Source organism: Cryobacterium sp. Hh7 (genome assembly GCF_004403155.1).
In the GTDB taxonomy this organism is placed as follows: domain Bacteria; phylum Actinomycetota; class Actinomycetes; order Actinomycetales; family Microbacteriaceae; genus Cryobacterium; species Cryobacterium levicorallinum.
The window spans coordinates 1-51670 of the sequence record NZ_SOHG01000052.1 but is presented as its reverse complement, the minus strand read 5'-3'; the positions used below and the strand labels follow the sequence as shown (position 1 = coordinate 51670).

The window sequence follows — 51670 nt, the reverse complement described above, 5'->3', positions numbered from 1 at the left end:
CGTCGGCTTCGACGACATGAGCGAGGCCCGCTATTTTCAACCTGGCCTCACGACCGTTCGGCTCGACTTCAACGAGGTCGGCCGGCTGGCGGTGGAGCGGGTGCTGCGGCTGATGGGCGGCGAGCCCGCGGAGCTGATCCCGGTCATCCAGCCGGACCTGGTGGTGCGCGACAGCACCGCGGCGCCGGGTCAGCGCCGCGCTCGTTCCTCTAGTTGAGCGGACTGCCGTCGCGGGCGGCTCCATCGGCGGCGTGCACCACGAACAGGTCCGGCGTTGCAAAGCCGTGTGCGGCGAACGCGGCCAGCACCGCGGCCTGAACGGCGGGCACGAATTCGGTCGGAGTCAGGGCGATGGCCGCGCCGCCGAAACCGCCACCGGTCATGCGCGCACCGATCGCGCCGGCCGCCCGTGCGGTGACCACGGCGAGGTCGAGCTCCGGCGCTGAAATCTCGAAGTCGTCCCGCATCGACCGGTGCGAGGCATCGAGCAGGTCGCCGATCGCGGCGCATCCGCTCACTCGCAGGGTCTGCACGGTGTCGAGCACGCGCTGATTCTCGGTGACGATGTGGCGCACCCGGCGAAAGGTTTCGTCGTCGAGCAGCGCCTGCGCTCGGGGGAGATCGTCGACGCTGAGGTCACGCAGGGCTGGCACCCCCATGATGCGGGCGCCGGCCTCGCAGGATGCGCGGCGCGCGGCGTAACCGCCCGTTGCGTGCGAGTGGCTGACCCGGGTGTCGATGATCAGCAGTTCCAGGCCGGCCGGGTTGAGTCCGAGCGGGATCACCTCGGACGCGAGGCTCCGGCAGTCCAGAAAAACGGCCGCGTCGACCTGGCCGAGCAGTGACGCCGACTGGTCCATGATGCCGGTCGGGGCGCCCACAACGCGGTTCTCGGCGAGCTGGCCGACCCGGGCCAGGGTCGGCCGATCGAGGTTCAGGCCCCAGACCTCGTTGAGGGCGACCGCGACGGCGCATTCGAGCGCGGCCGATGAGGACAGTCCGGCCCCGACCGGCACATCGGAGTCGACGTAGATGTCGAACCCCGGCAGGACAGCGAGGTCTGCTCCGAACTGTCCCAGCGCCCAGGCTACGCCGAGCGGGTAGGCCGACCAGCCGTTCAGGTTCTCGGGAACCAGTTCGTCGAGCGACACCGCGACGGTCTCGGCGGCGAAAGAACTGGCCACGCGAATAACCCGGTCGGTCCTCGTCGCCAGCGCAACGACGGTGCGCCGGTCGATGGCGAGCGGCAGTACGAATCCGTCGTTGTAATCGGTGTGCTCACCGATCAGATTCACTCGACCGGGCGCCGACCACAGTCCGGTCGCGGTGCGATCGAAGCGGTTCGCGAAGTCGGCCTGGGCGGCGCGATCCAGATCATTCACGAGGGTGTTCCGTCAGTTTCGTTGGCAGGGTCCGCCTCGGCGGCTCGCGCGACGGCTGCGCGAATCGTGGCCGCGGCATCATCTGGAGTGACATCGCCGATCCAGGCGCCCATCGCTGCCTCCGAGCCAGCGAGGAACTTGAGCTTGTCCTCGGCACGCCTCGGGCTGGTCAGCTGAAGCATTAGACGGATGTCCGTGCGATGCACCCGAACCGGTGCTTGATGCCAGGCGGCGATATAGGGAGTCGGGGTTGAGTAGATCGCATCGATGCCGCGCAGCAGTCGACGGTACAACACGGCCAGCTCGTCGCGTTCGGCGAGGGTGGTCTCGGCAAAGTCGGGTACCTGGCGGTGCGGAAGCATGTGCACTTCGATGGGCCAGCGCGCGGCGAACGGCACGAACGCGGTCCAGTGTTCGCCGCGGAGAATCACCCGGTCGCTGGCCTGTTCGCTGGCCAGAATATCGGCGAACAGGGTGGGCCCATAGCTCTCGAGCGAGTCGGCCAGGCGCTGCGTTCGGGGGGTGACATAGGGGTAGGAGTAGATCTGGCCGTGCGGATGCCGCAGGGTCACCCCGATCTGCTCGCCTCTATTCTCAAACGGGAATACTTGTTCAATACCCGGCAGCTGCGACAGTACGTGGGTGCGTTCGGCCCAGGCTTCGATCACGGTTCGAGCTCTGGTTACCGACAGGCTCGCAAAGGATCCCTCGTTTTCGGGGCTGAAGCAGACCACTTCGCAGCGGCCGACGGACCGGCGGGTGCGACCGATGCCGATGCGGTCGAGATCGGCCAGATCCGTGGGAGCATCCGCTACCAGTGGACCAAACGACGGGGACTTGTTCTCAAACACGGCTACGTCGTAATTGCTCGGGATCTCCGACGCATTACCTGGCGACTGCGGTGCGAGCGGGTCTTGCGTGGCCGGCGGCAAAAAAACCCGGTTTTGGCGGTTGGCGGCGATCGAGACCCATTCCCCGGTAAGGGGGTCCTGACGCATAGTCGCGGTGGTCGCGCGTTCGCTGGGCTCCCGCAGATCGGGGGCGCGATCGGGCGACAAGGTGGTGTCGGGGTCGTCGAAATAGATAAGGTCGCGACCGTCGGCCAGGGTGCTGGATTGCCGGACAATGGTCTCGTCGGCGACAAAGTGGGGGAGGCGGGGCTTTGAGTTCGTCATGGCACTGCCACAATATCAAATTTGCGCAAGCGAAACCATAATATTTCGCATTGAAAAGTAAAAGTAAGTAAGTGATACTGGGGGAATGATCGAGAACGACGAGACGCGCAGCCGGCTACCCGATCCACTTCCCGCACACGTTCGTCGGGAGCAAGCACAGCAACTCGTTGACGAACGCGGGTTTGTGCGGGTGAGCGAGCTGCGCAGCGCCTTTGGGATTTCCGGTGTGACCGCCAGGGCCGACCTCGATGCCCTCGAGCTTCAGGGCGGCGTGCGGCGCGTACACGGCGGAGCGGTGCCGGCCCAGTCCCCGGGTGCGGGTCAACGGGCCGAACGTGAGCCCTCGTTCGAGGAGGCGCTCGGAGCATCCGTTGTTCCCAAACAGCAGATTGCCCAGATCGCGGCTGCCCTCGTGCAGAGCGGGCAGAGCGTGATTCTTGACGTCGGCACGACAACCCACGCCATCGCCCGCGCCCTGGTTGCGCGGGAAGACCTGCACGACGTGGTCATCATCACCAATGGGCTCAGCATCGCCCTCGAACTGGAAAATGCCATCCCCCGATTTACCGTGATCGTCACCGGCGGGTCGCTGCGGCCGCTGCAGCACTCCCTGGTCGATCCGCTCGCCGGCCTGGTGCTGAGCCAGATTCACGCGGACCTGGCCTTTATCGGTTGCAACGGCGTCGATCTGGACGGCGGCGTGACCAACATCAACCTTCCAGAGGCGGGGGTCAAGGCGCTCATGCTCGCCGCGGCGGAGCGGGTGATCGTCGTGGCTGATCGTTCCAAGCTCGGCCAGGTGCACCTCGGTCGGGTCGGCCCGCTGAGCGCCTTCCACACCCTGATCACCGATGCCGCTGCCGACGCTGGAGCACTGAAAGCGCTGCGCGAGGGCGGGCTCAGCGTTTTGCTCGCCCAAGCGGCGCAGCCGCGGCCATAGGCTGGTCGGATGCGCGCACCCACCGGAATCCAATATGACCTGACCCTGCAGACACCGAGCGGAACGGCCCGAGCGGTCGTGACGGAGGTGGCGGCCGGTCTGCGGTCATATTCCGTGAATGGCATAGACCTGGTCGAGACCTTCGACGAGTTCGTGCAGCCACCGATGGCAGCCGGAATCGTCCTCGTGCCCTGGCCCAACCGCATTCGTGACGGTCAGTGGACTCAGAACGGCATCAAACGTCAACTGGCGCTCACCGAGCCGACCCGGCAGAACGCCATCCACGGGCTGCTGCGTTTTGCCGCCTATTGTGAGCTGTCCCGGCAGAGCGACTCTGTGACGCTCGGCGCCACCGTCTTCCCCCAGTCCGGCTATCCGTTCCACCTCGAGACCGAGGTGACCTACGCCCTCACCGCCGACGGCCTGAACGTGACGCACCGGGTGACCAACGTTGGCGCCGAGGCCGCGCCGGTGGCCGTGGGGGCGCATCCGTATCTGAAAATTGGCGACGTACCGACCGGCGACCTCGTCGTGAGAGTGGATGCCGCGACCCACCTCGACGTGGACGACCGCCTCAACCCGACCGGCGAGACCCCGGTCGACGACACCCGGTTTGACCTTCGCGCGGGCATCGCGGTCGGCGACCTCGATCTTGACGACGGGTTTGGCGGGGTTGGAAGTGCTGGCGAACACACCCTCACCGCATCGGATGGCCGCCGGGTCACCCTCTGGGGCGACGAGAACATGCGCTACGTGCAGGTGTTCACACCGCGCATCTTTCCGGTGAGCACCGCCGGCGCCGAGCCGATTCGCGGCCAGGCGATCGCCATCGAACCCATGACGGCACCCGCCGATGCCTTCAATTCCGGTGCGGGCCTGCTCTGGCTGGAGCCGGGGGAGCAGTGGGTCGTGCGCTGGGGCATCCGTCCTACCGGGTTTGACCTGTCGGCCTAACGCCGCTCAGCCACGACAACCAACTCGGCGAGCACTTGACGCACGGAGGCGCGGGCGAGTGCCTCCGGGCGGCTCAGGACATCGATCTGCCGGCCTACGCGCAGATCGCGAAACGGCACCAGCACCACACCGTCACCCTCGCGGGGCGCCATCGTGTACCGCGGCAGCAGCGCAATCGCCGCTCCGGTCGCCACGACCGAGGTCGCCACGAAGAACTCGTTGATGCGGTGCAGGATGCGCAGCGGCTGTCCGGCCGCGGCGGCGACCACGTTCACCGCCTCGGCGAGCGGGAACCCGACGTGCCCGGTGATCCAGGGTTCCTGGCGAATATCGTCGACCGTCACGGACGCCCTATCGGCGAGCGGATGCCCGACCGGCACGGCGACATCCAGCGGCTCGAACAGCAGCGGCGTGACCGCGACCGTGTTCGGCCAGTGCGGATCGTGCGGAACCCGGTGCGCAATGACCATGTCGTAGTCGGCGACCAGGCCGGCAAAGCGTTCGCGCGGCACATCCTCGTCGCCGCAGACGACGGTCGGACCGCCCCGTTCCTGCAGGCGATTGAGCAGCGGGGCGAACCAGGCGAGGCCGGCACTGTGGAAGGCGCTCACGGTCACGGGCAGGCCGGCGTCGTTCTGAAACCGCGCGACGGCCTCATCGGCCCGGGCCATGGCCGTCGATACCTCGGCGGCCGCGCCCGCCAAAGCCACCCCGGCCGGGGTCAACCCGAGTACCCGACCGCGCTTTTCGGTGAGTGGAACGCCGGCTCGCCGCTGCAGTGCGGTGAGTTGCTGAGACACCGCCGACGACGAGACATGCAGCGCCCGGGCCACCGCGGCGACACTTCCCCGCTCGCCGAGCTCCCGCAATACGGCCAGCTGACGCAATTCCATAAGATCAGGCTAAAGCATCCGTTCAAAAATTGGCACCTAGACTTAACGGATGCCTGCCAGCAGCATTGCCATATGACCACGACGCTGACCTACAGCACAGACTCGGCGAGCTCTATCGTGCGTGCGGCTGCTGACCCGTTCCGCTGCTCGCCACCAGCGTGCACCGGATGACTGGCACGCAGCTCCGGGGCAGACCGGCCCGCGGCACGCGGCTGCCGCACGCTCTCGGGCGGTACCGCGTCGACCTCGTGCTGCTGCTCGTGGCCGTGGTCTGGGGTGGCAGCTATCTGAGCGCGAAGGTGCTCACCGAGCAGGCGAGCGTGTCGGCCGTGCTCGCCCTGCGGTTTCTGGTGGCGGCCCTGGCCCTGCTGATCGTCTGGGTCGTGCGGCGCGAACGGCTTCCAACGCGGCGAGCGCTCGGGCTCGGGCTGCTTCTCGGGGTGACGCAGGCGAGCATCCTGTGGCTGGAAACCCAGGGAGTCGCGTTCACCTCCGCCACGAATGCCGGGCTCATCATCAGCCTCACCATCATCGTCACACCGGTGCTGGAGTCGGTCGCGGCCCGGCGCTGGCTGCCGCGCCCGTTCTTTGTGGCCGCGGTGCTCGCGGTCGTCGGCGTCGCCCTGCTGGTCTCGGGCAACGGATTCGCCGAGCCGAATGTGGGCGACTTGCTCATTCTGGCGGCGGCACTCGTGCGATCCCTGCACGTGACCATGATGGGCCACCTCACTCGCGGCCGGAGCGACAGCACCATCACGCTCACCCTGCTGCAGGCGCTCGTCGGCGCAGTCGTGTTCACGGCATTCGACGTTGCCGGACTGGTCGCGGCGATTTCGACCTTTGATGTAGCCGCCTGGATCGGCGTGCTCTACCTGGGCCTGGCCTGCAGCGTGTTCGCGTTTCTGGCCCAGATGTGGGCGATTCGCCGCACCTCGGCGGCCAGGGCCAGCCTGCTCATGGGCACCGAACCGATCTGGGCGGTGCTCGTGGGAGTGTCGCTCGGCAGCGAAACACTCGGCCTGGTAGGCGCTATCGGGGCGATCCTTATCATTGCCGGAACCTTCTGGGGCCAGCGCATCGAGGCCGGTCACCGGATGAGTCTGGGCCGCCTGGGATAGCCGCGCTCGCCGACCCGTGAGTTTCGGCCCGACGAGCTCGCCGAGCCGTGAGTTTCGGCCCGATTCTGGCTCAAATCTGCCTGAAACTCACGGCTCGATGACTGAAACTCACGGCTCGGTGAGTGGATGCGCGGGCATCCACTGGTCGAGACCGCTAGCCGACCGATCCGGCCGGCTAGCGCTCGCGTACGCTCGACTCCGGCCGTAGGTCGAGGCGACGCAGCAGCTGCGCGTTGAGCGCGACGACCACGGTGGACACCGACATGAGCAGCGCGCCGATCTCCATCGGCAGCACGAACCCGATCGGCGCGAGCACTCCGGCGGCGAGCGGAACCGAGAGCAGGTTGTAGCCCGCCGCCCACCACAGGTTCTGCTTCATCTTGCGGTAGCTCGCCCGCGACAGCTCGATCACCGAGAGCACCGAGCGCGGGTCATCGCTCGCCAGAATGACGCCGGCCGACGCGATCGCCACGTCGGTGCCGGCGCCGATCGCGATACCGACATCGGCTTGGGCGAGCGCTGGAGCGTCGTTAACGCCGTCGCCGACCATCGCCACGCGGCGGCCCTCGTGCTGCAACTCGGCGACCTTGCGCGCCTTGTCCTCCGGGTGCACGCCCGCGAACACCCGGTCGATTCCGAGCTCAGCGGCCACCGACCGGGCCACCGCCTCGGCATCGCCCGTGATCATGACGACCTCGATGCCCTGCCGGTGCAGGGCGTCAACGGCTTGCCGTGATTCCTCGCGAATCTCGTCGGCGAGGCCGATCGCACCGACGACTTCACCGTCCCGCAGCACGTGCAGAATGATCGCACCCTGACTCTGCCACGCCTCGGTCTCGGCCAGCGGCGCCGCCCCGTGCTCATCGAGCATATTCGGCCCGCCGACACCGATCCGACGCCCGTCGACCAGGCCGGTCACGCCGACCGCCGCGGCAGTCTGAAACTCGCTCGCACGCGGCACGGTCAGCCCGCGGGTGCGCGCAGCCGAGACAATGGCGCGGGCAAGCGGATGCTCACTGTCACCCTCAACCGCGGCCGCCCAGGCGAGCACCTCGTCCGCGGTGATCGGAACCGAAGCCGCGGCATCCGTTTGAATGACGGCGAGGTGGCTGACCGTGGGCTCGCCCTTGGTGAGCGTGCCGGTTTTGTCGAACAGCACCGAAGTGACCTGGCGCATGCTCTCGAGGGCGAGGCGGTCCTTGATCAGCACGCCGCCCTTCGCGGCGCGTTCGGTGGCGATCGACACCACGAGCGGAATCGCCAGCCCGAGGGCGTGCGGGCAGGCGATCACGAGCACGGTGATGGTGCGCACCACGGCATCCTGCGGCTGGCCGAGCGCGGTCCACACGATCGCGGTGATCACTCCGGCGCCGAGCGCGAACCAGAACAGCCAGCCGGCTGCCCGATCGGCGATGCGCTGCGCCCGCGACGACGAGCCCTGCGCTTCGGTGACGAGTCGCTGGATTCCGGCCAGCGCGGTGTCATCGCCGACCGCGGTCACGCGCACCCGCAGGGCGGAATCGGTCGCGACCGTGCCCGCCACGACCTGGTCGCCGACAGTGCGCTGCACCGGGCGTGATTCGCCGGTGATCATGGACTCGTCGACGTCGGCCGTGCCCTCGGTGATCTCTCCGTCGGCGGGCACGCGCCCGCCGGGCCGCACCACGACGAGGTCGCCGAGCACCAGATCGCTCGGCGAGACCACCACAATGGCGTCGCCCTCAACTCGCTCTGCCTCATCCGGCAGCAGCGCGGCGAGCGATTCCAGGGCAGTGGTTGTCTGCGCGAGCGACCGCATCTCGATCCAGTGGCCGAGCAGCATAATCACGATCAGCAGGGCGAGTTCCCACCAAAAATCGAGCTCGGAATCGATGAGGCCGAGACTCGCGCCCCAGGAGGCGAGGAACGCGACCGTGATCGCGAGCGCGATCAGCAGCATCATGCCGGGCTTGCGAGTTTTCAGCTCGGATACCGCCCCGGTGAGAAATGGGCGGCCGCCCCAGACGTACATGACGGTGCCGAGTACGGGGGAGATCCAGCTGATGCCCACCACGTTCGGCAACGCGTAGCCGACGAACATCGAAAACATGTGGCTGAATCCGACCACGGGCACAGCGAACACGAGCATGGTCCAGAACAGGCGCCGAAACTGCCCGACGTGGTCGCCGTGCCCGGCGTGGTTCATGGCGCCGTGGTCCATGGCGGAATGGTCCATCGCAGAGTGCTCGGGACTTGTGATTGTGCCGTGGTGCTCGTTGGGGTTCGTCATAGTTTCCTCGGTACTGAATCGATCGATACCCCCTTAGGGTATCCCTAAAGTTGCGCTCACGCATCCGCTGTGCGCCGCCTCACCGAGCCGTAAGTTTCGAGTCCCTGGATTGGTCAAATCGGGTCACGACTCACGGTTCGCTGCACGAAACTCACGCTTCGGCGAGCGGATGCCGCGGCCAACCACGCCAGAACCCACGACCCGGGTTCGCCCCGAAGATTCCGTGGCACGCCGCATCCAAATGTGCGCACACCGCACCACACAATCCGGCAGGCTTGACCCATGGCCCAGATCGAAACGGCACCACCCGTTGAATCCCCGCAGGACACCGCCCGCCGCACCGCGCTCACCAGCATGAAGCGGCTCGCCGGCGGGCTGCTCGTGCTCATGGCGCTCATTTTCACGGTCTCGTTCGCCCTGCAGGAACGCTACCCCTGGCTCGAATACGTGCGCGCCGCGGCCGAGGGCGGCATGGTCGGCGCCATCGCCGACTGGTTCGCCGTCACCGCCCTGTTTCGCTACCCGCTCGGCCTACGCATTCCGCACACCAACATCATCGCCAACCGCAAGGACGAGATCGGCGCGAGCCTCGGCGAGTTCGTCGAGACCAACTTTCTCTCCGAGGCGGTTATCCGCGGCAAGCTCGAATCCGTGCACCCTTCCCGCCGCCTCGGCGCGTGGCTCAGTGACGAGAAAAACGCCGAAAAGCTCACCGACGAACTCGCCGTGGCCGGCCAGGGGCTGCTCAACCTGCTCGGCGACGACGCCATCAAGAACCTCATCGAGTCCGTCGCCCGCGAACATCTGGTCAAGCCCGAGTGGGGCCCGAGTCTCGGACGGGTGGGTGAGCGCCTCGTGACCAGTGGGCAGCAGCACGCGGCCGTCGACCTGCTCCTCGACCGCGCTGACGGCTGGCTGCGCGCCCACCCCGAAGCATTCGGCCGCGTGGTGTCGCAGCGGCTGCCCACCTGGCTGCCCGGATTCGTCGACAAACTCGTTGACGACAAGGCCTACCGCGAGGTGCTCGCCTTCGTCGCGTCCGCCCGACAGGACCGGCAGCATCCGGTGCGACAAGCCCTCGACGACTACCTCAGCGAGGTCATGCACGACCTGCAGTACGAGCCGACCATGATCAACCGGGTCGAAACCCTCAAGGCCGAGGTGCTCGACAACGCCAAACTGCGCGAGTTCGCCGGCGACACCTGGGCGGCGGTCAAGGCCTCACTCACCGAGGCACTCCAGGACCCGGCCAGCGCGCTGCGGGTCGGCATCCGTTCGACGCTCGAAGACGTCGGCCGACGACTGACAACGGATGCCGCGCTCGGCTCCCGCATCGACCGCTGGCTCGCCGACACGGCCAGCTATGTCGTGGCCAACTATCGCCATGAGATCGCCGGGGTGATCACCGAAACCGTGGAGCGCTGGCCCGCCGCCGAGACCGCCGCGAAGATCGAATTGCAGGTCGGCCGTGACCTGCAGTTCATTCGCATCAACGGAACCGTCGTCGGCGCCCTCGCCGGTCTGGCCATTTTCACCCTGGCCCACGCGGTGGCAGCCCTGCTCTGAGACCGCCAATTGGCTGAAAATCGTAGACTTGATAGGTGGGTTTCACGCATTCGGGGCAGAATAAACTTTTGTCCTGTTCCGAAAGGCCCCCATGCACGACCTCGTCCGGTGGGCCCTTCGCCCGGTGATGCGCATTTGGACGGCATCCGCTGAACGGGCGGACCGCCACCTGCCTCGCCCGAGCGATGCCCCGCAGGCCCACGCCCCCGGTATCGACAGCGACCGCGTGCTGATCCTCGGCTGCGGTCCCGCGGTCGGCTGGGGGGTGCTCAGCCATCAGCTCGCCCTGCCCGGCTCGCTCGCCCGCGAACTCTCGGTCCGCACCGGGCGCGGCGTCGACATCGACCTCCTGGCCAGCCGTACCATGACCGCCGAGAATGCGCTGACGGCGCTTGCGGACACCCGGCTCGGCCGTTTCGACGCGGTCGTCGTCATCCTCGGCCTCAACGAAGCGCTCGCCCTGACCAGCGTCACCGAATGGCGCGAGCGGTTGACCGCGCTGCTCCAGGAGCTGGAACGCGAGACCTCACGCAGTACCCAGATATTTCTGCTCGGGATTCCGCCCGTTCACAGCATCGAGATCTTCCGACGTCCGCTCGTGCGCATCGCCGATTGCTCGGCCACCGACTTGAACGCGGTCACCGCACGGCTGGCCGCCGGAGCCCCGCGCACCACGTTCGTACCGTTCTCGCCGTCAGCGACGGTCGAAACCGACCGGCACCGCACCCCCGCCGACTACCGCGATTGGGCCGTGCTCCTGGCCGACGCCCTGGCCGACAGCCTCGACTCCGCGCGTGTCGGTATCGTGCCTCCCCCCGATCCGCGTCAAACGGATGCAGCAGGCCAGGAACGCGCCCGGCAGGCGGCCGTTGATGGCCTGGCCATTCTCGATACCCCGCCAGAGGCCCGGTTCGACCAACTGGTTGTCCTGGCTCAGCGGCTCTTCGGCACCGAATCAGCGGTGATCAGTGTCATCGATCGCGACCGTCAGTGGCACAAGGCCCGGGTCGGGCTCGCCGCCACGGAGATTCCGCGCGCCGATTCCTTCTGTGCACGCACCATTGAGGGGACCGGTGCTCTCGTTGTCGAGGACGCGCGAACGGATGGCAGGTTCAGCGGCAGCCCGCTCGTGGTGAATGAGCCGCGCATCCGCTTTTATGCCGGGTTCCCCATCGAATCACCCTCGGGGGAACGTATCGGCGCCCTGTGCGTGTTCGACCCCCAGCCGCGGGCGCTCGCCGAAGTCGACCAGGTGCTGTTGCGCGAGCTCGCGCTACTCGTGCAGCGCGAACTGCGGGTGCCGTCGGTCTTCGGCTGACCTCGAGCGAGCGGCCGCATGCGGTAGGCGAGTACGAGTTTGGCCGGTGTCGGCGACGTCGGTGCCTTCGCTGTTGCTATCGGCACCCAGGACGATAAGCTCGCGGCGTGAGCGACTCCTTACGGCGCAGACTGCGCGCCCTGCCCGACTTTCCCGACCTGCTGCCCGCTTTCGATCCGTCCAGCGCACCGGCCGACCCGGTCGACCTGTTTCTGCAGTGGCTCGATCACGCGCTCGCCGCGGGCGTGCCGCAGCCCCACGCCTTCAGCCTCGCGACTTCGACCCCCGATGGCCGGGTGTCGTCGCGCATGCTCATTTTGAAGAACGTTGACGGCGGGGCCTGGCAGTTCGCGAGCACGCGCGGTTCCCGCAAGGGACGCGAGCTCGCCGCCAACCCCCAGGCGGCGATGAACTTCTACTGGCCGGCTCTCGGGCGGCAGGTGCGCGTTGTCGGAGCGGTCTCGCTGCTGACGGCCGAGGCATCCGCTGTGGACTGGGAAGAGCGGCCAGGAGCCGATGGTCGGGCCAATCCCGACTGGCAGCTCTACGCCCTGCACCCCACCGAGGTCGAATTCTGGCAGGCCAGCCCGGATCGCCGTCATATCCGCCACCGCTACGACCTCTGAAAGCCGCCCTAAGGCATCCGCTGGCCTCGTCGGTCTCGGTTGCGGTGGCTAATTCAGGACAGCCGGTCGCGCAGTCGTGGCTGGGCCAGCAATACAGCGGGCGTGAGTGTGCCGTGGCGGCGGATTTCCTGAAGTAGCCACCGAGCGGCCCACTAACCGCAGGCAAACGGGCGGCGGAAACACAAAATGCGCACCGAATCCAGCGGATTCAGTGCGCATTTGCCGCGCCACCTGCGCGATCATTGTGGGCCCCGTCGGGCTCGAACCGACGACCCAAGGATTAAAAGTCCTTTGCTCTACCAACTGAGCTAGAGGCCCGTAGGTTCTAATCTACCGTGGATTCGCGCTCAGCTTTTCTGGGTAGCGTTGAGGGCAGCAAAAACCAGCCATCTAAACCCGAAGGAGAACCCGCCGTGGCCGACAACTTTCACAAGCCCACCCTGTTCTCCGGGAACAAATTCGAGGCATTCCAGGGCGGCGATGACCCGGCGAACATCAGCCGCGTCGCGCACGAGACCGCGCAGGCCCTGCTCAACCGGGTGCGCAGCCACCCCGACCCGGCGACGGTCGAGCGCCTCGTCGCCTACACCGACGAAAACGGCATCGACGCGGTCGCCGAGCTGTGGTCGCGGGCCACTCCCCGTAGTCTGCCCGGCGCACTCTGGCGCATCTACCTCGTCCGCATGCTGATTCGGCAGGACCCTGAGGGCTGTGCGTACCTGTACCAGCGGGGAACGGATGCTGCCGCCACGATCGATCCGCTCGTCGCGGGTGCCGCGGTGCCGACGGGTCCGGCCGAGATCATCGTGCTCGCCGATGAGATTCTGCGCGGCCTGTTCACGGGAGATTTCGCTGTGGCGCTCGATCGCGGCGCGGCGTATTGCCGGGTCACCGCACTCGGCGCCACGAGCATCGCCGACGACCTCGAGCTGACCGAGCCGCACCGCTCCTCGGAATTGACGACCCGAGCCCTGCGGTTCTCCACGACCGCCGCCGAATTCGCGGCCTGCGCGCGCCTCTGGCGCCGCGACTCCCTGGAGTAGTCCCCGCCCTTGTTTTTACCGGGCCCGGGCCCGGAATGTGGGCCCATGATCTATCGTGGGCCCGCTTCCGTAGGGTGGGCCCGGAGGCCTGCCCCGCGCAACCCGAAAATCCCCTGTGCGCCGACGGCGAACATTCGACGCCGGCCGCCCGGCTCGAATACACTGGAGTCTGGTCGGGCCGCAGTAATCCCGGGTTCCATTATTCGCCGCTTCGAGCGGCCTCGCGCCGAGAGGTGCTCTGCGGCCCGGCCTTCTGCATTCCCGCGGCGGGCGCGATGAGACCGGCCGCCGGCATCCGTTTCGAAGCTTATTTCGCGTATTGACCAATCTGTTAGCGACTTCGCACCGAACCCTAGTCATGGAACGGGACGAGACCTGACATGCTAGATCTCATGACAGCTGATTCCGCCGGAGATCTTGCATCGGCAGCCCCTGCCACCAAGGAGGAGCTGCTCGCTCGAGTAGCGCTCGGCGACCAATCGGCCTTCGGAGAGCTGTATGACCAGATCGCCCCGCGGGTGCTTGGCCTGGTCAAGCGTCTGCTCATCGACCACGCGCAGTCGGAGGAAGTGACCCAGGAGATTTTTCTGGAGATCTGGCAGTCGGCCACGCGGTACGAACCCACGCGTGGCGGGGCGAGTACCTGGATCCTCACCATGGCACACCGGCGAGCGGTCGACCGAATTCGGTCGTCGCAGGCCGGCCGTGACCGCGATACCAAAATCGGAATCCGTGACCTGGCCGTTGCCTACGATCACGTGGCCGAAACCGTTGAAGTACGAATCGAACATGAAAGGGTGGAGAAGGCGATGACTCGATTGACTCAGCTGCAGCGTCAGGCAGTGAGCCTCGCGTATTACGGCGGGTTCAGTCACAGCGAGGTCGCCGACATGCTCCACATCCCGTTGGGTACCGTGAAAACACGGCTCCGCGACGGACTGATCCGCCTCCGCGACGAATTGGGCGTGGCATCATGACCGATCGTAACGAGCAGCACCCGGCCGACCTCGCCGGCGCCTACGCCCTGCACGCCCTTGACGCCGACGACACGGCCGCGTTCGAAGCGCACCTGGCCGAATCCGAGCGGGCCCGCATCGAGTCGGCCGAGTTGAACGACACCGCGGTGGCCCTCGGCCTCGCCGTGGCACCGGTCCAGCCCTCGAGCACGCTCAAGGCCAACCTCATGTCGATGCTCGCGTCGACCCCGCAACTCGCGCCACTGCCGCGCGCCGCTGGCCCCGCCACAACGGATGCTGCCGCCTCCGCTACCGAGACGACTCCCGTCGTTCCCCCGGTCACGTCCGGGACGGCACCGTCCGCGACGACTGCAGCCTCGCCCGCTACGCCGCCGTCCTCCGGCAGCGCACCCGGTGATGCGCCCCGCCCACACCTTTCGTCGGCGACCGAGCGTGCCGAGGCGCGCTGGTTCAAGCGGCCGGCGCGGTATCTGCTGGCCGCTGCTGCGGCGGGAGCCCTGTTCGTGGGCGGATCCTTGTTCGGCCAGACCCTCAACAACTACCAATTTGAGTCGCAGCAGGCCGCCGGGCTCGCCCAGATCAACGCGGCCGATGACTCCCAGCGTGCCGCGACGACCACGGCCGAGGGGCAGGAAGCGACGCTGGTCTGGTCGAACACCCTCGGAATCTCCGCCGTGCTCGTTGACGACCTGCCCGCGCTGCCCAGCGATCAGGACTATCAACTCTGGTACATCAACGGTGACGGCCCGGCCTCGGCCGGAACCTTCGACTCGACCGGCAACGGCACCGCCTGGCGCGTGCTCGACGGCACCATGCACGCCGGCGATCAGGTCGGGATCACCGTCGAACCCAACGGTGGGTCCGACCAGCCCACGAGCACCCCGATCGTCGCGTTCCAGAGTTAGCGGTCTCGCCGCGGCCGCTCGTCGGTGAGGGGTCGCAGAATGTCCTAATTCTGGCTTCCACACGGCCCCTCATTGGGCAGCGGCCGGAGACGCGCCGCACGCGCCCTGATGAGCGCGAAGTAGGCTCGGGGCATGAGACTGCCCTTCACGCTGCTGATCGACCCCGTCCCCGCCGATTCGGTGCAGCAGAACTTCGACGACACGTTCCACGAGATGGAATCCAGCGCCCCGGCCCTGCGGGTCGGCGAACTGAGCACGCAGCGTGGCGACGGAATCTTCGAGACCCTCGCTGTCGTCGACGGTCACCCGCAGGAGGTTGAGCCGCACATCAGTCGGCTGCGCAACTCCGCCCTCATCTGCGATCTCCCGGTTCCGAATGCCGAGCAGTGGCGCGCCGCGATCGCCTACGCTGTCGCCCGCGTTCCGCAGCGCGGTGAGATCGCGCTCAAGTTCGTGCTCAGCCGCGGTGTCGAGCACGGCCCGGCACCGACCGCCTGGCTGCACGCGGTCGCCGCGGCGGACTTCAGTGCCGTGCGCGCGACCGGCGTGCGCGTCGTGACCCTCGACCGCGGCTACCCGCGTGGGGTCGCCGAGAAGGCCCCCTGGCTGCTGATGGGCGCCAAAACCCTCAGCTACGCGGTGAACATGGCCGCTATTCGCGAGGCCCACCGCCGCGGCGCCGACGACACCATCTTTCTCACCACCGACGGCTTCGTCATGGAAGGCCCGACCTCGAGCGTCGTGCTGCGCAGCAACGGTGCATACGTCACGCCCGCCCCGAGCGGCGCGATTCTGCACGGAACCACGCAGCAGAGCATGTTCGAGTATCTGAGCGGGCAGGGTGCTTCCGTCGAATACCGCGACGTCACGCTCGATGAACTTCGTCAAGCGGATGCCGCCTGGCTTGTCTCCAGCGTGCGCCTCGCCGTATCCGTGGTCGCCCTGGACGGCGAGCCGTTCCCGGCCGACCAGCCGGTGACCGACGCCCTGAACTCGTACCTGCTGGCGCGGACCGCGTAGGGCCAGCCGGGGCATCCGCTTGTCAGCAGAATGGCGGCGGGCGGCGACCTCGCCGGTGCCGCTGGGCCACTGGGCAAACCAACCGGGCGGGACTACATTGTGGACGAAGAAATGCGTTGCCCCGAGCGGAAGAGGGGGCACGATGCTGTCCAGCCTGCTGCCTGGATTGCGCGACCTGCGCACGCCCCGCACTGTCGGCTCTCTCTGGCTGACCAGTCTCTGGGTACTGTTCGGCTCCCAGATTCCCAGTTCGACCGCCGAGGCCGACGGGCTCGCGCACGAACTGTTCCGCCTGGCCGGCGCCTTCGGTGCGCCCATTCTGCTCGCCGGCGGGACGGCGTAAGCCGGTCTCGGAAACCCGTGGACCGACGCGCGGGCCGGGCCGCGTGGGCATCCGCTCTGAAAGAGACCGCGAATTGGGGCAATCTGCCACTGCCGCTATGCTCTGGGTGGACCGAGAGGAATATATGAGAATTTCTGTCATTGGATGTGGTTATCTGGGCGCCGTACACGCGTCAGCTATGGCCGAATTGGGGAACGATGTCGTCGGAATCGACGTCGACGCCGCCAAGATCGCGCAACTTGCCATCGGCAAACCCCCGTTCTTTGAACCTGGACTTCCCGAGGTTCTCACCTCGGCCATAAACAGTGGCCGTCTGCGATTCAGTACCGATATAGCGGATGCCGCCGGCTCGCAGGTGCACTTCATCGCCGTCGGCACACCGCAGAAGCCCGGCAGCTACAGCGCCGACCTGCGTTATGTCGATGCGTCGATCGAGTCGCTCATTCCGCATCTGGCCGACGGCGATCTCGTCGTGGGCAAGAGCACCGTTCCGGTGGGAACCGCGGCCCGCCTGGCCGAGCTCATCGCCGCCGGTAGTGGCGCGTCGCTGGCCTGGAACCCGGAGTTTCTGCGCGAGGGATTCGCCGTGCAGGACACCATTAGCCCCGACCGTCTGGTCTACGGCGTCGCCCCGGGCGCGCCCGGCGAGCACGCGGTCGAGCTGCTCAACGAGATCTACGCCACGGCGCTCGCCGCCGACACCCCCCTGGTCATCACCGACTACGCCACGGCTGAGCTCGTCAAGGTCGCCGCGAACGCGTTTCTCGCGACCAAGATCAGCTTCATCAACGCCATGGCCGAGATCGCCGAGGTCACCGGTGCCGATGTCACCCAGCTGGCGGATGCCATCGGCTACGACGGCCGCATCGGCCGCCGTTTTCTCGGTGCCGGCGTCGGATTCGGCGGCGGATGCCTGCCCAAAGACATCCGTGCCTTCACCGCTCGCGCTGAAGAATTGGGACGCGGCGAGTCCGTGGCCTTCCTCAAGGAGATCGACAAGATCAACCTCCGCCGCCGGCAGCGGGTCGTCGACCTCACCGTCGGGGAACTCGGTGACACGGTCTACAACGCCAAGGTCGCGGTGCTCGGTCTGAGCTTCAAACCGCACTCCGACGATGTGCGCGACTCGCCGGCACTCGACGTGGCCGTGCAGCTGCGCGGTCTGGGTGCCGAGGTGGTGGCGACCGACCCGGAGGCCATCGAGAACTCGCGGGCGCGGCATCCGCAGCTTACCTACGAGGAGTCCCTCGAAGACACCCTGCGGGGAGCGGATGCTGTCGTGCTCGTCACCGAGTGGCCCGAGTTTCGGCACCTCGACCCGGTCTGGGCGGGTTCGCTCGTGAAAACGAAAACCGTGATCGACGGCCGCAATGCGCTCGACCCCGCCGTCTGGCGTGCCGCCGGGTGGACTTATCGCGGGCTCGGGCGGCCGTAGTACTTCGGACGGGGCCCGGGCCCCGCGCAGGACACCCCGTGGGCGCGAGCGTAAACTCGACTGAATGTGGCTTCGGGGAGTACTCGTGGCGGCCCTCGCCGCCGCCTCGGCCTGGGGCGTGCACACCGCAGTACCCGCCATTCCGCTGCTCACCGTGGCCGTGGTGCTCGGAATCATCGTCGGCCAGATCCCGGCCGCACGTCCCCTGCTCGCTGGAGTCCTCGCACCCGGCCTCGCGGTCGCTACCAAGCCGTTCATGCAGCTCGGAATCGTGCTCCTCGGCCTTAAGCTCAGCCTCGTCGACATCATGGCGCTCGGCTGGGTGACCATCGCCACCACCGTCGCGATTGTGCTCATCACCTTCGCCGGCACGCTCGGACTCGGCCGCTGGTTCGGCCTGCCCGGTCATCAGCCCCTGCTCATCGCCACCGGATTCAGCATCTGCGGCGCCTCCGCAATCGGGGCCATGAGCGGCGTCGTCAGGGCGAAAGACGAGGAGACCACCACCCCGATCGCGTTGGTCACCCTGTGCGGAACTCTTGCGATCGCCGTGTTGCCGCTGTTGTGGCATCCGCTTGGGCTCAGTGCGCTGCAATTCGGACACTGGGTCGGCGCCGGCGTGCACGACGTCGGCCAGGTCGTCGCGACCGCACAAATCGCCGGCTCGGCCGCCCTCGCCGTCGCCCTCGTCGTCAAACTCACCCGCGTGCTCATGCTCGCCCCGATCGTGGCCGTCGCGTCCATCATCGAGCGCCGCCGCATCGGCGTGATCGAAGCGGATGCCGCCACTTCGGTCGACCCCGCTGCCGGTGACACTTGGGTGCCCGGCCCAGCCACCCGGAGCATCCGGTCGACGCGGCCACCGATCGTTCCGCTGTTCGTCGCGGGGTTCATCGTTGCGATGCTGGTGCGTACGCTGGTTCCGCTACCCGTCGAGGCGTTCGAGACCGCCGACCTGCTGCAAACCGCACTGCTGGCCATGGCGCTGTTTGCCCTCGGCGCGGCCGTCAATCTCGGCACGCTTCTGCGCACGGGCGGCCGCGCACTCGCCGTCGGGCTGCTCTCCTGGACCCTGATCGCTGTACTGGCCTTGGGTGCCGTGCAGCTTTCCTGACCAATCATGATTGAATTTGCTACTCCTGAGTCAGAAGCAATCACTTAGATGCGTGCCCGTGGCTGAGATCGTCGTGGCCCGGAGCACGCAGGCCGCGGGGGAGCTGGTGGCCACGGAAATTCGCCGGCTGATCGAGTCGAAGGCCGATTCTGTGCTGGGGCTCGCGACCGGGTCCACGCTCTTGCCGGTCTATGCAGCCCTCGCGGCGTCCTTTCGGGCGAACCCGCTCGTCGTTCACCGTGGCACCGACGACCGGGTCGATGTCGTTCACCCCGATGAACGCCAGATCAAGCCGCACCTGGGTGAGCACCGATTCGGCGTAGGCGCCGACCAGCTCGTAGGAGCGCGCGTGCACGACTCCGTCGGTCACCACGGTCTTGATCTGCGGTCGCATCGCGAGTTGCGCGGCAATATTGATCGCGTTCGTCACGACCGTGAGGTGGGCGTGCGGGCTGGCCTGCGCAATATCCGCGCGGGCACTGAGCACACCGACAATCGCCGTGCTGGTCGTGCCGCCGCAGAGCCCGACAACGTCGCCGCGGGTCACGAGTGCGCTCGCCGCCCGGGCGATCTGCAGTTTTTCGGGCGTGTGACGCTCCTGCTTGTAGCGTGCCGGCAGGTCGTAGGCGACGGATTGCCCGATCGCACCGCCGCGCGTGCGGGTGAGCAGCTGCTGTTCGGCGAGGGTGTCGAGGTCCCGGCGCGCGGTCGCGGCCGACACTCCGAGCTTGGTGATGATGTCATCGACCTCGATTTGCCCCGAATCGGTGAGCAGATCGAGCACGGCGGCGAGCCGTTCGGCGCGGTTCATGGTCGCTCGCTCTCGTGGGGGCCGGATCGTCAAGAGACATGCGGGCGCCGGGCCCAAGCCGAGGGGTCATAAAGGGTTCGAAACTGATTGATACTGATCGAAAACTAGGCTTCTCAATCACTGTAGTTGCGCGGAGGAGGTGGGCGCCTCGTCGGCAGGGTGGGGCGGCTCGTTGTGGCGTTCCTCTATGTACGTCGGTCTCACGCGCACGGGTGAGGTCGTGTCCGTCAGGTAAACAATTGGGCCGGGTTTGCCTCGGTAGCTGAGATTACGTCATAATCGCAGGACGTGCCCGGCCGACGGGTAAAAGTCGCCGGGTGAAAACAGGTGCCAGTTCCGCAACCCGAGTCGGAGGCTACATGTCCGTTCAGTCCACCCTGGAGCGCCGACAACCCGCGCCCGGAGCCACCGGAACCGGCGGCAAGTCCGCCACCCGCACCTTTCGCGGCGACATCGAGGGCCTGCGCGCGATCGCCGTGATCGTCGTCACTTTCGATCACCTGCTCGGCTGGCCGTCCGGCGGATTCATCGGCGTCGACATCTTCTTTGTCATCTCGGGCTTTCTCATGACCAGCCTGCTGCTCAAGGAACACGCCCGCACCGGCCGCATCTCCCTCGTCGACTTCTACCGCCGCCGCATCCGCCGCATCCTGCCGGTATCACTGCTCGTGCTCGTCGTCACCGTGGCGATCGGCTACCTGCTCCTTCCGAGTGCCCGCGCCCTCAGCACCCTCTGGGACGGTGTCTACTCGGCACTGTTCGTGGCCAACTGGCACTTTGCCTTCGTCGGTACCGACTACCTGCAGGCCACCAATGCGGTCTCTCCGCTGCAGCACTACTGGTCGCTCGCCGTCGAGGAACAGTTCTACTTCGTCTGGCCGTTCGTGCTCATTGTCATCTTCGCCCTGGCCGGCCGCCGCACACTGAGCGCCCGCGCCCTGATCACGACCGTCGCCGTCAGCACCGGTGTTATCACCCTCGGCTTTCTGACCTGGAGCTTCTTCGAAACCTTCACCAGCAGCGCCATCGCCTACTTCTCCACCGGCGCTCGCGCCTGGGAACTCGGCATCGGCGCCCTCCTCGCCGCCTCAGCCCCCGGCATCGCCAAACTGCCGGCGGCCCTCCGCCCCGTGCTGGCTTGGCTCGGCCTCGTCCTGATCGTGGCGAGCCTCGTGTTGATCAGCCGAGACTCGCCGTTCCCCGCGCCGTGGGGTCTGCTGCCGGTCGCGGGAAGCGCCCTCGTCATCGCCGCCGGCATCGGATCCTCCGAGCAACGCCGGCTCTTTCCCCTCACCAACCCGGTGAGCCGCTACATCGGCAAGATCTCGTACTCCCTCTATCTCTGGCACTTTCCGGTGGTCATCCTGCTCGCCACCGTCTTCGCGACCGACTCGCCGATCTACCTGCCGCTTGCCCTCGTCCTCATGGTCGCCCTCTCGGTGTTCTCCTTCCACTTCGTCGAAGATCCCATTCGGCACTCGCTCTGGCTCGAAAGTTCGCAAACCCGTCAGCGAGAACGGATGCGCCGCCCCGCCACCCCGCACCGCTCCGGCCTCACCCCGGCCAAGGCCTGGATCGGCGCCCTCGTCGTCGTCACCCTGGTCATCGTCTCGGTGTCCTTTGTTGCCTTGAAGTCCCGCACGTCGTCGGACCCGTCTGCCGATGCCGCGCCGATCGGTGCCGAGGCCAACCTGGGTGTGGAAGCTCCCGCCGAACCCGCCGCCCTGCTGGCCACCCGGCAGGCCGCCATTACCGCGGCCCTGGCGAACACGGCCTGGCCCGAGGCGACGCCGGCGTTCGACGCCCTCAGCGACAACTCGGGCGCGCCGGAATGGGTCGACGACAACTGTCTCTCGGTGAGCGAGAAGAACGCCGCCGGCTGTGTCTATGGCGACCCGGCCGCGGCCAAGACCGCGGTTCTGCTCGGCGATTCCATGGCGATCAGCTACATGCCGGCCATCCGCGCCGCGCTCGAACCGCTCGGCTACAACGTGCGTTCGCTCACCATGTTCTCCTGCCCGGCCGTGAACATTTCGGTCGCGGCCAAGAGCGCCTCCGATGCGTCCGCAGCCAAGTGCGACGCCCACCACGCCTGGGTCTACGCCGAGGTCGCTCGCCTGTCGCCCGATCTCGTGCTCATGTCGAGCCTGGCCGGATCCATCGTGCGCCTCGCCAGCGGCAACGAGGGAGCCGATGCCCTCACGGAGTGGCAGACCGCCACGGCCGCCACGATTACCGCGCTGCAGGAGTCCACCGACCACGTCGCTGTGCTCTCACCGCCGCCGGCCAGCACCCCGTTCGCCGAGTGCAAGACCCTCACGAGCGAGCCGACGGACTGCATCTACAGCCCGTCGAACCTGTACCAGAAGGTGGTGACGGCCGAGCAGGCCGCGGTTGAGCAGCTGGGCGATTTCGCCCAGTATGTGAACGTCGTGCCGTGGCTCTGCGTCGACGAGCGCTGCCCGGCCTTCATCGACAACACCCCGGTGTTCTTCGACGGCCAGCACTTCGTGCGTGAGGCGAGCACCCAGCTCGGCCCGCTGCTCGCCGAGGCGCTGTTCCCGTCGGCCGCGTAGCCGCCCAAGGCGCATGCGAGTGGATGCTGCCGGCCTGGCCGCCGCATCCACTCGCCGTGGTCTCGTGGCGCGCGACCGCCCCCGATTTGGGCAGCCGCTACGGTAATCGCCGTAGCGCGCACCCAAATGGCGCGCGCGCATCCGCTCGCTGCAGACTCGCCTCAGTGTTCGCGCGGCCGAAACTCGCGCGGCCAATCGCTCGCGCGAATGCGCTTGATCTCCTTGACCACGCCGGTGGTTCCCCACTCGTCGAGGCCGAGCCGCGATAACGGTCGCAACTTCTCAATGAGTGGATGCCCGCCGTCCAACACCGCAGACGACACCGCAACGTGCGTCACCTCGCCGAACACTAGCGTGCAATCGCCCAGTTCGAGCGTGGAGTGCAGGCGGCACTCGATCGCCGCGGGGGACTCGGCCACCCGCATCGATGAAACGGTCAGGCTCGGTTCGCGGGTGAGCCCGGCGCGGTCAAACTCGCTCTCCTCCGGCCCGAAGTCGGTCCCGGTGGCATTCACTTCCTCGAACAGTGATTCCGGCGTGAAATTCACCACGAAGTCCCCGGTTTCAAGGATATTGCGCACGGTGTCCTTGACACCCACCGAGGTGAATTGCACGATCGGCGGCGAAACGGATGCCACGGTGAAGAATGAATGCGGCGCCAGGTTGTCGACCCCGGCTGCCGAGCGGCTCGACACCCAGGCAATCGGCCGCGGAACCACGAGGGAGTTCAGCAGGCGGTAGAAGTCGCGGCGGGCAAGGTCTCGGGGATCGAAGTCGGTACGCACTCGCTCAGGCTAACAACTCACATCCCTCCCCGGCCCAGCTCACACCGGCCGGCCCCCACGATCGATAGACTGGCCTGATGCCTATTCTTCCCCGCCTGGTGGCCTTCGACCTCGACGATACGCTCGCGCCGTCCAAGTCCGCGCTCGACCCGACCATGATCGACCTGCTGGTGAAGCTGCTCGGCGTCACCGAAGTTTGCGTCATCTCCGGCGGTCAGTTCGGCCAGTTCCAGGCGCAGATCATCGACAACCTGCCCTCGATTCGCCCCGATCTGCTCGCGCGGCTGCACCTGCTGCCCACCTGTGGAACTCAGTACTACCGCAGCGAAGCCCAGGGCTGGACGCAGGTCTACGCCGAAAACCTGACCGACGAGCAGAAGACCCGGGCCCTCGATGTCGTCGAGCAGACCGCGCGCCGCCTCGGCTACTGGGAGAGCGACACCTGGGGTCCCATCCTCGAAGACCGCGGCTCGCAGATCACCTTCTCCGCGCTCGGCCAGGCCGCCCCGGTCGCCGCCAAGATCGCCTGGGACCCGACCGGTGAGAAGAAGAACACCCTGCGGGAGGCCGTGCAGGCACTGCTGCCCGACCTTGAGGTGCGTTCGGGGGGGTCGACTTCCGTGGATATCACCCGGCAGGGCATCGACAAGGCTTACGGAATGAAGCGGTTGGCCACCATCACCGGGGTCGACCTCGACGACATGCTGTTCGTCGGCGATCGCCTGGACGAGAATGGCAACGACTACCCGGTCAAGGTTCTCGGCGTCGAGTGCATCGCCGTCGAAGGCTGGCCCGACACCGTCGCCCTGCTCGAAGACCTGATTCCGCGCTACGTCACCGTCTGACCGCGCGGCAGCCCCCGGTACGCCGGCGCGCCGCGTCTAATTCAGGAGGACTGCTGCAGGTGGATGCCGAAACACGCGGGTCGCCACTCCGCTCCCGGCAGATTTCCTGCATTAGCCCCGGGGGCAGCTCATCAACCGCGGTCACGCGGTCGGCACCGCTGTAGCTTCACCCCGAGTTCAAGGATTCTCCCGCTGCAACGGACCGCTTCGGCCGCCTGACCGCCCCTGCAACCCGGTCCGAGATTCCCTCCTGAGTTTTTCTCGTGTACATTTCGTCTGTGAAAGAGATACAGGCCCCCGAGAATCGTGAGTGGATCAACTTCGCCAAGGGCGCGGCGATCATCCTCGTCGTGCTCTACCATTCGTCGCTGTTTCTCAACGATCTCGGCCTGGCCGGAAGCACCCCGCGACTGCGCCTGGTGCTCAGCTACTTTCCCATGCCGGTTTTCTTCTTCATCGCGGGCCTCACTGCCCGGCGCATGCTGACTTGGAACCTGCACGACCTGTGGCGGCGTCGGCTGCTCACCCTGGTCTACTTGTACCTGCTCTGGTCGGTTATTCGCGTACTGTTCTACCTCGTCGTGCCGCACCTGCGGGGAACCGAACGTTCCCCCACCGACCTGCTCAATATCATTCTCCTGCCGGTCTGGCCGACCAGCAGCTACTGGTTCATCTGGGCCCTCGCCGTTTTCACCCTGCTCGCCTGGCTGCTAAGCAAAATGCCGATCAGCGTGCAGATCACCCTCGCCGCACTGGTCGCCGCAGCGTCCACGACACCGAACCTGCTCGACCTCGACAATGTCGGCTGGGACCGAGTCGCCGCCAACTTCATCTTCTTCATCGTCGCGGTCTATTTTCCGCACACCGTGTATCGGCTGGCCGCGCGGGTGCGGGTCTGGCACGCCATCGTGCTGGTTGCCGCCTACTTGGGCTTCGCCGTGCTCCTGGTGCCGTTCCACCTCTCCCGTCTGCCCGGCCTGATCCTGCTCGAAAGCGCCGTCGCCGTGGCTATGGGTATCGCCCTGGCCACCCTGCTGGTGCGCGTGAAATGGCTGAACTTCATGAACACGCTCGGCCAGTACAGCTTTCAGATCTACTTGCTGCACCTGTTTCTCGTGGCCACAGCTCTCGCCCTGCTCGCCCCGATCGCCGAGGCAGCCTGGCTGGAACGCGCGGCCAACGCCCTGCCGTTTCTGCTCGCCGCAATCGCGCTCGTCGGCTCGGTCTACCTCGCCAAGCTCCTGCGCCGGTTCTCCTTCCTCTGGGTCAGCCCGTTCCGCAAGCGGCAGGCCAAATCGGTCTCGCATCGCGCACGGTTGAACGGAGACCTGCTGTGAAGCCCGCGCGCGCGGCATCCGTTGGCCTGCTGGTCGTTTGTCTGCTCTTGAGCGGATGCTCCGCCACGCCGACCACGCCCGACCGGTCTGCGCCGCCCGGCCCGGTCGTGGTGGAGCACGACCTGCAGTACGGCACGGCCAAGGGGCAGGACCTGATGCTGAACGCCTGTCTGCCCGAAGAGAAGACTCAGCGCACCCCGGCCGTTATTCTCATTCACGGCGGCGGATTCGACAGCGGCAGCAAAGATTTTGGCGGCATGACCGCCCTGTGTGAGGAGCTGGCCGGCAGCGGCGTGGCGGCGTTCGCGGTGGATTACCGGCTCGCCCCGAAATTCGCCTTTCCGGCGCAGGTGAACGATGTCACCGACGCGCTCGAGTGGCTGCGCGATCCGCAGCAGGTCAGGGAATTCAACATCGACCCCGAGCGCATCGGACTGCTCGGCAGCTCGGCCGGGGCGATCATCGCCTCGTCGATCGGCACCAACGGCTCCGGCAGCTTCACCGAGGGCGACCGGGTTGCCGCGGTCGTAGCGCTGTCGCCGGCGGTTGACCTCACCGAGACGGGCCTCAGGCTTGGTCGTCCCTCGAGGCTGGCCGTCGGGTCGATCCTGCAATACCTCGGTTGCGACGACTTCACCGATTGTCCCAACTCGCGTACAGCCTCGCCGCTGTACGCCGTCGACAAGACCGATCCACCGTTTTATCTCGCCATCTCGAAAAATGAATTCGTTCCGGTGCAGCAAGCCGAGGCGATGGCGGACGCGCTCACGGCCGTCGGCGTTCCCGTCACCCTCGACGTGAAACCCGGTGAACGACACGCTTTGGAGCTGCTCGACGAGGCAACCCGAGCGAGTATTCGTCAGTTTCTGATCGACAATCTCGTGAACTCCTCAACACGGACGGATTAAATCTTCAATACTGACGGTCCAAAAGTGAGGATTTTTATGCCAACATAGGTTTCTGTCGTCGTACACCCGAAGTACGACGCATTAATCACTCGGAGAGAAGCGCGCATGGAACTGAAGCGTCTGGCTCGAATTCTACGAAAGCGATGGATTCTCATCGTGGCTTTCACCTTGTTGGGCGTCGTCGGTGGGGCCGCAGCCGCGTTGCTCACCCCCGTGCAATACCAGGCCTCGACCCGGGTCTTCGTAGCCGCGCAGATTCAGATCGGATCCACCCCCGGTGATCTGGTGCAGGGCAACAACTTTGTCGTGCAGAAGCTGCCCTACTACCTCGACGTGGCGACCAGCCCCCGCGTGCTCGACCCGGTGATCACGAGCCTGGGCCTCGACGAGACCGCCGCCAACCTGGCCGAGCGGGTCACCGCCACCACCCAGCCCGGTTCGGCCGTCATCGAAATCACCGCCCTCGCTTCGACAGCGGATGCCGCGCAGCAACTCGCCGAGGCCGTGTCGGAAAGCTTCACCGACGTGGTCATCAACCAGCTGGAAACCCCAGCGGACGGCGGAGCCAGCCCGGTCACGGTCGGTGTCCTCGACCCCGCGGTGGTGCCGGACAACCCGGCGCTGCCCCAGCTCTACCTCAACCTCGCTGTCGGCCTGCTCATTGGACTGTTGGTCGGCCTGGTGACCGCGTTCCTAATCGGACTGCTCGATCTTCGCATCTACAACCGTGACGACATCGAGCGCCTCACGGTGGTTCCAGTGCTCGGCGGCATCCCCCTTGAAGCGCACGCCAACCCGATCATCACCCCCGACGGTCCGGCCACCGCACGCGCCGAGGCATTCCGGGTGCTGCGCACGAACCTCGAGTTCGCCGACGCCGATACCAGCCGGCGCAGCCTGGTCGTGACGTCGTCCGTCACGGGTGAGGGCAAGACCACCACCCTGGTCAACCTTGCCATCGTGCTCGCCGAGAGCGGCGCGACCGTCGCCGTGATCGACGCCGATCTGCGCACGCCCCGGCTGGCCGACTACCTCGGCCTTGACCCAGACCGCGGCCTGACCGACGTGCTGGTCGGGGATGTGCCGCTCAAGGATTCCTTGCAATCGTGGGGCACGCTGCATCCGCTCACCGTGCTCTCCTCCGGCAAGATCCCCACCAACCCGAGCGAACTGCTCGGTTCGACGGCCATGGGCACCGTGCTCGATGTGCTCAGCAGCAGCTACGACTACGTACTCATCGACGCCCCGCCGGTACTCGCGGTCACCGACGCTGCTGTGCTCAGCCGCTGGACCGGTGGCACGGTTTTGGTAGTTGGCGCCAACCGGGTGAGTGAGGCTGAGTTGCTCGCCGCGTTCGACGCCCTCGAAGCCGTCGGCACGACGCCGCTCGGCGTCGTGCTTGCCATGGTCCCCACCCGCGGCCCCGACGCGCTCGTGCGCGACGGCGGATTCGCGGTCTCGCCACGCCCGCCCCTGCGCCCGTCCCTGCGGCCGAGCCGATCCGCCGCCGCGACCGCGATCGATCGCGGCCCAACGCCGGTCGAGAGCGACATTTCCTCGACAGACAACCCGACCCACACCCGCGTCACCTGGTAATTCAGCGACACCTGCTCAGCCTTACCAGTTCAGCTTCGCCGATCGACAACTCCACCGCCCGAATAGCGCACGTTCGATGACGCACGTTCGAAACCGTCCCACCCAGGCTTTACCCGAAGGGAGCCTCAGTGTCCGTGCACTCGTCATACCCGCTCGCTCCGCTGCCGCCCACGCCACGGAAGCTTCTGCTCGTCGCCTCAACCGGCGGCCATCTCGCTCAGCTCGTTCGCCTCGCCCCCGGACTTGGCGCCTCGCCGAGCTCGCTCTGGGTCACCTTTGACTCCATGCAAAGCCGATCCCTGCTGGCCGGTCAGCGCCGCATCCACGTGCCCTATGTACGCCCGCGCGACTATCTCGGCATGATGCGCGCGGCCGGAATCGTCCGGCGGGTGCTCAAACACGAATCCTTCGACGGTGCTGTGAGCACGGGGGCCGGCCTGGCCGTGGCGGCGCTGCCCCAGGCCGCGATCAGCGGCGTGCCCAGCCTGTACATCGAGAGCGTCTCGCGAGTGGAAGGCCCCTCACTCAGCGGGCGGGTGCTCGCCGCCAGCCGGCTGGTCAGCGTGCGCACCCAGCACCCGGCCTGGGCGACGGAGCGGTGGAGAACATACCCGAGTGTGCTCTCCACCTACCATGCGCTGGTCAAACACGCGCCGGACCGCCCCAGCCTGTTCGTCACCCTCGGCACCATCGAGGGGTACCGGTTCGACTCCCTCGTCGATGCCGTGCTCGCGAGCGGCCTCGCCGACGAACGCACCGTTTGGCAGCTCGGTTTCACCACCGACCGGACCGACCTGCCCGGTCAGGTACACCAGATGATGCCGACCGCGATGTTCGTCGATGCTGCCCTCACGGCCGACGTCGTGATCACCCACGCCGGCGTTGGCACCTTCATGGGCCTGCTTGAGCTGGGGGTCTTCCCGGTGATCGTGACCCGCCGCAAGCACCGCGGCGAACACGTCGACGACCACCAGATGCAGATCGCCGAGCTCGCCGAATGCCTCGGAGTCGCTCGGGCCGTTGATGCGCCCGACCTGACGGCTGAGGTTATCCGCTTCGCTGCCGGCCGCGCGATCGACACCGGCGTGAGCGTTTCGCTGACCACCGACCGATGAGCGCCACCGCACCAGGCGAGCGGATGCCGCGCGAAATTTTCGTGCCGGCCCGCGGACAGTACGACAACATTGGTGACATTCTGCTCCGCCGGCAGCTGCTCGACTGGTTGCGGCCCAACGGCCCGCTGCACATCTATGTCGGCGAAGCCCCCGATGGCTACGCGGAAGGACTCGGCCTGGCGCCGGACGATGTGCAGTACCGGTCCTTTCGTGCCTGGTACGCGGCGGCACTGCGCAGCGCCGCCCGCGGCCGGGCATCGTACGTGTTCAAGCCGGGAGAAATTCAGCTGACCCTGATCGGCATGAAGGAGCACCTCGCCATGCTGCCGGTGCTCGCCCTCGTGCGCGCTCGACATGGCCGGGTGGCCCGGGTGGGCGTGGGCAGCCGCAATTTTGCACCGTTGCCGCGCGCCCTGATGGGTCCGTCCATTGCACTGTCCAATCTGTCGCTCTGGCGCGATGCCGCCACCGCCGGATATCTCGGGCAGGGCCGCATCATGCCCGACCTCGCCTTTGCGAGCGACGGTCGGGCAGAAAAGCGTGATCTGGCCGACGAGGTTCGCGACGTGCTGGTCGTATCCATGCGCTCCGATCTGGACTATCCGAGCGATGAGTGGCTCGCCGGGGTGCGAGCCGTGGCGGCCGACAACGGCCTCACAATCTGGTGCGTGACCCAGGTTCTGCGCGACGACGAGAAGTGCGGCCAACTCGCCGCCGACCTCGACGGGCAGGCCCTGCGCTGGAACGGCACCGGCCATGACGAGCAGGAGCAGCGCCTGCGCGACCTCTACCGACGGGCGGCGCTCGCCGTGAGCGACCGGCTGCACGTGCTCGTCGGCGCGCTTACCGAGGGAGCAGTTCCGGCCGCACTTTTGGTCAGCGGACAGCCCAAAGGTGGTCGGGCGGACAAGATCGCCCGGCATTTTGCCGCGGCCGGCCTGCACGACGTGAGCATTGACAGCGCCGGACTCAGTAGCGCCCAAATCCGGGATCGGCTGCAGAACCTGCTCGGCCGGCGCGAGCCCATTTTGGCCGGCCTGGCCGAAGCGCAGGCCGAATTACAGACCGTGCGTCGCCTGCTCGACCAGGTGCTGAGCATCGAAAGTGTGCGGTGAGCATCAGCGAAGCGGACGATACCGAGCCGATCAACATAGCGGCGCTCACGATCAACCCGCAAAACGCTGACCCGCTCAATACCACCCCGGTCGCCGCCCAGCGGCACGTATCCCGGCGCACGGCCGAACGTTTCATTGCCGTGCACGTTGGACGCAGCGGTGAGGTCGCCGGCGGCATGAGTCAGGTGGTCAATGGCTATTTGGCACATTCCTTTGTCGACTTCGAACTGCGTATGGTGTCCTCGCGGGACGGCAGCGGCGGGCTGCGCGCGGCCGGAGTTGCAGCATCCGCTTTCTGGAAGCTGCTGCGGCTGGCCAACCCGGAGCGCACCGTCGTCGTTGCGCACCTGTCCCAGGGCGGATCCTTCGCGCGGGAAGGCGCTCTGCTCGCCCTGGCCCACGCGCGTGGTTTCGCGACCGTGGCACAGCTGCACGGTAGTTCGTTTGCCGACTTCGCCCGCAAGCGCCCCGGTCTGGTGGGGAGCGTGCTGCGCTCCGCCGACGTGGTGCTGACCCTGTCGGTTGAATCGCACGCTGCGGCGGCGGAGTTCGTGCCGGGGGAGCGGGTTGTACTCGTGCCGAACGCCGTCGCCGCTGGTGCCGTGCGGCAGATCGAGAACCTCGTCGTGTTCGGCGGTGCGGTCAGCAAGCGCAAGGGCGTCGACGTACTCGTGGCGGCGTGGGAACGGCTCGCGCCGCAGCATCCGCTCTGGAAATTGGTCATTGCCGGGCCGATCGGCGACCAGCCTGCGCAGCCGCTGACTGGGGCGGAATTTGTCGGCCCGCTCAGCCATGCTGCCCTAATGGAGCTGCTCGAGCGCTCCGCGATCGCGGTGTTGCCCTCCCGCGACGAGGCGATGCCTATGTTCATTCTCGAGGCGATGGCGCGCACCAATTGTGTCGTGGCGACCAGCGTCGGTGGGGTGCCGGCCGTCCTGGCCGGTGGGGTCGGCATGCTCATGGAGCCCGGCGACGTCGACGCCCTCGAGGCGGCCCTGCACCGGGCGATGACGGATGCCCCCTGGCGCGCCAAAAAGGCGGATCTGGCCAGATCCGCCTTTGAGACTACCTATTCGGCTGCCGCGGTCTTTCCTCGTATCGAGCGCAGCTGGACCACTGCACTCGAACGACGAAGCGACCGGGTGGCTAAGAGGTACAGGCCAGGTTCGAGAAACCGGACCCAGCAGCCGTGACGGTGTTGGAGCAGTAGACCTTGGTGCCGCTGGCACCCTTGCTGCCCTGTTCGTGGATGAAGAAGCCGAAGCCCGCGGCGTTGACCGGAACGGTGTTATCGAAGAACACGTTGCGCAGGCCCCAGCCGGCAACGCTTCCGTTGACGGCGAAGCCGTGCATGGTGCTGTTGGTACCCTTGTTTTGGTAGATCTGCCAGTCGTTACCCTTGACCTTGACCCATTCCTCGGCGCGCGGCATGGCGTTGGTGCCGTCAATGACGTTGTCGCGGATGATGCCGTACGAGGTGCCTTCCTTGACCTCGATCGGCTGGGCGCCGGTCAGGCTGATGGTGTTGCCCATCAGGAGGGTGCGGTCGGTGCGGTCGGGCAGGCAGTCGGTCTGGGCGCACCAGTTGGCGTCTGAGGTTCCGATGTAGATGCCCTCACCGTAGAACGGGTCGCGCTTGCCGGTATTGCGAATGGTATTGCCGACGACTTTGCTGTCGGTGGTGAAAGCCCGCAGGTGGATGCCTTCATAGCCGATGTTGTCAACCAGGGTATCGGCGATGGTGACGTTCTTGCTGCGGATCACGCTGATGCCCTTGAGGCTGTTGGTGACGGTCATTCCGGCGACCACGAGGTTCGAGGAGTTGGAGATCTGGATACCGTGGTTGTTCTGGATGCTGCCGACGTTGACCACCGCGGTGCGCGGTCCACAGACCCAGATCGGGTTGGTGGCTGTTCCGTTGACGGTCATGTTGATCTGGGCGTTGTAGGTGCCGGGGTCCATCTTGATGACGGTGCCGGGCTGTGCCTGGGCCGCGGCGGTCATGAGCTCCTGAGCGGTCGTCACGGTGACGGTCGCGGCCGGGCAGTCGGCGTAGCGATGGGTGCTGATCGGTGCCGGGGTGGGCGCGGTGCTCGGCACGGCCGACACGACGAAGGCGTCGACGATGCTGCTGGTGCCGGTGGAGCGGGCGTCCTTCTGGCCGGTGCGGGATACCGTGATGGTGTGGGTGCCGGCGGAGAGGCTCGTCGTGCTGTAAGCAACCTGCTTGTAGGCCGTGCTCGCGGAATAGCCGTTGACCGTGGCGACGACCTGGCCGTCAATGGCGACGTTGCTCGTGCCGGAGCTGCTGGTCAGACGGGTGATGAAGGCAATGCTCGAACCCTGGAAGGTTAAGGAAGCGCTGCTCGAGGTGGTCGAGAACCTGACCGATCCGCCGGAGTCGTTGCTGGAGCCGGAGGTGCGCCAGGTGCCGGCGTACGTGACCTGCGCCGATTCGCTGTCGATGGTGGTCGAGCCGGTCGGGGCGTCCATCGTGGCCGTCGTGGTCAGCGGGACCGCCGTGGCGGTCGGGGTGGGCGTCGGCGCCGGGGCGGGAGCGGTTGCGGTTGCGGGGGACTTGGTGAGGAACGCGTCGACGATGCTGCTGGTTCCGGTGGATCGGGAATCCTTCTGGCCGGTGCGGCTGACCTTGATGGTGTGGGTCCCGCTGGAGAGATTCGTGGTGCTGAACAGGCTCTGCTGGTACTTCGTCGTGGCGGAGTAGCCGTTGACCGTGGCGACCACCTTGCCGTCGATCGAGATATCGCTCGTGCCCGAACTACTGGTCATACGGGTGATGAAGGCCACGGTCGAGCCCGTGAAGGTCAGCGAGGCGCTCGTCGCCGTTGTGGAGGCGAACATTACCGATCCTCCGTTGTCGGAGGGTGAGCCCGTGGTGCGCCAGGTGCCGACGTACTTGACCTGTGCGGAGGAACTGTCGATCACCGTGGTGCCGGCGGGCGCTGTCGCGGCGGAGGCCGCTGCGGCGGGGATCATGGCGCTGAGCGGAACCAGCGCGGCGATGGCGACGGCGGCGATGGTGGCACGTCGGGTGAAGCGGGGGAACAACATAGTGGACCTTCCGGATGTTCATGGACTTGTTGGCTACGTCCGTGAACCCGGGGGTTTTCGACGCACATGATCTTCGTGATACTCGGCGGTGATTGCCGTGCTCACGTCGTCAATTAGCGTCTGAACTGCTGCACGTTACCCGTGTGCAAATGGGTTTGTGGGCACGAATTAAGCGGATGCGAACGCCTCTCCTCGCGCGGGCGTGCGCGTGCGCTGCAGCGCCCGTCTCGGCGGTCGGCCGCTGCGAAACTGAGCGAGCCTCTTGATTTGGCCCTGACCAGTGCTAATGCCCATTGTGGGCTAAGTCACCGACTCGACGGGAAGGAGGCGGCGGGCTGTCCGACGTGCGGCACCCGTCATTCCTGTGAAAGTGCCTAGAGTGGTTTTTGAACCCTTGAGTTTCTGTCTCCCGGCCTTTCGTCTCCCGGACTTCTGTCGCACTGCTCGGCCGCGCGGGTTTGCTGCTGGCGCGAGCAACTCAGCTCAGCGCGTGCAGCGTTCGGCCGCGCGCCGCAGCCGCTACCCGGTGCAGGGGAGGTTGGAGAAGTCCTCGGCCGCGCGGGTGACCGAGTTCGCGCAGGAGACCTTGGTGTCGCTCGAGCCCTTGCGGCCCTTCTCGTGGATGAAGAAGGCGTATCCCCCGGCATTGACCGCACCGGAGTTGTCGGTGAAGGTATTGCGCAGGCCCCAGCCCGCGACACTGCCGTTGACCGCGAAGCCGTGCAGGGGGCTGTTGCTGCCCGTGTTTCCGACGATGGTCCAGTCGTTGCCCTTGACCTTGACCCATTCCTGAGCGTTCCGCATGCCGTTGGCGCCGTCGATGACGTTGTCGCGAATGACGCCGTTTGACGTGCCTTCTTTCACCTCGATCGGCTGGGCGCTGGTGCTGCTGATCGTGTTGCCCAGCACCCGGATGCGATCGGTACGGTCCGGTCTGCAGTCGGTCTGCGCGCACCAGTTGTTCTCCGAGGTACCGATGTAGACGCCCTCGCCGAACTGCGCATCGCGCTGGCCGGTGCGTGAAATCGTGTTGCCGACGACGGTGCTGTCGGTCGTGAAATCACGCAAGTGGATGCCCTCGTAGCCGATGTTCTCGACGCGCGTGTCGGCAATCGTGACGTTGGTGCTGTGAACCACGCTGATGCCCTTGAGGCTGTTGGTGACGGTCATGCCGGCGATCACGAGGTTCGAGGAATTCTTGATCTGGATGCCGTGGTTGTCCTGAACGCTGCCGACATCGATGACGGCGTCACGCGGGCCGCAGACCCAGATCGGGTCGGCTTTCGTGCCGTTCGCGTGCATGTTGATCTGGTCCCGGTAGGTGCCGGGCGCCAGGTGGATGACGGTCCCGGGTCGGGCACGGTCGACGGCGGATATGAGCTCGGCGGCGTTGCTCACCGCCTCGGTCGCGGCCGGGCAGTCGGCGTAGCGGTGCGCGCCGGACGGCGTCTGCATGGGCGGGAGAGCTGGGGCGGCGATCGGCGCCGGTGCTGGAGCGGAAGCGGCTTGGGGATTGACGACGAACGCGTCAATAATGCTGTTGGTACCGGTGGAGCGGGGGTCCTTCTTGCCGGTGCGGGTGATTGTGATGGTGTGGCTGCCGCTGCCGAGGCCCGTCGTGCTGAACGCGGTCTGCTTGTGTTGGGTGGTCGCGGAGTAACCGTTGACGGTTGCGACGACCTTGCCGTCGATGGAAACCGTGCTCTTTCCGGAGCTCGTGGTGGTGCGTGTCACGTAGGCGACACTGGATCCCTCAAAGGTCATCGAGGCGCTGCCCGGACTGAACTGAAACCGCACCGATCCGCCGCGGTCGGCGGCATTGCGGGTGGTGCGCCAGGTTCCGGAATAGTTGATCTTTGACGACTTGCTGTCGATCACGGTGCGTACGGTCGCCGCGGCCGCCACTTCACCGCCTGGAACAGGAATGGTGAGGGGAGCGAGCACCGCAATCGTGACAGCGAAGAAGGCGGCGACGGCAATCACGGCGTGGCGGGCGGACGTCGTGGGCCGGTGAGCGTGCGGTTTACTGTCAGTGGGCTGGCGAAAAAGGGGCACGGTGGACGTCCTCCGGAGAATCGGGTTCACGAATGGACAGCGGGTGCTGTACTCGTTCGAAGCGCTAGGTACGGTTCGAACGAGCTGATGCAGCGGTCGCACCGGCTGCGCGGACAGGGTCGGTTCGTCGACCTTGGCGATCCGGTCAGGAGTGTCGTGATTCCGCGTTATCTGAAGCAGCGTGTCGTTCTGACAGGTGCCTGGTGGCGGATGCTGGCCCGGTGGGTGCATGGTGCGTATTCAGCGTTCGATGACCGACAGCGTAGGGACTACTCGGATTGAACTATCGGACCGAGCCTATCGATCACCAAAGTCGAATCCGTTTCACTTTCCTGTGAAAGTGCCCCGAATGCCGCTGTCCCGCGTGACGAAATATTCCGGCGGGCGGAGGCATCGACTCTGCCGAGCCGTGAGTTCCACCGCGAAAAATCGTTCCCGTTGGCACGAGGTTCACAGCTCGGTGAGTGGATGCCGCAGCGAGGCCGCTCAGGCGGCGCCCTGCTCGGCCGCGAGGCGCAGCACACGACGGTGCAGCCCAACGCTCACCTTGGCGGTGGCGGCCAGCGCGAGGCGCTTCCAATCGCGGCGGCTTGCGGCGAGCAGCACGAGCCGCCAGGTCAGCCGCGAGCGCAGTTCGGCGACGATCTCGTCGCGCTCCTCAGCGTCGTATGGACCGCTCAGAGCGTCTTTCAGCCCGGACAGCAGCACGTAGCGCAGTCGAAAATAGCCGTACGAGTTGGAGCCGATGATGCGGGTGTCGAGGGTGATTGCGGCAGTGGTGACGGCCTGCTCGACCAACAGCAGCGATTCAGCCCGGCGCGACCCGGAGCGGATGATCGACCCGCCGCGCACGACATAGGAGTAGAGCGTGTCGCTGATCGCTGCGACCCGATCGGACGCGGCGAGCAGCTGCGCGACCATGGCCAGGTCGGAGTGCACCCGGGCCGGCGTGAACTCGATCTCGCTGGCGAGAGCACGTCGGAACAGCTTGTTCCAGAGATGCCCGGTGATGTCGCCGTCGAGCAGCAGCCCAAATGCCGCCGCACCGGTGATCGGCTGCGGCAGAGCGGGCGCGGCCAGGGCGCGCCGCTGGCCGGGATAGACGTACTCCGCGCCGCAGATCACCACGTCGGCGCCGGTCGACCGGGCCGCAGTCACGAGCTTGTCCAGCGCGGACTCGGCCCAATCATCGTCACAATCGACGAACCAGAGAAACTCACCCCGGCTTTCGGCGACCGCCCGGCTCCGGGCGAGCGCGACTCCGCCGTTGCGTTCCTGCTGAAAGAAATGAACGGATGCGTGCGCGCCGGCCACCCGCGCACCGATCGCGGCCGTCGCATCCGTTGAGCCGTCGTCGACCACGATGATCTCGATGTTGGACAGAGTCTGGTGGAGCAGCCGGTCGATGGCACCTTCCAGAAACTCGGCGGCGTTGTAGGCCGGAACGATGACGCTCACGACCGGCCACTCGGTCGCGTCGGCCTCGCTCACTCGGTCAGCTTTCGAATCGCGCGGGTCAACTCCGAAAGCGAAGCCCGGGCCTCGACCACGTGCCGGAGAATCGGTTCCCGGCGGCTGATCACATCGCGGGCGCGACGCTCGAGTGCCGCGGCGTCTGGCAGGGTCCAGCCGATCGTGGCGCCCTTGATGCCGACCGCATCGAGCGTGCGCGCCGCCTTGGAGTGTCCGCCCTCGGCGATCACGAGCGGCAGGGCGCCCTCGGTCAGTCCGATCACCGCCGCGTGCAGCCGGTCGGTCACCACGAGCAGCGACCGCTGGTAGACCGCCCGCAGCTTCACTTCCTGCTCGGCATGGTCCGGTCCATCCCAAACCAGCGCGGTACCGCCGAGCTTGACGGCGAGTTCCTCGGCCAGCGGTCCGTCGCGTTCGATCTGGGAGACCGCGACGATCTGCAGCCCGAAGGCGCCGGCGAGGCCGCGCATGGCCTGAATCCACTCGGAGTCCGGGCGCCGCCCGTTGTAGCGCACCGACACGGCGAGCAGCGGCCGGTCGGGCGTCGACGCGAGCAGGTCGGCATCCGCTGCCCCGGTGGCAAAAGCCCAGTCGGGAGCGATGCGGCCGAGCCCCATCGCTGCCAGGCTATAGTCGTCGCGCCAGGCCACGAGGTCGCAGAGGCGCAGGGTCGCGGCCACCGGAATGCGCCACTTCGTGTTCTGCCGCACGCCGAACCCGGTGTGCACGGCGTGCCCGCCGCGCAGCCGATTGAGCGCGAGGTGCGGCGCAAGGCGCAGATAGCGCAGCGCGTAGGCGCGTTGCAGCTCCATTTCCCCGGCATTGAAGGCATAAACGGATGCTTCCCGCAGCGTCGACCGTGAAATCTCGCGTCGCCAGTCGGTGCTCGTGCGAAACAGCCGATCGGCGTCGTGCAGACCGAGTCCGCTCAGGTAGGAGTCCGCTCGGGATCCGACGAACACCTGCAGCTCGCCGGCCTCCCGCAGGGCGTCGAGGAAGGCCCGGCGCAGCACGGTGTCGCCGACATTGTCGATCTGGCCCATGGCCGAGGCAAAGATTCTCATGCGCGCTCCAGCGTCGAAATGAGCACTCGCTCCAGGTCGGCGCCGCTCGATTGCTCGGAGAAGCGAGCCAGCCACGGCTCGATGTGGTCGAGCGGGAGCTCGGCTGCGCGCAGAATAGCGTCCGCGAGGTCCGCGGGCCGCGCGGACAACGCGAGCTCGCCCGTGATACCGGGCACAATTGCATCCGCTACGCCGAGCGCCCCCGATACGGCCACCGAGGGATACCCGGCCGCGGCGGCCTCGACCAGTACGTTGCCGAAGCCCTCCCGGCTCGAGGTGAGCAGGGCCACGGCGTTGTCGCCGAACTCGTCGAACCAGGTCTCGACCCAGCCGCGGTGGTGAAAGATCACGTCGGCCTGTCGGGCTGCGGCCTGCACATCGCCAAGCAGCGGACCGCCGCCGAACGACACGACCTCGACAGCGACGCCCCGCCTGGCCAGTTCGGCCGCCGCCGCAATGGCCAGCAGCGGTCGCTTCTGTTCGACCAGCCGGCAGGCCAGCACGATCTGAATTCCGTTGGCCGTCCCAGGCCGCCGCGCCCCGGGCGCCACGATCGTAGCGGTGCCGGTCCGGTCGGCTCCGCTCTCGGTCACGGCTCCGTCTTCGGCAACGTGGGCGTGCAGACTCGTCCGGCCAGGCCCGCGCGGTGTTCCGCGCAGCTTCGCAGTGGCCGGGTTGGCGACGACGGTGATGCGGTCTCCGCGCACGCCGAACGCCGAGACCAGCTCAGCGGCGACCGGATGCGAGATGGCGATGACATGGTCAGCCCACCGATATATCCGCTTGGCGATGCCGATCTTGACCCGGTGGGCGAGACTCGATCCGGGCAGGCCGAGCGAGACCAGATTGCGTTCGCTCACGAGCACCCGGGGTCGCACGCGCGCCGGCAGCAGCCGGGCCGCGGTCAGCAGCACGAGGTTGGGATACACCTGCAGGGCCACGGCGACATCGGGCTGCCAGTCGATCAGGCTGCGCCGCAGGGCCGCGGTCTTCGCGACATGCCCGTGCTGTCCGGCGAGAGATCGCCCCTCGACCCCCTCGGGAAGGTATCCCGGCTCCACATCGCCGGCGGTGAGCACAACACGTACCTCGTAGCCCTGGTCGGCGAGCCAGCCCATCCAGGTACGGGCGACGAATTCCGCGCCCCCGCCGTGCAGCGACGGAATGACAAAGAGGATGCGGCGCAGCAGTGGGTGCGCCGGCTTCGGGTTCACCGGGGGATGGGTGGTGTCGGGCGATGTGGGCTGGGTCATGCTCGGCCTTCTCTGTCGTCGCGTGGTCGCGAGAATGTGGGGCGGGATCGGGGCTGGTTCGATCGGGGTGGATCGGCTCGGGCGCCGCTCGCAAGCCCGGTAAAATTGAGGGCGGCGAGGCGCTGCACCTCGGGCAGCTGGGCGGCCAGTCGGGCGCGGTACTCGCCTCGCTGGGCGAGGACCGCGCGCACGACGGGAACCATACGCTCGGCCAGGCCGACGCCCGGTTCTACGCACAGGTCCTGCGTGCCGAACAGGCTCATCATGCCCGCGACCTTGCCCTGGGTGGACAGCGCGACGGCGGGAACCCGGTGGTACAGCGCCTGCACGGCGAGGTGCATGCGACCGGTCAGCACGATCGACGCCCCAGCACAGAGTCCGCGCACCTCGGCCGGCGTGAGCAGCCGGTTCACCAGAACCACCCGATCTTCAGCGCCGGCCCCCTGGGCGAACCGGTCGAACACCGCGCGGCAGGCGGCGGCATCGTCGCCGCTGTGCCGCACGACATGCGGCAGTAGCACCACTCTCAGCCCGGCCTCGAGCAGGGCGGTGATGATCACGGCGTACTCCGAGATCTGGTCGAAGCTGCGCCCGACCAGCGCGCTCGCGTTCACCACGGCGTAGGGCGTCGGCGCGGTGCCGAGGTATTCCGTGGCGGCGGTGGGCGAGCTCGTGCGCACCGCGAACACGGCGTCGGCGACGTCGATCACGTTCTTGAATCGGTCGGCGCGAGCTCGCGCGGATGAGACCGGGTCGCGCAGCTGCAGCCGGGTTCCCAACCGACCGGCGCGGCCGAGTGAACGGCGTACCCCCAGATTGGCGTGGCCGTTCCAGCTGAAGCCGAGAATACGCGCTTCAACCCCGACGCTGCGGGCCAGGCTCGCGACATCCGCTCGCCGGGACGAGGCACGCACGCTGTAGGCGCCGTCCATGATGTCGGCGCCGACCACGGTCAGTGACAGGGCCCCGCGCAGCACGGCCGCGAGCTGCACCATGGACTGTCGGTGGGCGCGGTCGTTGCCATAGATCAGGTGCGCGATCGGCTCGAGCCGTGCCCGGGCGGAATGTTCCGCCGGAATGCGCACATCATTGGGGCCCCGCACGAGTACCCGCACCGGCCCTGTGACGTTCTCGAGGTACGCCTCGATCATGGCCTGATCGCCAATGTTTCCCTCGCCGGGCGGCGCAACGAGCACGTGCCAGCGCTCGGTGCCATCCGGGGCCGGCCCCAGTCGCCCGATCGCCCGGCGCAGTGCGGCCCGATCACGCAGATACGGCAGAGCGGATGCCGCGGCCAGGCCGTGCAAAATCCGGTCCAGCTTGCGCACGATGCGCAGCCGGGTGCGCCCACCGCGGCGGGTGCTGCGCGCGGCGGCGGGGGGCGCCGGAGTGAGCTGATCGGTCGCCGTCGCGGACCCACCGGCAACAGCGGGTGAAGCCTTCGCCGACCGCAGAAAGCTGCGGGCCTGCGCGATCGAGCGAACATCGCGCCGAAACCGGGGCCAGACCAGCATGACGATGCCAATCGCGACGAGCAGCGCAACACCGCCGAGCGCCACCCGGGCGAGGGGCAGTTCGATCGGAATCCACTGCACGGCAGCCCAGGACGCCCCGGTGGCGAAGCCGTAGCCGAGGATGGCGCGAACGCCGGCGAAAAACATGGCGCGCGCCGGGGCATTCGTTACCCGGCTGATCCACCACAGGCCGATCGGCCAGATCAGGGCGACGCCGAGTGAATATCCGGCGGCGACGCCGTAGACGCCCCAGAAGGAGCCGAGCAGCACGAACACGACCAGTAGCGGCCGGGTGCAGAGGGCGAAGTACAGGTTCTGCTTGGTGACGCCCTTCGACAGAAACACCCAGTAGGTCGCGTAGGCCGCAGCCTCGAAGAACCCGGCGATGGCCAGAATCTGAAAGATTGGCGCGGAGCCGAGCCAATTGCTGCCGAGCGCGATGCTGATGATCGGCAGCGCCTGAGCGCAGGAAAACGCGAGCACGATGGTGACGGCGTGCAGCATGATGGTTTGCCCGAGCAGAATGAACCGGTCGTATTTGGCCGGGTCGTCCTGCAGCCGCGCCAGTACCGGCAGCGCCACCCGGGTGGACGGGCCGTTGATCTGGTTGAGCGGCAGCAGCAGCAGCTGAAAAGCGCGGTTGTACAGGCCGAGCGGGCCCGCGCCGAGAGTCGCGCCGATCACGATGGTGTCGGTGTTGCGGCTGGCGTAGCCGAGCAGCTGGGTACCGGCCAGGTTGGAGCCGAACGCGATCAGGTGTCGCATCGGCGTTTTGCAGTGAAACCAGCCCGGAAACCAGTTGGTAATGGGAACGAGAATGATGATGGTGAGAATGCCCTGGCTGATCTGCTGCCCGGCGAGGGCCCAATAGCCGAAACCATTGAGCGCCATGACGATGCCAATGGTCAGCCCGCCGACCTGCGCGCCGATCTCCGAGCCGGCCAGTGCCTTGAAATGAAAGTTGCGGTTGAGATCGGCCCGAAACTGGGTGGCGAGGCCGTTCAGCAGAAACGTGCCGGCGAGTACCTGGGTGAGCAGCACGAGTCGGTCGTCGCCGTACAGTGTCGCGATCAAGGGGCTGAACAGCACAGCCAGCAGCATGAGGGCGAGCCCGATCAGGCTGTTGATCCAGAACAGGTTGTCCTTCTGCTGCCGGCTGAGCTCGCGCACCTGAATCGCCGCCGACGACAGCCCGAAGTTGCGCAGCACCTCGCCGACACCGATGATGGCGGCGACCGAGGCGACGAGCCCGTAATCGCTCGGGTCGAGCAGCCGGCCCAGCACGACGATGCCGCCGAGCTGCACGCCGATGCGAATGAGCTGGCCGACCAGGGTCGTCGATGCGCCCCGGCCTGCTGTGTGCCCGAGTCCGGCGGTGGAACGGGGAAGCGGGGCTGAGGGGGTCGATGGTGGCATCGTCACGGTCAACGGATGCTCCGGCGGGGCCGACCGGTCAGCTGCAAGGCCCGCAGGTAGGTGCCATAACTCTGCAGACCCAGGGTTTTCCAGTCGCGCCCGTCAAGGTGGGGGCGCGGCCGGGAGCCGGCGGCGCGCATCCGCTCCAGGGTGTAGCGCAGGATCAACGGCGTGAGCTCGCCCTCGTACAGATAGATCCAGCCGGGGCCGACCTCCTCGGCCAGGGCCAGATTGGACGGTGTCGACGGCACGAGCACCGGCCGATCCAGGGAGAGGGTGACGAGCAGAACGCCCGAATTGTGCATTTCGCGGTAGGGCAACACAACCAGTTCAGCTTCGCCGACCTCCACCACGAGTTCCTCGTCGGAGACGAAGCGCAGCACCGAGCTGACGCGTTCGTCCTCGGCCTGTTCGGCGGTTATGACCGCGCCGAGGCCGCTGGACGGGCGGCCGACGATGCGCAGCGTCAGATCCGCGCCCGGCACCGAGCGAAATACCTGCAGCAGGGTTTCGACCCCCTTATAGGGTCGAATCAGTCCGAAATAGAGGATGCGCCCGGGGACGGAGTCCGGCAGCGGCATGCCGGCGAAGCGGTCCCGATAGTGGCCGTGCAAAATGGTGACGGCCTTGGACTCCGGTTCGACCGGGGTGGTCGGATTCAGTCGAATAACGAGCGCCGTACGGGCATCGAGTGCCTCGAGGGCGCGGGTTTCCGCGTTCTGTCCGGCCTCGTGCGGGGTGAGGTTGTGCATGGTGCGCACGATCGGAATGCGCTGCAGCCGCGCGCGCAGCAGCAGTGCGTAGAGAGCGGCGCGACGAAGCTTCGCCTTGAGCGGCCGGGGAGCGCGAATGAGCAGCTCCGGCCAGTGCACGTGCAACACGTCGTACCGGCCCAGTAGCGCGGTGCGCCAGGTGAAGAACCGCATGGTCACGGCGTCCGGAGCGCCCTCGACGACCTGGTTGACGTAGCGCGTGGTGCCATCGGGTGCACTCAGCGATTGCAACACGGTAATTCTTGTCGAGCCCGTGCCTGTCGAACCTATCGTCGTCACGCCCATACCCCTTACGGGCCGGCAGGAAATGCCGGCGGTAACTGAGAATCTGTCGGTTTAGAGTAGCGTGCCAGCCGGCGGCACGTTAGATGCGCGCATACCCCCGTTTGGGGCGAGCGAGTGATCGTCGTGCTGGCGCCGTGCCAAGCCCGGCGGCGGCATCCGTTTTGCCCGGATTCAGCGTCAGAATCAACAGGCAACCAAGCAGCAGGTGCATCGGGCGCAGTGCGTCGAGCGCGTTGAATCCGGCGATACAGACGGTGTACGCGACGAGAGCGGCCGCGGCGCCGACGGCACGTTGGGACAGCGCGTACGCCACGGCCGAGCCGATCACGAGCAGAAACAGGAGCACTCCGGGCAGGCCGATGCTGATCAGCAGCTGCAGCAGCGAATTCTCGATCGTGACCTCGTTGAACAGGCGCCCGGTGATGCCGGAAGTGCCAGGCCCCGACCCGATCCAACCGGTCAGATTCGCGGCCTGCAGGGACACCCAGACGCCGAGGTCGCGGGCCTGCGACGACAGTTCGGCCTCGACCGAGTTATTGCGGGCGGTAAAGGCATCGAACTGGAAGAGTGCGACGATGCCCGCAGCCACGAGCACCGCGAGCAGCGCGAATTTGCCCCAGTGCTTTTCACCGCGCAGCACCAGCGACACGAAGTAGGCGAAACCGATGGCGATCGCCGCCGACAGGATGGCACCGCGCGAGACGGTGGCGACGAGGCCGAGGCCGCTCAGGATCGCGGTGACGAGGGCCGGTTTCGAGTTCTCGCGCAGCCAGACGCCGATCCCCAGGGCGCAGGCGACGGCAAAAAACAGACCGGCGAACAGCGGATGCCCAAACGATGCGGTCGCGCGATACACCGACCAGTGCTGGCTGTCGCTCAGGCCGAGCACCGTGTACAGCGTGCCCCAGATCGGATTGGCGCGCAGCGCCCCCTCGATCAGGGCGTACGCTCCGAGCCAGGCGCCGAGCAGAAGCCAGGCCCGCCGAATCCAGAAGGCCTCCCGGCTCGCGGTGCCGATGAAAAGCGGAAGCAACGCGCCGGCGCTGAAACTGATAGTCCAGCTGAGGCTCGCCTGCAGGTCGGGGCTGCGCAGCAGCGTGAACAGCGACCAGACCAGAAAGAGCACCGCGAAGAAGCGGGTAGCCGACTTGAACGGGGCCGGTGCCGTCGTGAGCGGAACGTTCGCCGTGGTGGTGATCAGCCGGCGCAACGCCCAGACGACGATGATCATGGTGGTCAGCGGCAAGGCGCCGATCGGGCCGTCCTGGGGAAGCACGCGGGCCGGAATGAGTGCAAAGGTGACTAGTGCCACGGCCGGCAGAACGTGTACGGGCAGCAGGAACAGGGTCACCACGGCGACGAAGGCGAGCAGGGCCAGCGGAATCACGATAAAGCCGAGACTGGCCACGAAGCGCGGCAGCACCAGGCTGGCCACAATGACGAACAGGGCGGCGAGCGCGCTGATGATGATCGGCGTGCGGCGCAATCGCAACATGGTGAAATCGAACATCGGCCGCCTTCGGGTGGTAGCGCAGAGTGGTGGCGCAGAAACTGTTGATCGCGCAGGGAATGGACGGGATGGAGCCGCAGCGCTGTTGATGCGATTAGGCGCAACGATAACACGTGAATTTTCCTCAGCGCCAGTGAGAGGGCCGGAAAACCGATACTTTAGGCGGGTTGGGCTGCACAGGCCGCGAAATTCCAGCTGCTCCAACACCGCACAGCCGACGAAATGGAGTCTTACGGTGAAATTATCCCGACTGACCTACAAGATTCTGCGGCGTGCCCGCGGGAGGGTCTACGCGATTCGGGCGCTGGGTGTGCAGATCGGCAGTGGATGTCGCATCCTCTCTGATATCGCCACTACCGAGCCGTGGCTCATCTCGGTCGGTGACCGGGTGACGATCAGCTCCGGGGTAACCTTCATCACCCACGACGGATCGGGCTGGCTCTACCGCGATGAGCGTGGCCGCCGCTATCGCTTCGCGCCGATTCGGGTGGGCTCGGATGTCTTTATCGGCGCCGGCGTGACAGTGCTGCCCGGAGTGAGCATCGGCGACCGTTGCGTGGTGGGTGCTGGGTCGGTCGTGACGGCATCGGTGCCGGACGGCACCATCGTGGCCGGCGTTCCGGCCCGCCCGATCAAGGCCTGGCCCGAGTTTCACGCGGCGCTGCGCGAGTGGCCGGCCGAGTCCGACATGGTGGGCCAGAGCTACCGGGAGCGGGTCGATTCGATCGCTGAGGGGCTGATGGCCCGGCGCTGACGGCTTCAGTCGGCGCGTTGAGCCGGCGCGTTCAACAGGCCGGCGTCAGCCAGGCCTTGATGAATCCGGCGCTCTGGTACCCGAACTGGTACACCCACTTGGGCGGATCCATCGGCTGCGCGGCGCCGATCACCGCGAGTACCCCTGGGTAACAGCGGGAGATCTGCAGACGGGCCCTACTCACGTGATAGCTCGAGGTGACCACGATCACGCGATTCCAGCCCTGAGTGCTCGCGAAGGCGGCGATGGCTTCTGCCTCCCCGCGCGTGCTCGTGGGGTGCGGGTCGAAACACTCCACCTCGATCGCCGTGCCCGGCACGGCCGGGTCACGCCCGCACAGGTTGGCCGGGCGGGTGTCCCCGCCGAAGGCATCCGAAATGAGCACGTGATCGCTGTACCCGGCCCTGGCCAGATCGAGGGCCTTCTGCACGACGGCCGCACTCCCGAGCCCGCCGAGCACGACGATGGCGTCGGCGCTGCTCGGAGCGTCTTCACGCGGAAACATGACCGTTCGCGTGGTGACGGCTACCAGGCCAACGGTCAGCAGGACGAGCCCGGTGAGGAGCACGAGGGCGCGCTGGCGCCCGGCACGGTGGTGCGGCGATTTCACTCGCTGCGCGGCAGCATCCGCTCTGCCGGGTCTGCTGTTTCTGCTGAAGGGGATGCCGCTGCTTCACCCGCCGCCGGTGCCCGTCCGGCAAACCAGATCGGCACCGCAAACGCGTAGCGCAGCACCGGCAGGTCGCGCACCAGCCGCCAGAGCAACAGCGACGCGGCGACCGCGAGGCCAGCGACCAGCGGGGGGAGTGCCGGGCCGAGGCGATCGAGCCAGACCTGGCCGCGGTAGAGCAGCAGCAGGCTCGTGATCAGCGACACCAGGAGTACATGCACGACGTAGATCGGCAGAGTATTGCGGCCGACATCGGCGAGCCAGGCCATGGCGCGAAAGCCGACCAGGAATCGGGCGACGAGCAGGCCAGCGCCGAGGGCGAACAGGCTCACCACGACGAGCGTTCCGGTGATGAACGGCAGGCGTGAATCCACGGTGAGAATGAGCCCGGCCAACACCAGAAAGGCAGCGCCGAAGCCGAGGCCGAGACCGAGCGCGCCGAGGCGACTGGGGCGGTTGACGAAGGCGAGGATCCACTCGCGCAGGTAGCAGCCGAGCAGAAAGAACACGAAGTAGCGGCCGATGCCGTTCCAGGCGATGTTGCCGGTGTCCGCGCGGGCGAAGAACAGCACCGACAGCACGACGGCGCCGCCGAGCTGCACCCGCCAGTCGATGCGGTTGCGCATGAATTTGGCGGCCATGAAAAACAGGGCGAGGGCGTAGAGAAACCACAGGCCGTTGCTCGGGCGCACCGGCGCGAGCAGCAGATCGATCGGGTTGGTCTCGTCGAAGCCGGCCGGGTTGGTCAGGAGCGAGAAATAGCCGAAACGAATGAGGGTCCACAGGAGGAGGGCCCAGACCAGCAGGCTCAGCCGGGTTCGCCACAGCGTTGGCCAGCTGCGTTTGATGATCGAGGCGGCAAACAGGCCGGAGGCGAGAAAAAACAACGGCATGCGAAACACGATGAAGACCAGATTGATCTTGTTCCAAAACTCCGGCGCGAGGCCGGAGAGTACCGTCCACTGCACCGCGTGCGCGAGGGCCACAAGCAGAATCGCGATGCCCTTGGCCCCGTCAACCCAGTCGACCCGCGTGCGTTCCGCCACGAACTACCTCTCTGCTAGATCGACCACTGCGCGAAGGTTTTGATCATGTCGGTGTGGGCGAACCCGGGGGTGTCGTGCGCGAGCGTGTGGTACATCACCTCGGCGGCAATGGCGACGGGCGCGATTTTATTGATTAGGGCGAGGCCGTTCCTGCTCGGAATGACGACATTGTCGGGGTGAGCGTCGTCGGAGACGAGCACCTTGACCCGGCTATTTGTCCACGGGGTGGCGCTGATCCGGGCCGGGTTGGTGCCCTTGATCAGGGTGAGGTCGTTGTTGTACGCATCGCCGACGTGGGCCTGGTTCTTGGTGTCGTAGGCGTACAGCCATTCGTTGTCGTAGAGTCCGTTGACCATGTACAGGCCGCGAATGTACGGAATGAGCTTCTTGCCGTAGGTGTAGCAGGCCAGGGATCCGCCAAACGAGGTCGCGCGTAAGAAGTTGCGGCGCACGGTGTAGAGCGCGTTCAGGTAGGTCCACGCATTCTTCTGCGCGTTGGTGGCGACGGAGTTGGTGTACTGGGTGCCGCCGGCATTGATGCAGATGGCGATGGCGTTCTGATCGACCACGAGTTCGCCGGGGTACTTGAAGCCGCCGTTGAGCGCGTTGTGCGAACTCGAGGCTGCGTGGTAGAACCAGACGGCTCCGATCGAGGCCGTCGAATTGCGCGACACGGTCTGGGGAATGAACAGGCGGGCGCGGTCGCCGCCGATGTCCACTTCAATATTGTCGTAGAGCTTTTTTCCCTTTTGGGTGAGCACATTGGAGAGGCGGGATACCTCCCCTGGCAGTATCGGGGCGGTCGCGGCTAAGGCTCCGGGTGCGCCCAGCGCACTGAAACCCAGCGTTGCAGCGCCAGCGGACGATAATGTGAGAAACCCTCGACGATCCATTCTGCCGAAGATAGCAGAGAGACTCTCTGAGGTCCAACTCAAATTTCGGGATCAGGTTATTTGTGCCACCGCGGCCGGCGGATGGGCCGGGCCGAGAGCCACCCGCAGCACGACGGCAGCGATCAGGGTTCCAAGCAGGGCGCCGAGGCTGTTGGCGATCACGTCGTTGACGGTGGCAAATCGTTCCGGCAGAAAGACGAGCTGGCCGAGCTCGATGGTGCAGCTGATCAAAGTGCCGATCAGCGTGCCGATCAGCGTACCGATCCACCAGCGACGTATGCCGGTCAGCAGCACGATGAGCAGGCCGACCGGAACGAACAGGGCGATGTTGGCACTGAATTCAATGCTCTCGTAGTCGAGCCATGCCGGCACTCCGTTCGCGTGCAGCCACAGCACAACCGCTGAAATCGAGCCGTTCAGGCCGCGGTCGACCGGCGTCGGCCAGAACGCGATCAAGGCCAGTGCAGCGAGGTAGGCGAGTGCCAGCCACCCCGCGGCGCGGCGCAACATGGTGTGCCGACGTCGTCGGTTTGCGGTCATGACACCTCCTGGTTGCCGGCCCGTTTGAGCCGGCACGCCGACTAGTCACTATGCCCTACATTTCAAGCCGTGAACGCTCGGTCTAGTCCGGCTGGGGCCTGTGGAAGTCGGCGAAGTGGATGTTTAATGGCACCCCACCGCGCACCTCCCGTTGCGCTGCTGTCCCGTTCCGCAAGCCGACCCTCCCGAAGAGGACTGTTGTGGTCAGAGCCAGGCGTGTTCCGCTGCACCGACTGGTGCTCATCACGCTCGCCGTGAGCCTCACCGGGTGCGCGACAATACCCGACCTTCTCGCCGGCGGCGCGCCGCCAGCCCTGGCAGTGTCGTCGCCAACCGCACAGATGCTGACCGAATACAACTACAACTCGGCCGTCGCGAGCTTCATTGACGACCGCGCGCAGGCCACTCGTCTCATCAGCTCGGCCCGCGCCGACATCGCAGCCACCGAACTGGCCTGGCAGCAAAGCGCGGCCACTATCGGTGACAGTGTCGGTCGGGCCGAACTGCGCCGGCAGATCGACAGCGGTCTTCGCCGGGTGGATCGTGCCGCACGCGAACTCGATCGGGCGAATACGGCGATCGACTTCTCCGCGGCCAGCGGCGTGTACTTCCCCTCCCGGCCCGACCTGGCCACGCAGACCGGGGTGCTGGACGGCATCCGTTTTGATCGGGCCGCCGGGCTGGCGAGTCTGGAGGAAGCGCTGGCCTCATCGGAGCTGATTGTGGCCGAGGCCGTCACAGCCTGGCATGTGGAGCAGGCTCGGTTGGCGGCCGAAGGGGCAGCGCGGGCGGAGGCAGCGCGAGTCGAAGCGGCGCGAGCGGTGGCAGAACAAGCCGCCCGGTCGGGCCCCGTCCAGTCGTCGGGACCGGGCCCGAACGCGCCGGCGCCGGCATCCGTTTCATTCTCTAAATCGGTCTGGACGACCGGCTGGCAGAACGAGATCGACGCCTGCCAGGGTGCCGTCGACATCAGCGCGCACTACGGCGTGCCGGTGATTGCCGAGCACTGGTCGTGTGGAGGGTCACAGTTTCCGCGGGAGGGCAGCACGATCACCCTGACCGGGGCGGCCAGCGGCGCCTTTCGCGTCGGGCCGGTCACCGCCGTGCTGAATGTCGCGACCGACACCGCCGACAACGTGCCGCGCGGGTTCGACCTGCTTTATCAGACCTGTCGGAACGGTTCGAGTGCCACCATGACGTTCACCGCACTCACCCGCATCGGCTAGCTGGCCGGAGCACCAGCGGCCAGGCGTTTCGGCAGCGCGAAGACGAGCACGAGCGCGAGAATGGCGAACCCGGCACTGACCGCCATCGCCATGGTGGCGCTGTGCGTGAAGGCGGTGGCCACGGCATCCGCTCCCGGGCCGGTCACGGTGAGGGTACCGAAGAACACGCTGCCGATGACGGCGATACCGACCGCGCTACCGACGCGCTGCATGACGCCGACCACACCGCTCGCGCCGCCGGCTTCGGAACGGTCGACGGTTGCGACGATGAAGGACACATTCGGGGCGATGAAGAATCCGCTGCCGAGGCCCGCGATGAACAGGGGCGGCAGCAGGTGCCAGTTGGTCAGCTCGCCCGGTGTCACCACGAGCATGACCAGCCAGATCCAGATCAGGCCGATCGTGACGAAGGCGACGCCCACCACGAGCACGGTACGCCCGAGACGCTTGGCCAGGCGGTCACTCTGCGACGCCCCCAGAATGGTTCCGATCGCGAACGGAATGGAGACGAGCCCTGACTCGAGCGCGCTGTGCCCGAGGCCGGCCTGCCACAGAATCGAGATGGTGAAGAAGATGCTCGTGAAAGCTGCGAAATAAACGAGCGCGAGAATGACGCCGCCGGTGAATGCCGGGTGGGAGAACAGGTGCGGCGGCACGAGCGGGCTGCCGTTTCGCTTGGCGACCACGACTTCCCAGACGCCGAACGCGACGACGAGCAGCACCCCGACCGCGAGGGTGACAAAGGTCCAGAGCGGCCAACCCTGATCTTCGCCCTCGATCAACGGCACCAGCAGGGCAACGAGGCCCGCCGAGACGAGCACAAGGCCGAGCCAATCGATACCGGCCCGCGACGCCGGCGCGGCCTTGGGCAGCGCTGCACCGCCGGGCAGCAGAAACACGGTGGCTCCGAGCGCGAGAATACCGATCGGCAGATTCACCCAGAACACCAGGCGCCAACCGTTCTCTACGCCGAAGGCCTCGATGATGAGTCCGCCGACGATCGGGCCGAGCGCGGTGGAGACGCCAATGACCGATCCCATGATGGCGTAGGCCTTGCCGCGCGCGCTGGCCGGGAACATCAGCTGGATGACGGCGGTCACGGCCGGCACGAACATACCGCCGGCCAGTCCCTGAATCACGCGGGCGATGATCAGCTGCAGGTCATTCTGGGCGAGGCCGCAGGCGAGGCTCGCGACCGTGAACAGCGCGAGTCCGCTGAAGAACACCCATTTGTGGCCGTAACGGTCGCCGACGCGACCGGCCGGGATGAGCGCGAGGCCGAAAGCGAGGGCGTAGCCGGAGATGATCCACGACAGTGTCGCTTCCGACGCATCGAGGCTCGTGCGAATGCTCGGCAGCGCCACGTTCACGATGGTCGTGTCGAGCAGCGCCATGAACATGCCCGCCAGCAGCACGATCAGGGCCTGCCAGGCCCGGCGCGAAACGATCGGAGCTGTGGGGGGAGCGGGCGTAGACGTCACAGAAGATCCTACAACAGAACCCCCACTCGCCTGGAGTGGGGGTTCTGTTGCGTCGTACTGCTTTACTAATGTCGGGGTAACAGGATTTGAACCTGCGACCTCGTCGTCCCGAACGACGCGCGCTACCAAGCTGCGCCATACCCCGATGGCCCTTGAGCCTAGATCAGTATAGGCGCTTCCGGGCCGTCCTGACGAATTGAGCGAGTGGGTAGGTAACTAGTCAGGTTCTTTGGGGTGACTGTGCGTTTCTCCGACAGGTCGTGTTTTGACGGGTGGTTTGGCGGGTCGTGGTCAGGACCGTGAGGGGATCCAGCTGTTGCTGGTGAATGCGTCGAGTAGAACTTCATACTCGTTCACTGCTTGTTTCCTGGCCGTGGACTTGAGCTGCCGCGGGGATTTCGGACAGCGGAATTAGTGGTTTCTTCTACGCTGCCAGGGCTGGCTTTTCATAACCGTAGTGCACTTCGTTAGGCCGTCGG

General features: G+C 66.7%; 43 protein-coding genes, 2 tRNA genes and 1 pseudogene. 24 read left to right on the top strand and 22 right to left on the bottom strand.

All coding sequences use genetic code 11. From position 1 onward, the window contains the following. Positions 1-217, top strand: a 217-nt coding sequence (locus E3T43_RS14200) for a substrate-binding domain-containing protein (protein ID WP_166791338.1), incomplete at its 5' end; no start/stop codon positions are given. Here E3T43_RS14200 and galK read toward each other — a convergent pair. Together galK and galT are read right to left on the bottom strand one after the other, a co-directional pair. Then, a complete protein-coding gene (gene galK, locus E3T43_RS14195; RefSeq protein ID WP_134472914.1) occupies positions 210-1382 on the bottom strand; it encodes a galactokinase in 1173 nt (390 codons plus the stop codon). The genes E3T43_RS14200 and galK overlap by 8 nt on opposite strands. Beyond that, positions 1379-2557, bottom strand: a complete 1179-nt coding sequence (galT, locus tag E3T43_RS14190; RefSeq protein WP_134472913.1) for a galactose-1-phosphate uridylyltransferase — start codon at positions 2555-2557, stop codon at positions 1379-1381. Before galT ends, galK begins: the two co-directional genes overlap by 4 nt. An 85-nt stretch (positions 2558-2642) precedes the next feature. On the opposite strand from galT, the gene E3T43_RS14185 reads away from it, so the two are divergent. Next, positions 2643-3497, top strand: coding sequence for a DeoR/GlpR family DNA-binding transcription regulator (locus tag E3T43_RS14185; RefSeq protein ID WP_134472912.1), 855 nt, complete (start codon positions 2643-2645; stop codon positions 3495-3497). A gap of 9 nt (positions 3498-3506) precedes the next feature. Continuing rightward, a complete protein-coding gene (locus E3T43_RS14180) occupies positions 3507-4451 on the top strand; it encodes an aldose 1-epimerase family protein (RefSeq protein ID WP_134472911.1) in 945 nt (314 codons plus the stop codon). On the opposite strand, the gene E3T43_RS14175 is transcribed toward E3T43_RS14180, so the two are convergent. Continuing rightward, complete coding sequence (locus E3T43_RS14175) at positions 4448-5344, bottom strand: LysR family transcriptional regulator (RefSeq protein WP_134472910.1); 897 nt, start codon at positions 5342-5344, stop codon at positions 4448-4450. The genes E3T43_RS14180 and E3T43_RS14175 overlap by 4 nt on opposite strands. Before the next feature lie 167 nt (positions 5345-5511). Between E3T43_RS14175 and E3T43_RS14170 the strand changes: the two genes are divergently transcribed. After that, positions 5512-6462, top strand: coding sequence for a DMT family transporter (locus tag E3T43_RS14170; protein ID WP_134472909.1), 951 nt, complete (start codon positions 5512-5514; stop codon positions 6460-6462). Positions 6463-6637: 175 nt separating this feature from the next. Here E3T43_RS14170 and E3T43_RS14165 read toward each other — a convergent pair whose 3' ends face one another. Next, the gene (locus E3T43_RS14165) at positions 6638-8731 is read right to left on the bottom strand and encodes a heavy metal translocating P-type ATPase (RefSeq protein ID WP_134472908.1); all 2094 of its coding nucleotides are present in this window, start codon (positions 8729-8731) and stop codon (positions 6638-6640) included. 282 nt (positions 8732-9013) lie between these two features. Here E3T43_RS14165 and E3T43_RS14160 point away from each other — a divergent pair, with 282 nt between their 5' ends. From E3T43_RS14160 to E3T43_RS14150, 3 genes are all read left to right on the top strand, one after another. Then, a complete protein-coding gene (locus E3T43_RS14160; RefSeq protein WP_134472907.1) occupies positions 9014-10297 on the top strand; it encodes a DUF445 domain-containing protein in 1284 nt (427 codons plus the stop codon). Positions 10298-10388: 91 nt separating this feature from the next. Continuing rightward, the gene (locus tag E3T43_RS14155) at positions 10389-11615 is read left to right on the top strand and encodes a GAF domain-containing protein (RefSeq protein ID WP_134472906.1); all 1227 of its coding nucleotides are present in this window, start codon (positions 10389-10391) and stop codon (positions 11613-11615) included. A 107-nt stretch (positions 11616-11722) separates the two neighbouring features. Then, positions 11723-12241, top strand: a complete 519-nt coding sequence (locus E3T43_RS14150; RefSeq protein WP_134441072.1) for a pyridoxal 5'-phosphate synthase — start codon at positions 11723-11725, stop codon at positions 12239-12241. Positions 12242-12486: 245 nt separating this feature from the next. Here E3T43_RS14150 and E3T43_RS14145 read toward each other — a convergent pair. Further along, positions 12487-12559, bottom strand: a tRNA-Lys gene (locus tag E3T43_RS14145). Positions 12560-12654: 95 nt separating this feature from the next. Between E3T43_RS14145 and E3T43_RS14140 the strand changes: the two genes are divergently transcribed. From E3T43_RS14140 to E3T43_RS14110, 7 genes are all read left to right on the top strand, one after another. Then, a complete protein-coding gene (locus E3T43_RS14140) occupies positions 12655-13284 on the top strand; it encodes a DNA-directed RNA polymerase subunit beta (RefSeq protein ID WP_134441073.1) in 630 nt (209 codons plus the stop codon). 392 nt (positions 13285-13676) lie between these two features. Continuing rightward, positions 13677-14261, top strand: coding sequence for a sigma-70 family RNA polymerase sigma factor (locus E3T43_RS14135; RefSeq protein ID WP_241979004.1), 585 nt, complete (start codon positions 13677-13679; stop codon positions 14259-14261). Then, positions 14258-15166, top strand: coding sequence for an anti-sigma factor (locus E3T43_RS14130; protein WP_134472905.1), 909 nt, complete (start codon positions 14258-14260; stop codon positions 15164-15166). Before E3T43_RS14135 ends, E3T43_RS14130 begins: the two co-directional genes overlap by 4 nt. A 132-nt stretch (positions 15167-15298) precedes the next feature. Next, entirely contained in the window at positions 15299-16186 is an 888-nt protein-coding gene (locus E3T43_RS14125; RefSeq protein ID WP_134441076.1) for an aminodeoxychorismate lyase, read from the top strand. 142 nt (positions 16187-16328) lie between these two features. After that, a complete protein-coding gene (locus E3T43_RS14120; RefSeq protein WP_134441077.1) occupies positions 16329-16529 on the top strand; it encodes a hypothetical protein in 201 nt (66 codons plus the stop codon). Between the two features lie 124 nt (positions 16530-16653). Further along, positions 16654-17964 (top strand): UDP-glucose/GDP-mannose dehydrogenase family protein, encoded by a 1311-nt coding sequence (locus E3T43_RS14115; protein ID WP_134472904.1) that lies wholly within the window; start codon positions 16654-16656, stop codon positions 17962-17964. Between the two features lie 64 nt (positions 17965-18028). Beyond that, on the top strand, positions 18029-19078 hold the full coding sequence (locus E3T43_RS14110) for a YeiH family protein (RefSeq protein WP_134472903.1): 1050 nt from the start codon (positions 18029-18031) through the stop codon (positions 19076-19078). Positions 19079-19118: 40 nt separating this feature from the next. On the opposite strand, the gene E3T43_RS14105 is transcribed toward E3T43_RS14110, so the two are convergent. Beyond that, positions 19119-19889 (bottom strand): DeoR/GlpR family DNA-binding transcription regulator, encoded by a 771-nt coding sequence (locus E3T43_RS14105; RefSeq protein WP_241979003.1) that lies wholly within the window; start codon positions 19887-19889, stop codon positions 19119-19121. Between the two features lie 359 nt (positions 19890-20248). Here E3T43_RS14105 and E3T43_RS14100 point away from each other — a divergent pair, with 359 nt between their 5' ends. Next, complete coding sequence (locus E3T43_RS14100; RefSeq protein ID WP_134472902.1) at positions 20249-22465, top strand: acyltransferase family protein; 2217 nt, start codon at positions 20249-20251, stop codon at positions 22463-22465. Positions 22466-22626: 161 nt separating this feature from the next. On the opposite strand, the gene E3T43_RS14095 is transcribed toward E3T43_RS14100, so the two are convergent. Next, positions 22627-23250: a flavin reductase family protein gene (locus E3T43_RS14095; RefSeq protein WP_134441081.1), complete on the bottom strand. Its 624-nt coding sequence runs from the start codon at positions 23248-23250 to the stop codon at positions 22627-22629. Positions 23251-23327: 77 nt separating this feature from the next. Between E3T43_RS14095 and E3T43_RS14090 the strand changes: the two genes are divergently transcribed. The 7 genes from E3T43_RS14090 to E3T43_RS14060 all read left to right on the top strand — a co-directional run bounded on the left by E3T43_RS14090 (position 23328) and on the right by E3T43_RS14060 (position 31359). Next, positions 23328-24095, top strand: a complete 768-nt coding sequence (locus E3T43_RS14090) for an HAD-IIB family hydrolase (RefSeq protein WP_134472901.1) — start codon at positions 23328-23330, stop codon at positions 24093-24095. Positions 24096-24373: 278 nt separating this feature from the next. After that, positions 24374-25432 (top strand): acyltransferase family protein, encoded by a 1059-nt coding sequence (locus E3T43_RS14085; protein WP_166791337.1) that lies wholly within the window; start codon positions 24374-24376, stop codon positions 25430-25432. Next, a complete protein-coding gene (locus E3T43_RS14080; RefSeq protein ID WP_134472899.1) occupies positions 25429-26340 on the top strand; it encodes an alpha/beta hydrolase in 912 nt (303 codons plus the stop codon). The genes E3T43_RS14085 and E3T43_RS14080 overlap by 4 nt, the downstream gene beginning before the upstream one ends. 105 nt (positions 26341-26445) lie before the next feature. Next, positions 26446-27936, top strand: coding sequence for a polysaccharide biosynthesis tyrosine autokinase (locus tag E3T43_RS14075; protein ID WP_134472898.1), 1491 nt, complete (start codon positions 26446-26448; stop codon positions 27934-27936). 128 nt (positions 27937-28064) lie between these two features. Continuing rightward, positions 28065-29051, top strand: coding sequence for a glycosyltransferase (locus E3T43_RS14070; RefSeq protein ID WP_198414372.1), 987 nt, complete (start codon positions 28065-28067; stop codon positions 29049-29051). Further along, positions 29048-30166 carry a polysaccharide pyruvyl transferase family protein gene (locus tag E3T43_RS14065; protein ID WP_134472897.1) on the top strand — a complete coding sequence of 373 codons (1119 nt, stop codon included), beginning with the start codon at positions 29048-29050 and terminating at the stop codon, positions 30164-30166. The genes E3T43_RS14070 and E3T43_RS14065 overlap by 4 nt, the downstream gene beginning before the upstream one ends. Further along, positions 30163-31359: a glycosyltransferase family 4 protein gene (locus tag E3T43_RS14060; protein WP_134472896.1), complete on the top strand. Its 1197-nt coding sequence runs from the start codon at positions 30163-30165 to the stop codon at positions 31357-31359. The genes E3T43_RS14065 and E3T43_RS14060 overlap by 4 nt, the downstream gene beginning before the upstream one ends. Here E3T43_RS14060 and E3T43_RS14055 read toward each other — a convergent pair. From E3T43_RS14055 to E3T43_RS18840, 8 genes are all read right to left on the bottom strand, one after another. Beyond that, complete coding sequence (locus tag E3T43_RS14055) at positions 31313-33238, bottom strand: right-handed parallel beta-helix repeat-containing protein (RefSeq protein WP_134472895.1); 1926 nt, start codon at positions 33236-33238, stop codon at positions 31313-31315. The genes E3T43_RS14060 and E3T43_RS14055 overlap by 47 nt on opposite strands. Before the next feature lie 519 nt (positions 33239-33757). Beyond that, entirely contained in the window at positions 33758-35293 is a 1536-nt protein-coding gene (locus E3T43_RS14050; RefSeq protein ID WP_166791336.1) for a right-handed parallel beta-helix repeat-containing protein, read from the bottom strand. A 486-nt stretch (positions 35294-35779) separates the two neighbouring features. Then, positions 35780-36784: a glycosyltransferase gene (locus tag E3T43_RS14045; protein ID WP_166791335.1), complete on the bottom strand. Its 1005-nt coding sequence runs from the start codon at positions 36782-36784 to the stop codon at positions 35780-35782. After that, a complete protein-coding gene (locus E3T43_RS14040) occupies positions 36781-37830 on the bottom strand; it encodes a polysaccharide pyruvyl transferase family protein (RefSeq protein WP_134472892.1) in 1050 nt (349 codons plus the stop codon). Before E3T43_RS14040 ends, E3T43_RS14045 begins: the two co-directional genes overlap by 4 nt. Next, the gene (locus E3T43_RS14035; protein WP_134472891.1) at positions 37827-39083 is read right to left on the bottom strand and encodes a glycosyltransferase; all 1257 of its coding nucleotides are present in this window, start codon (positions 39081-39083) and stop codon (positions 37827-37829) included. Before E3T43_RS14035 ends, E3T43_RS14040 begins: the two co-directional genes overlap by 4 nt. After that, positions 39080-42013 (bottom strand): oligosaccharide flippase family protein, encoded by a 2934-nt coding sequence (locus tag E3T43_RS18845; protein WP_241979005.1) that lies wholly within the window; start codon positions 42011-42013, stop codon positions 39080-39082. The genes E3T43_RS14035 and E3T43_RS18845 overlap by 4 nt, the downstream gene beginning before the upstream one ends. A gap of 8 nt (positions 42014-42021) precedes the next feature. Then, complete coding sequence (locus E3T43_RS14025) at positions 42022-43020, bottom strand: glycosyl transferase (protein WP_198414371.1); 999 nt, start codon at positions 43018-43020, stop codon at positions 42022-42024. Between the two features lie 130 nt (positions 43021-43150). Next, positions 43151-44581, bottom strand: coding sequence for an O-antigen ligase (locus E3T43_RS18840; protein WP_166791333.1), 1431 nt, complete (start codon positions 44579-44581; stop codon positions 43151-43153). 235 nt (positions 44582-44816) lie between these two features. Here E3T43_RS18840 and E3T43_RS19575 point away from each other — a divergent pair, with 235 nt between their 5' ends. Continuing rightward, positions 44817-45335 carry a DapH/DapD/GlmU-related protein gene (locus E3T43_RS19575; protein WP_277870992.1) on the top strand — a complete coding sequence of 173 codons (519 nt, stop codon included), beginning with the start codon at positions 44817-44819 and terminating at the stop codon, positions 45333-45335. A 31-nt stretch (positions 45336-45366) separates the two neighbouring features. Here the strand turns inward: E3T43_RS19575 and E3T43_RS14010 are convergent, their stop codons facing one another. The 5 genes and pseudogenes from E3T43_RS14010 to E3T43_RS13995 form a co-directional block, all read right to left on the bottom strand. Then, positions 45367-45945, bottom strand: coding sequence for a YdcF family protein (locus E3T43_RS14010; protein ID WP_134472887.1), 579 nt, complete (start codon positions 45943-45945; stop codon positions 45367-45369). Beyond that, a complete protein-coding gene (locus E3T43_RS14005) occupies positions 45942-47051 on the bottom strand; it encodes an acyltransferase family protein (protein WP_134472886.1) in 1110 nt (369 codons plus the stop codon). The genes E3T43_RS14010 and E3T43_RS14005 overlap by 4 nt, the downstream gene beginning before the upstream one ends. 14 nt (positions 47052-47065) lie before the next feature. Next, positions 47066-47812 carry a hypothetical protein gene (locus E3T43_RS14000; protein ID WP_241979001.1) on the bottom strand — a complete coding sequence of 249 codons (747 nt, stop codon included), beginning with the start codon at positions 47810-47812 and terminating at the stop codon, positions 47066-47068. Positions 47813-47869: 57 nt separating this feature from the next. Then, positions 47870-47944 (bottom strand): annotated as a pseudogene (locus E3T43_RS19785) (twin-arginine translocation signal domain-containing protein); the annotation flags it as partial. A gap of 51 nt (positions 47945-47995) precedes the next feature. Next, a complete protein-coding gene (locus tag E3T43_RS13995; protein WP_134472885.1) occupies positions 47996-48484 on the bottom strand; it encodes a VanZ family protein in 489 nt (162 codons plus the stop codon). A gap of 200 nt (positions 48485-48684) precedes the next feature. Between E3T43_RS13995 and E3T43_RS13990 the strand changes: the two genes are divergently transcribed. Continuing rightward, positions 48685-49710, top strand: a complete 1026-nt coding sequence (locus tag E3T43_RS13990) for a hypothetical protein (protein WP_134472884.1) — start codon at positions 48685-48687, stop codon at positions 49708-49710. Here the strand turns inward: E3T43_RS13990 and E3T43_RS13985 are convergent. Continuing rightward, positions 49707-51191: an MFS transporter gene (locus tag E3T43_RS13985; protein WP_134472883.1), complete on the bottom strand. Its 1485-nt coding sequence runs from the start codon at positions 51189-51191 to the stop codon at positions 49707-49709. The genes E3T43_RS13990 and E3T43_RS13985 overlap by 4 nt on opposite strands. Positions 51192-51262: 71 nt before the next feature. Beyond that, positions 51263-51336, bottom strand: a tRNA-Pro gene (locus E3T43_RS13980). Positions 51337-51670: the final 334 nt, after the last annotated feature.

Coding starts and splice junctions, on each gene's coding strand:
- E3T43_RS14110 (WP_134472903.1), top strand. CDS start 18,029: ATGTGGCTTCGGGGAGTACTCGTGGCGGCCCTCGCCGCCGCCTCGGCC.
- E3T43_RS14120 (WP_134441077.1), top strand. CDS start 16,329: ATGCTGTCCAGCCTGCTGCCTGGATTGCGCGACCTGCGCACGCCCCGC.
- E3T43_RS14135 (WP_241979004.1), top strand. CDS start 13,677: ATGACAGCTGATTCCGCCGGAGATCTTGCATCGGCAGCCCCTGCCACC.
- E3T43_RS14175 (WP_134472910.1), bottom strand. CDS start 5,344: ATGGAATTGCGTCAGCTGGCCGTATTGCGGGAGCTCGGCGAGCGGGGA.
- E3T43_RS14115 (WP_134472904.1), top strand. CDS start 16,654: ATGAGAATTTCTGTCATTGGATGTGGTTATCTGGGCGCCGTACACGCG.
- E3T43_RS14100 (WP_134472902.1), top strand. CDS start 20,249: ATGTCCGTTCAGTCCACCCTGGAGCGCCGACAACCCGCGCCCGGAGCC.
- E3T43_RS14160 (WP_134472907.1), top strand. CDS start 9,014: ATGGCCCAGATCGAAACGGCACCACCCGTTGAATCCCCGCAGGACACC.
- E3T43_RS14055 (WP_134472895.1), bottom strand. CDS start 33,238: ATGTTGTTCCCCCGCTTCACCCGACGTGCCACCATCGCCGCCGTCGCC.
- E3T43_RS14185 (WP_134472912.1), top strand. CDS start 2,643: ATGATCGAGAACGACGAGACGCGCAGCCGGCTACCCGATCCACTTCCC.
- E3T43_RS14170 (WP_134472909.1), top strand. CDS start 5,512: ATGACTGGCACGCAGCTCCGGGGCAGACCGGCCCGCGGCACGCGGCTG.
- E3T43_RS14180 (WP_134472911.1), top strand. CDS start 3,507: ATGCGCGCACCCACCGGAATCCAATATGACCTGACCCTGCAGACACCG.
- E3T43_RS14105 (WP_241979003.1), bottom strand. CDS start 19,889: ATGAACCGCGCCGAACGGCTCGCCGCCGTGCTCGATCTGCTCACCGAT.
- E3T43_RS14075 (WP_134472898.1), top strand. CDS start 26,446: ATGGAACTGAAGCGTCTGGCTCGAATTCTACGAAAGCGATGGATTCTC.
- E3T43_RS14065 (WP_134472897.1), top strand. CDS start 29,048: ATGAGCGCCACCGCACCAGGCGAGCGGATGCCGCGCGAAATTTTCGTG.
- E3T43_RS14130 (WP_134472905.1), top strand. CDS start 14,258: ATGACCGATCGTAACGAGCAGCACCCGGCCGACCTCGCCGGCGCCTAC.
- E3T43_RS14040 (WP_134472892.1), bottom strand. CDS start 37,830: ATGAGAATCTTTGCCTCGGCCATGGGCCAGATCGACAATGTCGGCGAC.
- E3T43_RS13995 (WP_134472885.1), bottom strand. CDS start 48,484: ATGACCGCAAACCGACGACGTCGGCACACCATGTTGCGCCGCGCCGCG.
- E3T43_RS14090 (WP_134472901.1), top strand. CDS start 23,328: ATGCCTATTCTTCCCCGCCTGGTGGCCTTCGACCTCGACGATACGCTC.
- E3T43_RS18840 (WP_166791333.1), bottom strand. CDS start 44,581: ATGTTCGATTTCACCATGTTGCGATTGCGCCGCACGCCGATCATCATC.
- E3T43_RS14165 (WP_134472908.1), bottom strand. CDS start 8,731: ATGACGAACCCCAACGAGCACCACGGCACAATCACAAGTCCCGAGCAC.
- E3T43_RS14155 (WP_134472906.1), top strand. CDS start 10,389: ATGCACGACCTCGTCCGGTGGGCCCTTCGCCCGGTGATGCGCATTTGG.
- E3T43_RS14035 (WP_134472891.1), bottom strand. CDS start 39,083: ATGACCCAGCCCACATCGCCCGACACCACCCATCCCCCGGTGAACCCG.
- E3T43_RS18845 (WP_241979005.1), bottom strand. CDS start 42,013: ATGCCACCATCGACCCCCTCAGCCCCGCTTCCCCGTTCCACCGCCGGA.
- galT (WP_134472913.1), bottom strand. CDS start 2,557: ATGACGAACTCAAAGCCCCGCCTCCCCCACTTTGTCGCCGACGAGACC.
- E3T43_RS14125 (WP_134441076.1), top strand. CDS start 15,299: ATGAGACTGCCCTTCACGCTGCTGATCGACCCCGTCCCCGCCGATTCG.